The sequence below is a fragment of the Acinetobacter sp. TY2 genome (assembly GCF_046269225.1).
Lineage (GTDB): Bacteria > Pseudomonadota > Gammaproteobacteria > Pseudomonadales > Moraxellaceae > Acinetobacter.
The window spans coordinates 1-57671 of record NZ_JBJZOR010000012.1 but is presented as its reverse complement, the minus strand read 5'-3'; the positions used below and the strand labels follow the sequence as shown (position 1 = coordinate 57671).

The window sequence follows — 57671 nt, the reverse complement described above, 5'->3', positions numbered from 1 at the left end:
CTGATCTAAGATCGATTCTTATTTCTTCAAACTTCTTAAGCTAATTTATTTTTCCATTGTTCGTAAAATTACTTTTTCAGAAAAAGAATAAGTCATGCATAAATTTCACACTCATTAAATAGGAATAATAGTCATTTTCATTTATATTCTGGCAAATTATATGTTTTTTTATTTTGAATTAATAGTTTATATAAATGTGATTAATAGTAGAAATATGGAATTGATTTGTTTGATATAATACTTACTTTTACTGATATTTTATTAAAAAATGAAAATAATAGAAATCAAAAAAAATGATATTTTTAGAATTTTAAGCCAGCGTGTTCAGCGTTCCATTAGAACGCGAAAAGCTGAGAATTCTGAAAGTGATTTATTCTTTAATGAATCACTACATGTTTTGAAAAACATAGAATTTTTTGTTGATAAAGTCTTGAATCGCGTAATAACAAACCTTAATACCTATGAAGAGGCAGTCAAAAATAATGATCAAAATCGGCTTGATCAAGTACACGCAACTTTCAGTGCATTACGTTTTGATCGCAATATGATGAAATTACCAAATATACGATTGAGTGATAATTTCAATATTTTTAAAGAAATCTACATAAATCCAGAAATCACAAAAAAATTACAGCAACGACTTCGGATGGCAGGAGTGATTGATCTGGAAGAGTTGCACTTATTTAACCAGTCATTTTTTCAAATTGATGACATTAATATTGCAAGCGACAAAAATTGGAATACAGACAGTTTTCCTAAGGAAAAGTGCTTTGATGGTATATCTAAAATTCAAGAGCAAGACGAGCACGATTACATTGCTAAAGGGGAAAAAAGAAAAGAAAGACTGGATCATTTAGGTAAGTTGTATCAATCATTTGATTTTTTGCTTGAACAACTAGGCAGTGTGTATGTCCTTTGTGTTGATGTTCGATTTATCAATCCTCATCAAAACCGCGACGCCAATAGCTTCGATCATTTTTTTAATTTAATTTATCAACAACTTCCAATGGTATACAGTCTTTTACAAAGCTTACCCAACGTTGTCCGTGCAAACACTAAATTTGAGCATGATTTTCATTTAGGCGTGAATTTGCATTGTATTCTTATTTTTAAGCATTCTCCGAAATTTGATGAACAAGGTGTGGTTGAACAGTTGCAATATCTGTTTGATTTGAACTTTAGGAATCATTTTTATATACAGGTACGAAATTGGAATGAAGTTGTCCGTAAAAACTTTTCAAATAAGGCAGTTGGACATATAGGTAAGGCGAATCTCGGAAAGATCGAGCAATTCAAGTATTGGATTTTAAGTTATTTTTATTTGGTTGATGACTATATTAAGTTGGAATATATCAATGAACTGAATGAACAGCCTTATGAAATAAATTTTTATTTGGATACTTTGAATTCTGCTATACCCCAAGTTATGGATGTTGTTATAGTCAATCCTAAGCCAGTGCTCAAATTTCAACAATTAGTCACTCAAACTGATGAAAAGAAAATTTGGTCTACTCGCCAATTGTCAAAGAAAATGAAAATATACATGGCGTTGGCTGAATTATATTACAGTGAGCAATTCGCTGATAACCAATGTTTAAAACAATATTTACTGGATTTTGAAATGATGGCTGCAATGTTGCAGCAGAGTTTTGAGCAACCCTTTTTAATCCCTATACTGTCATCAAATCAGACATTAACTGACAAAGAGCTTCGGAAATGTTTGAGTCTGACTGGTAAGCGGCTATTGTCGCTGTTGAAGCGGAGTAGCTTACTGAACCAATTGTCACTGGACGATAAAAAACGAAATGTTGGTTTGAATGCACTATCAATGTTTGAAAATTTAAACTTTTCCACAAATACACTAATCCTTGAGGAATCAATAAATTTTCATAGTGCCAAATATGTCAATGAATTTGCATTCTTTTGGTATGAGCTCCAGCATAAGTCAATGGATAGTATTTTTTTAACATCTGAAAATAATGCTGATTTTAAAATATGTCTTGAGGGTAATTCGGACACATTAAGTTTATATCTTGATCACAAGCGGAAGGTCTGTGATAAGCGTTTAGTGAGTTCAAAACAATATGTTAAGAAGCTATTAACAGAAGATGTTTATCTGCTGCATGTCAAGTTAAGTTGTGAATTGAACAGCGGTGTATTGAGCCAAGACAATTTATCAAAAGCATTTACTAGTTTTTTAAGAACGGGAAAGCGTGCTAAACCTCTCAAATGGTTGTTAGGTTACTTGGGCCTATGGCAATTAGATGCTCATAATAATCCTTATGTGGATATGTATATGTTCCTTGAAAGGGGCTGTGTGAAGCAGGTAAGTCATATTGAAGAATTGCTCTCAGAATATTGGAATAATTTTATTACAGAAAAATGCGCGACTTTTTTGGATGTGCCGAGTACATGTATCCGACATACACCTGTTGAGTTGTTGCCCATATACCGTTCCAGATCTGAATACGCTGAAAGTTTTATATTGATTCAGGCCAAAGATAAAAATGCTCATCACTTCATTTTGGAAACTCTAATCAAATTTATTGTATATCGTGATCTGTTTCAGCTTGATAGCCAAAAAGATGTGCCAAAGGTACTGATCAAAGGTTCTAAGACAACAAATGACAAGAGTAGTAACCCCAAAAATTAACTTTAGCTTCACTTTGCTAGTTTAAGTCATGTGTTTTATGCTCAGTCGATCTAATCGATTTGCTGTTAAGTCGTAGATGGAGCTTAGCGGGTTATTAAAGTTATTATATATAATACTAATTATATACTTATCAATATCTTATTTAATTATTGATTGATTATTTACTCATATATATGGGTAAACAAGTAAAAGATTACAGACATGGTTGTGATATGAATCCTAACATGATGAGTATCACAACATGAATTTAACTACACCAATCAGGAATGAATCTAACCTTTGTATTGCGATTGAAGACTTTGTTTATAGCGTCTGTTTTGAACAGATGAGTGAACAACAGTTCAAACAGTCACTCAGTACATTATATGAAGCGTTTCAGTATTTCTATTCAGCACAGCTTCACTACACTGTATCCATCCAATATTTTATTCAGTGTAAGTACTGGATTGATCATTTTCTGAATGGTCAATCTGCATCACAGATCTTAAATTTTAATACTCAGCAAGTTCAAACCCTATGCTTTGTACTCTATCAATATCAAAATGATTATTGGAATGAGCATGCTCGTTTTATCCAACAAGAACAGCAGAATCGAAATTCACTGTATCAGTACCTGACTAAACTCATTACCCATTATTCTGAGCTGTTATTTGTGCGTGTTGATTTGGGTTATCTCGAGGCACAACAGGTTTATGTAGGTATTCAAGATGTTCAACAGCATATGGATATTTTAAGAAATCGTATCGCAAATCAAGATGGATGTTTCATGGGTTTACGGGGTTATGCATGGGCATTAGAGCAGGGGGTAGATAAAGGCTATCATTGCCATTTATTGCTGATCTATGATCCATCTAAACGTCAGAATGACTGGTATCTCGCTGATCAGGTTTGGCAAATGTGGAACAGTATTACGGGTAATATTGGTGTGCACTTTAATTGTAATACTACGGAGCATAAGCAGAAGTTTATGCGGAATGATCGCTTAGGTGTAGGGCTTATTCGATGTAGTAATCCTCAAGAAGTAAGTAATGCTTTGACTGCTGCTATGTATCTGGTCAATCCTGAAAAGTATGCACAGCATTTACGAGCGAAAATACCGTATATGCGCAGCTTTGGCACAGGTCAATTTGAAGTACATTGGCGTAGAGGTATTGCACAAACCTTACAGCAATGTGGATTCTAAATTAATTCACCATTAAAAAGTTACGGTACTCCTAAGTCTATGAAATAAATAGCTTAGGATGTGTTTTACCATGACGACTTACAACGAATCTCAAACATTTTGTGAAATTGAAAACTTTATTCAAGCAATCTTAGCCAATCAAATCAGTGTTGAGCAATTCAAACAGCAGATCATTCCCTTGATTAAGAAATCCAGACGATTCTTTGTGGACGGGAATAATTACATTGCAGCAATCATTGTGTTTAAGTTACTTGAGCAGATCATCTTTAAAGCCAATGCGTTTAAGTTCTATGATTCGATTCAAGACTTACCTGATCATGTGGTGGAAGGTTTTATCAAATACGTACAAGATCAAGCCGGGTTGATTGAAGCGGATTATCAAGCCGATCAGAAGCAGCATAAGGCAGATGTGAAGAAGGCTGAACGCTTCCTATCAGAATGTATACAACAACAAGATCAATTGACCATCTTTCCAGTTTGTTTAGGGATTCAACCTGAAGCGCTATCTATGATTCGCTTATATGATCTTGATCTTTACCTCAGTGCTTTCCTAAAGTTAATTCGATCCAGAGATACTGAGTTATTTCGTTCAACTCACTCAGTGATTTGGCAGATCAAACATGATCCAGAACAGGGCTACTATGTTCAGTTATTCTGTATCTACGCTGGACAAGCACAAGCTGTCACTCTAACGGATCATGCACGTAGAATCGGTGAGCAGTGGTTGGAGATCACTAATGACTATGGCGCTATTTCATTTAAAGAGCACGAGTTGAAAGGGATCTTGGTCAATTGTTTGGATGACAAGCAGATTCAACGTGCTTTGCAAGCTGTAAAAAACCGTTTAAACAGCCATGCCAATAATCATTATTTAAGAGTGACAAGGCTTCGTAGAAAGACCTTTGATTGTCAGCGTATCGGTCTGAGTTTGGCTTAAAAACGAAGGCCCGCACATATTGCTAACATGTATTGGTGGGCAGTCTATGGGAATGAAGGTTATTCCCATAGATACAGAAGCAAAAACAAGGCCGCTTCATTATTCATGACTAAAAATTATAGGTATAGGTCAATCCGCTATTGGTGGTGAGGGTTACCTCACGTACATTTTCAGCACTACAGCCGAGATATACCTGTGCTACTGAGCCATAGAGCATATTTTGATAATCATAAAACCCTTTGGTTCTACAATTGCCACGATTGATTGATACGTTGGTTAAGCTGGTTGGATCATCATTTAGTGACATGATATTGAGTTTATCCACATAGCCTGTCCCGGAATATTGCGAATGATCACGACGGACACGCACTTCAAACTGTTCTTGGATCGGTTGTTCCTGTGACAGTTCAGTCATTTGCTCAGCATCAGCGCCATTTTCTAAAAATGATTTATCAACGACAAAATCATCTTCGGACTGATTGCTCGTCTCAGGCATATCAGACGTGCTATTTGTGGTAGAGGCTGTATTTTGATCTGATGTTGCCTTGGGTTCTGCTGTGGCTTGAGGTTCTTTGGCTGGACTACATGCGGTTAAGCCCAGTATGAATACACTGGATAAAAGAATCGGGTGAATCAGTTTCATGGCTGAATTCCTAAAAAAATTGCTTATTTCATCTATGAATAAAGTCGTTGTTCGTTCTTAGAGGTTATTTACATTTGCCTTTTTGAACCGATTGCACCAAACGCGGTTCAGTTTTATCTGCATCTAGACGTAGGCAAATGGCTTTCTTAGTTTTAATTGAACTGGAAATCAGTTCTTCACCCTGAATTGGATTGCTACCACCTGCGTTATAAACTTGATAGCGTTTGCCAGTGGTGGTCTTAAAACTAAAGGCATCGCCCGATTCACTAAAGCCTTCGATCTTTTTGACGATGACGGTTACTTTATTAGATTGTGCAAACAGCGAGGTGCAGATCAAACTGAGGCCACAGGCCAAGATGAGTTTTTTCATTTTGTAATTCCTATAGCTTAGTTCTTAAAAATCGTGACAGGCCAAACCACGGCTTTACCGAGGTTGTAGGCATAGCTGTAATGTGCGGTACTACTGCAATTCTTGAAATACAATGAGCAAATCAGTGCGATCAGCACGTAGCCGATAATTAAATAGTTTTTCATGTGTTTCCCCAGATGCTTGAATTTATGACTGACATTGCTGAACAGCGTTTGCCATTACCACGTTAAAATCTTCAGGTGGTTGCATGCTTTCTCGAACTGTGACATCCGCCATTTTTTCCATAAATTCAGGTGAGTAATGCGCTTCGACTTTGTCGTAAATACAGCCACAGGTAGATCGGTCTAAACCACCTGCCTGACAGCCTGCTTTAAAGTCACGTTTGACTTTGCTGTCACAGGCCGTCAGTAGGGTGCTACTGAAGGCAATGGTGATTACCCGAAACCAAGTTTGATATTTCATTTCTGTTCCAAATCATTGTTATCTATTGTTCTAAAGTCATACGGATGGGTTTATTTATGCCAGCCTGCCAGATAAATCAGCAGCCATAGTCCGCCAAGCACAAAAACAAAGGGGCCTAGCATCGCCACCACGACGACAATTAAAATGAGCTGTGCGATCAATTTCATAATGTTGTTCCAGCACAAAGCAGCCCCTGAATTAAAAAAACTCAGTGGTTGATCAGTGCGGTGAAATGAATCAGTGCACAGGGCAAGACAATAAAGTTGGAATTGGAATGAAATACCGAAGTCGAGAAGTAGGTATAAATGAAGTGAGTGCAGGGGAAGCACACAAATTGAATAGCGTCATAATAGATGACTCCTAGATGTATAGAAGTTCTACCAGATCACTGTCAAATGATGGTGGCAGAACGAAGAAGGGTTGACAGACCAGTCATCTAGGAACTGGCACGCACGAGGCGTCCCTCCCTCGCCCTACCGCAACGAAGGGGGACGAACGAGTTCGCCACCAAAAAAATTACTCTTTTTGATGTGCTAGATGAAACGGTCTGTCAAAACCGACTGGCAATGTAGGCCAGCCCTTGCATCATAATCGTTGATAAAAATCAGGTCAATTGATCCCTGTATCAAGTCATTAAAATTGATCTAAAAAAGTATCGGTTAAAAACACATTCTAAAAAAACACAGATACATATCATCTGAATGAGAAGCATACGGCTCCTTCAAAATAGCCTTATGCAATAACCCCATTGACGTTTTGCCTGCTTTCCCCCAAAGCAGGCTTTTTTTATTTCACTCATTTTTATTACAGGAATTATTCAGATGAGTTTGCCATGTCCTTACTGTCAGTCCCGAGATACGGTACTGCTGGAATCCCCACAACATTTAGTCAGCAACAGCAATTCACCTTCAGTGCAAAACAATGTGATGTCACCTCTGGCACTGGCGACGTTGGGTATCAGTGTTTCTAAAAGTTTAAATATCCCCCCGATTGCAGGCGCCTTGGTGGGTGTATTGATCGGTGGTATTTGGATGTTGGTGACCGAGGATGAAGTCCCAAACAGCTCCCATCCAGTTTATAGCCGACATTATTACTGTAATGACTGTGACCGCGATTTTAGTCCAAGCATCCGTAACTAATTTTTAAATGAATTTATCCAATGACCTTTTACAGTAATTTAACTTTTTATAGGAATTAAAATCATGGCACATCAAATTGAACAAATGGCCTATGTCGGTGAAACCCCTTGGCATGGTTTAGGTAATCAACTTGGCCAAAACCAACCGATTGAAGTCTGGGCACAGCAGGCAGGCATGGACTGGCGCATCGAATCTTCAGATGTCAGCTATATGGCTAAAAATGATCGAGGGCAAAGTATCATCATGCCCTATGAAGAACAACGAGTACTCTATCGTTCTGATACTCATGCACCATTGTCTGTGGTCAGTCAGCGTTATCAGGAAGTGCAACCCAAACAAATTTTAGAGTTTTATCGTGATTTAACAGAGCAATCGGGCTTTGAATTAGAAACCGCAGGGGTGCTCAAAGGCGGAAAGAAGTTCTGGGCATTAGCCAAAACTGGACAAACTTCTGCTTTAAAAGGCAAAGATGTCAGCAATGGCTATATTCTCTTAGCTACTGCGTGTGACGGGACACTGGCAACCACGGCACAATTCACCTCAATCCGTGTGGTGTGTAACAACACCTTGGCGATTGCTTTAAAAGACCAAAACTCAAGTTCAGGAGTGGTCAAAGTGCCACACAGTACCAAGTTTGATGCACAAAAAATTAAACAGCAACTGGGTATTTCAGTCCGTGCATGGGATGAGCACATGTATGAAATGAAACAGCTCAGTCAACGTAAAGTGACACAGACTGAAGCGGCAGCGTATTTCGATGCGGTGTTTAACAATACCAGCCTAAGTCCAATCGAACAGGATGAAGGCATTATTCAGTTCTATCGTAATGTAGCCAATTCAGCCACGAAAGCTGAAAACAAGACTGAACCCAATGGACGTGCCATGTCGAAAGTCATGACTATGTTTAACGGTCAGGGTCGTGGAGCGGAACTGAGTTCAGCCAAAGACACCGCTTATGGTTTACTTTGCAGTATCACAGAGTTCGCCGATCATGAACGTCGTGCTATGAGTCAAGATCACCGTCTCGATTCTGCATGGTTTGGTGCAGGGGCGGGGCTTAAGCAACGTGGATTTGAACAAGCTTTACGCATGATGGCCTAATTTCAAGCGATTTATTGCTTAGCCTAAGCTGGCTCATTGCCTAACAGAAACGTTCAACCTTACAAATAATTTAACTCTTTTTATTCAAAGCTGTGTCTACGGACATGGCTTTTTTTATGCCCCAAAATTTAATAATGACAGGAAATTACTATGAACTCAGCCGTAATTCATCCAAACAACGCAACACTGAATATACATGCCAACCGTCCGAAACTATTTACCGCTAAACGTTTCGTAGAGACTAAAAATATGACTCAAGCCGAATGGTTGGAAGTTCGACGCAAGGGCATTGGCAGTAGTGATTGTGCTGCTGCTTGTGGACTTAATCCCTATATGTCGATGCTGGAACTATGGATGATCAAGACAGGACGCATTCAACAAAACATTGAAGATGAAAGCGAAGGCCATGCACCCTTGTACTGGGGCAAGCGGCTGGAACCACTCGTTGCTGAATACTACAGCATACATACTCAGCATAAAGTCCGACGCGTGAATGCAGTACTGCAACATCCTGATCCAGACAAGCATTTTATGTTAGCCAACTTGGATTACTCTGTTGTGGGTAGCGATGAAGTACAAATTTTGGAATGCAAAACTGCAGGGGAATATGGCACCAAGCTGTGGCGAGATGGTGTACCTTTATACGTATTGTGTCAGGTGCAGCATCAATTGGCAGTGACAGGCAAGCAAGCAGCGCATATTTGTGTGTTGTTGTGTGGACATGAAACCCGTATTTTTAAAGTCACACGTTCTGAATCGGTGATTCAGCACATTGTCAATGCGGAACGTTACTTCTGGGATTGTGTAGAAAAGGATACCCCGCCCGAAGCCGATGCCAGTGAATCGGCAGCCAAAGCACTCCAACTTTTATATCCAGAGCATGTACCACTTTCGACCACTGACCTGTCTGAAGATGAGCAAGCCAATCAACAGTTTGAGCAATTGATTCGAGTACGCAATCAAGTCGAAAAGCACCAAGAGCAATTTGACTTACTTAAACATCAGCTTCAGGCCAAGATGCAACAGGCTGAACGCGCCACCTTTAAAACAGGTTCAGTCACATGGAAAAAGGCTAAAGATTCGATCAGCTTGGATAGCAAGGCTTTACTCAAATCACACCCTGAATATTTAAATCAGTTTCCACAAGCCAAGCAAGGGACACGGCGCTTTCAGATTTATGCCAATGGTGCATAGCCAAATTTTATCCATACAAGCATCAGACGAAATACCAACAAGCAAGCTCTTATCTGCCCATGCTCACAGCATGGGCTTTTTTATACGTATTCAATTTACAGAAAAAGAGGAAATCAACATGATTAAAGGTTTAGCAATTACACCACCGATACTCGGACGGATCAGTATCGGTAAAATGGTAGAAAAGAACGGAAAACGCGTTCCTGAAAAGGATGATCAGTTTACCTTGACCTCCCAAATCCAAAACAAGGACGGTTGGGTCAAACATCCATTGGATGAACAACTTAGAGCCAAAGCACCGAATCAAAAACTTAGAAGCATTCCAGTGCGGATGATTTTCAATGATCCCGAACTCAACCTTCGAGCAGAGTACAGCCTATTTGATCGTCAAACAGGACGCCCCGTGTGTGTGGGTAATGGTGAAACTTGCCAACGGCTGACCAATCAAGGGGTAGAGCAACATACCTGTCCATCCCCTGATCTATGCTCATTGGCACAAGGCGGGTTATGTAAACCGTATGGTCGATTGCACGTCAATTTAGATGAATCAGATGAACTAGGGACATTTATTTTTAGGACCACAGGCTTTAACAGTATTCGAACTTTGGCTGCTCGGCTGAGTTACTACCACGCAGCATCCAATGGCTTACTTTCATGCCTACCTTTACAACTAACTTTAAGAGGTAAGTCCACCATGCAAAGCTATCGAACCCCAGTTTATTACGTAGATTTAACCTTACGAGATGGCGTTCATTTACAAGAGGCGATTCAAGTAGCTAAAGAGATCGATCAGAAAAGTAAGTTGAGTGGTTTTAATCAGGCCGCTTTAGATCAGATGGCGCGGCAGGGTTATGGTAATGCACAGTTTGAGGTGAATGTAGGGGAGGGATTAGATTTGGTGGAGGAGTTTTACTCGGATGAGGTTGTTGAGTCTGAACAAACTCAGACTGACCCAAAAACCAAGACTAAACTTAAATTCAATCAAGATAATGGATTTGTACAGGATATTCAGAAAGGGTTGCAGGGGAGTGTGAGGGCAGTGAATTAGTTAATTTTTTACAGACCTCCTGATTATTTGAGCAGTAACGCTCGCATTATTGATTTGGAGTAAATTTCATGAATGCGTTTGTTGGACAAACTTTTCAAATGAATCAACTGATTGGTATTAAAGAAGTCATTAAATTTGTTGGTGTAGGTAGATCCACGATTTATGAAATGATGGATGAATACTCACCTTACTATGATCCGACTTTTCCCAAAAAAGTAAAAATAACTCAGAATCGTATCGGCTGGTCAGCTTATGAAATTCATCAATGGATTGAAAGCAAATTGGCGGAACGTACATAAAACTGGGAGTTTCGGCTCCCTTATTTTTATTAGCTCGTAGTTTGATAGGGAGAAATTATACTTACAAAATTCGATGCTTTTCATAATTAAAATTACATTTAAGATATATTTTTTTCGATAAATTTTAATGAATTAGATCAAAAGTTTAGAGTGTTCTTTTTCTAAGATATATTAATTTTTGTTTTTAGGTATTTGATTTATTTTAGTATTTTTTAATTTTGTGTTGGATGAAATTTGTTCTATAGTTTTGTTGTGGTCAATAACATGTTTGGAGTCGAAAATGTCTGGACAACCTGTACCTTTAGAGAAGCTATTTAAGCAAATGGCTGAAACCATGCAAGCTGAACAAAATAAATTTGATCAAGCAGTTTATCAATCTGCATCACCAACTCAAAAAAAGAGAATGCTTCAAAATTGTTATGATAATGGTATAAAAGTGCCAGATATCTCAAAAAAGACGGGAGTACCAGAAAGTACTATTTATACAAAAATAAAAACAAGAGGTAAAAAATAGCGGTGATGAACTTTGAATTCATGAAATTAACTTTGACAAAATAAAAGCGACAAATATTTGTCGCTTTTATTTATTGGTCTTTTAGTTCAGCATATACCAGCTAGAAGACGAGTTTAACCATTGCTCAGTATAGATAGGTGAAATTTGAATTTTTGTTTAAAAATTAGACAGATATCATTCCTTATTTTCGCTATGATTCATTTCAATATTTAAACAAATGTATTTGGTCAGTCATGGCGATTAAAAAAACAGAACTCTATTCTTCTCTTTGGGCAAGTTGTGATGAACTGCGTGGTGGTATGGATGCGAGTCAATATAAAGACTATGTGCTTACCATGCTGTTTTTAAAATACATTTCTGATAAATATAGCAATGATGACTTTGCCATTATTGAAATTCCTGAAGATGCAACTTTCGATAAAATCAGTGAGCTAAAAGGCAATAAAGAAATTGGTGATAAGCTCAATATCATCATCCGAAAAATTGCTGAAGCCAATAACCTGCGTGGCGTGATTGACGTTGCCGACTTTAATGACGAAGACAAGTTGGGTAAAGGCAAGGATATGATCGACCGATTGACCAAGTTAATCGGTCTTTTCGAAGGCTTAAACTTAGCTGATAATCGTGCAGACGGGGATGACTTACTTGGTGATGCGTATGAGTATTTGATGCGCCACTTTGCAACGGAGTCCGGTAAATCAAAAGGTCAATTCTATACTCCGGCGGAAGTGTCACGTGTTGTGGCAAAAGTTGTAGGAATTAAAAAAGGAACACCAAAAAATGCGACTGTTTATGACCCGACTTGTGGGTCTGGTTCTTTGCTGTTAAAAGCCTCGGATGAAGCCGAGAAAGGCTTAACCATCTACGGTCAAGAGATGGACAATGCGACCTCTGCATTGGCACGTATGAACATGATTCTGCATGGCGATGTCGGTGAAGGTGCCAAAATTACCCAAGGCAATACGCTTTCGTCCCCTGAATATAAAGATGAAGCAGGTCAGCTCATGACCTTTGATTTTGCTGTTGCCAACCCGCCATTCTCTAGTAAGAACTGGACCAATGGTTTAACACCAGATAATGATGAATTTGACCGTTTTGGGTGGGGTGTACCGCCTGAAAAAAATGGTGACTTTGCCTTTTTACTGCATATTTTAAAAAGTCTAAAAAGCAAAGGTAAAGCAGCAGTTATTTTGCCGCATGGTGTTTTATTCCGTGGCAATGCAGAAGCCCGTATTCGTGAAAACCTGATTAAGCAAGGTTATATCAAAGGCATTATCGGTCTACCTGCAAACTTGTTCTATGGCACTGGTATTCCAGCATCGATTATTGTGATTGATAAAGCTGTGGCTAAGCCAATTCAGTTTAATGAAGATGATGAAGTGATCGATGGTCAAAGCATCTTTATGATTGATGCGAGTAAAGGCTTTATTAAAGATGGCAATAAAAACCGCTTACGCCATCAGGATATTCACAAAATTGTCGATGTCTTTACTAAAGAGCTAGTGCTTGAGGGCTATAGCCGTAAAGTTGATATCAAATTTATTGTTCAGAACGAATATAACTTAAATATTCCACGTTATATCGATTCAAGCGAAGCTGAAGATTTGCATGATCTAAGTGCACATTTAAAAGGTGGTATTCCAAAGTGTGATATTGATGCTCTGCAAAATTATTGGGACGTTTTACCAAGCATTCGTGCCAGCTTGTTTGAAAAAGACCGTGAAGGTTATGGACGTTGCTTGGTGGCTGCCAATGAAGTCAAGAAAACCATTTTGGAGCATGCTGAATTTAAAACCTTTGCGGTTGAAAGTTTAAAGCCATTTACGCAGTGGTTTGAACGTAGTGCATTTAAGGCGATTGAAAAAGATCAAAAGCCAAAAGACATTATGCTCCATGTCAGTGAAGATTTATTGCAAAGTTATGCAGATGTAAAGTTATTGTCGAAATACGATATCTACCAAATCTTTATGGAATATTGGGATGAAGTATTACAAGACGATATCTCTGTTATTACCCAAGACGACTGGGCAGGTGCAAAGCTTATTCGTAACTTAACTGCTGAAAAGGATAGCAAGTTAAAAGAAGTACCTGATTTAGTGATTGGAAAAATCAAGTATAAAGCTGAAGTGATTCCACCGCATTTGATTGTGGCGAAATATTTTGCGACTGAACAAGCGACTTTAGATGCAAAACAGGCTGAGTTTGATATTGCAACGCAAGAGTTAGAAAGCTTTATTGAAGAGCATACAGCTGATGAGGGTTTATTGCTTGAAGCCTTAAATGACAAAGACAAAGTGACTTTGGCAACAGTTAAAGCTCGCTTAAAACATGCTGTTGATGCTGAAGAAAAGCAAGTATTAAAAAATGCTCAAAAGTTGTTTGAAGCAGAAACGGCTTTAAAGAAAAAAGTCAAAGAGTTGCAAGAAGCATTAGATCTTAAAGTATTTACCAAGTACCCGACTTTAACTGAAGATGAAGTAAAAGATTTGGTAGTACAAGACAAATGGTTTGCGACTTTAAATAGCAGTATTGAAGCTGAGATCGAGCGTGTGACGCAGCAGTTGGCAAATCGTGTAAAAGAGTTAAATGAGCGTTATGCAGAGCCATTACCACAAATTACCCAAAATGTTGAGGTGTTGAGTTTAAAAGTGGCTGAGCATTTAAAAGCTATGGGTTTGGAGTGGTAATCATGACTCAAAGTAATTTAGCTTTTACAGACGGTCATGAGATACCTAAAGGCTATAAGAAAACTGAAGTAGGGGTAATTCCTAATGATTGGAATGTAGAGAGTCTTCAAAATTTATGCCGTAGTTCTATCACATACGGCATAGTTCAATGTGGACCACATATTCCAAATGGCATTCCATATATCCGTGTATCTGATATGAATTCATCGGAACTAAATGTAGATGAAATGCTAAGAACCTCTCCAGAAATCGCTTCATCATTTGGGAGGTCCAAAGTTGAAGAGGGAGATATTGTCTATGCTTTACGAGGAAAATTAGGTGAAGTAAAAATGGTTGGCACTGAGGTCTCTGGTGCGAACCTCACACAAGGTACAGCTAGGATTGCCCCAAAAAATAATATAGACAATCGTTATTTATTATGGACTTTACGTAGCCCTCAGGCGTTAAAGCAAGCTGTAAAAGAAGCTAAAGGAAGTACATTTGTAGAAATTACTTTAGGTAATTTAAAAGGTATTGGTGTGCCACTACCTTCTTCAAGAGAAGAACAACAAAAAATAGCCACAGCTTTATCCGATACCGATGTTTTAATTTCTGAACTTGAAAAACTCATTGAGAAAAAACAAGCGATTAAAACCGCAACCATGCAACAGCTTTTAACAGGTAAAACTCGGTTGCCTGAATTTATCATGCGTGAAGATGGCACGCCTAAAGGTTATAAAGACAGCGAGTTGGGGCAGATTCCTGATGATTGGGAAGAAGTTTTATTAGCTGATGCAGTAATTTTTCTTGATGGGCTGAGAAAGCCAGTTAAGGCAAGTAATCGAAGTACAAAACAAGGTATTTATCCCTATTATGGAGCATCTGGTATTGTAGATTATGTCGATGATTATATATTTGACGATAATTTAATTTTATTGGGTGAAGATGGTGAGAACATCTTGAGTAGAAATCTTCCTTTAGCGTTTAAAGTTTCAGGGAAGGTTTGGGTTAATAACCATGCACATGTAATGAAACCTAAATCGGATTTTAATATTAACTATCTGACTGAGTTTTTAGAAAGTCTGGATTACTCGTTACTCAACAGTGGAACTGCTCAACCAAAGCTTAATAAGAAAACTTGTATGAATATTAAAGTTTTAAAGCCATCATTAGCTGAGCAAATTTTGATAGGAAATATTATTGAGGAAATGGATCAAGATATTTATTTAAGCATTAAAAGATTAAATAAACTTAAATTTATTAAACAAGGCATGATGCAAGAGCTTCTAACGGGTAAAACTCGCTTGGTATAAGGTGTGGTTAAAAAATATTATAGAGGGTTAGCTATGGGGTATAGCACATTATCAATTCGAGAAGTAACACGACAAATAGAGCAAAACAAAGTTTTTTTACCAGCTTTACAACGTAAGTTTGTATGGAAAAAAGATCAAATTGAACGCTTGTTTGACTCCATTATGCGTGGTTATCCCATAGGAGCTTTTCTATTTTGGGAGCTTGATGCCAAAGTGGCAAAGGACTATGTGTTTTATGAGTTCTTAAAAGACTATGACGAACGAACTCCCTATAACCGTCGTAAAGAAGGTGCGTTTAGCCATGAGCAAATCATTGGTGTGCTGGATGGACAACAGCGATTAAGTTCCATGTTTATTGGTTTTAATGGATTCCATAAAACCAAGAATAGCTACGCATGGAAGTCAAATCCAAATGCCTACCCTGAAAAACGTCTATATCTCGATTTACTCAATTTACCTTATGAGATAGATACTGAGACAGGTGAAATTCGCCTGAACGAAGCTGAAAACTACCCATTTAGTTTTTTGACTGAAAAAGAAAGTCAAAAGCTGGAACGTAAAATTGATGACCAGATTAAACCATGTTATTGGTTTAAGGTGGGCGAAGCTTTGCATTGGGGCAAAGATGAAAATATTGACGTTTACTATCAAACACTCATTGCTCAAATACAAACAGAACATCAAAATCAAATGCGGTTCTTAGAAATATTAGAACAGCATCAAACAGAAGTGTTATACGGTCTGAAAACCTTACACGGACGACTGCATGATGAAAAACTCATTAGCTACTTTCAGGTACGTGAAAATGATTTAGAAAATATTCTGAAGATTTTCGTACGTGTAAATAGTGGTGGAACCATATTAAGTAAAACCGATTTATTGTTTTCAACCGTGGTTGCAACGTGGTCAGCTGGTCGTGACAAAATAGAAAAGCTCAATAAAGATATCAATCAATTCGGTAAGGGCTTTAAATTCGGTAATGAGTTTCTTATGCGTGCTTGCTTATATCTCACAGATTTAGATGTGAAATATAAAGTAAATTCGTTTAAAGCTGAAAATGTAGAAAAAATTAAAAACAGTTGGGAAAAAATTCAGACAGCCGTTAATCAGACAGTACGTATCTTGGATGAGTTCGGTTATTCAGGTGAACATTTACCTTCCCAAAACGCACTGTTACCAATCGTATATCACTTATATAAAGGTGGTCAGGTTGATGACAGCAGTAAAAAACAAATGATTAAATATTTGGTTCATGCCAATGTGAAGCAAATATTTGGTAGTTCTCAAGAATCAGTTTTACAAGATTTGAGAAGAACACTGCGTAGTAAAAACGAAGATGGTACATATTCTTTAACACAATCTCAGTTCGATTTTGAAGTTTTGAAAACTACAAAACTTTCAGGCGGTAAATCTTTATTTGTCACCGATGAAAATATTGAAGACATCTTAGGTAGAGAATACGGTGCGATTACGTTCAATATCTTGGTATTACTGAATCCTGACTTTAGATTGCGTGATATCAGTTTTGCGCAAGATCATATCCATCCAAAATCTAAATTTAATAAAACAGAAATGTCTAAAGCTGGAATTCCTGTTGAATTACATCAAACCTTTATTAATTTAAAAGACACCTTACCAAACTTGCAGTTACTCAATGGACGCTGGAACTCAGGTAAAAATGATAAGGCCTTAGTGGATTGGTTTGCTGGACAATCTAAAGCTGACCAAGACGCAATTAGGTCAACAGGCTTATATCCAGCTGATGTCTCATTAGCATTTTCAGATTTTTTAGTATTCCATAACCAAAGAAAAGCGTTATTAAAAGATCAGCTTTATAAAGTTCTTGATATTAAACCCATGATGCAAAACATAGTTCAAAGTGTAGAAGTTGAGGAAGCGGTATGAGTGATGTCGGTCAACTAGAAAGAATCACGCAAAACCGTGTCGTTCAATTATTTGAAAATGATTTGGGTTATCGAAATTTAGGTAATTTACACGACCAAAATAACAAAAATATTCGTGAGCAAGATCTAAAAAGATGGTTGAAAGGACGTGGTGTCAGCGATGTATTAATACAAAAGGCATTCCGCCAAATTGATGCTGCGTCAGCATTAGGGGAAGGTCGAAAGCTTTATTATGCCAATAAAGATGTCTATCGCTTATTACGTTATGGTGTAAAAGATAAAGAAGGAGCTGGCGAGCAAAATCAAACCATTTGGCTCATTGACTGGCAAAATCCAGAAGCAAATGACTTTGCCATAGCAGAAGAAGTTTCTGTTCAAGGTGAATATAAGAAACGACCTGATGTCGTTCTTTATGTAAATGGTATTGCTTTGGGCGTGATTGAACTTAAGCGATCAACTGTGGGGTTAACAGAAGGTATTCGCCAAAACTTAGATAACCAGAAAAAAGACTTCATTCGTGATTTCTTCACGACGATGCAGTTGGTGATGGCTGGCAATGACACGCAAGGTTTACGTTACGGTACGATCGAGACGGCAGAGAAATACTATCTTGAGTGGAAAGAAGAACTAGAAAATCCTTATTCAAATAAGCTCGATTTTCATCTGAGTCGCATCTGCAATAAAGAACGCTTTTTACAGCTGATTCATGATTTTATTGTCTACGATGCAGGCATTAAGAAGACCTGTCGTCATAATCAGTTCTTCGGTATTGAAGCAGCAAAACACAGAATTGCAACAAGAGAAGGCGGTATCATCTGGCATACGCAAGGCTCAGGTAAAAGCTTAACCATGGTCTGGTTAGCCAAATGGATTCGAGAGAATGTACCTGATAGCCGTGTATTAATTGTTACTGACCGTACTGAACTTGATGAACAGATTGAAAAAGTTTTTGGTGGGGTTGAGGAAGCGATTTATCGTACACGTAGTGGTGCTGATCTGATCCATACTTTAAACACAACCAATCCTTGGTTGATTTGTTCTTTGGTACATAAGTTTGGTCGCCAGGTTGACGATGAAGAGGATGATGAAGCATCTTCAGCAGATTTCATCGAAGAAATGAAAAAAGCCATACCACATGATTTTAAAGCTAAAGGCGATTTATTTGTGTTCGTGGATGAATGTCATAGAACGCAATCAGGCAAACTGCATGAAGCCATGAAAGTAATTTTACCTGAAGCCATGTTTATTGGTTTTACAGGTACGCCATTGATGAAAAAGGATAAGAAAAAATCCATTGAAGTATTTGGCTCTTATATCCATACCTATAAATTTAATGAAGCGGTTGAAGATGGTGTAGTTCTCGATATTCGTTATGAGGCGCGAGATATTGACCAACGTATTACATCACAGAAGAAAGTAGATGAATGGTTTGAAGCTAAGACCAGACAATTATCACCTTTAGGAAAAACGCTGCTCAAACAGAAGTGGGGTACGATGCAAAAGGTGCTTTCAAGCCGTTCGAGACAGGAGCAGATTGTTGCTGATATTTTGATGGATATGGATACTCGTCCTAGGCTTATGGATGGACGAGGAAATGCCATGCTTGTCTGTTCAAGTGTTTATCAAGCATGTACTGCCTATAAACTATTTAATGACACAGACTTAAAAGGTAAAGTCGCAATTGTGACCAGCTACCAACCTACAGCTGCGAGTATTAAAGGCGAAGAATCAGGGGCTGGACTAACAGAAAAACTAGCCAAGTATGATATCTATCGCCAAATGTTGGCAGACTACTTTGAAAAGCCAGCAGATCAAGTGGGGAATTTAGTTGAAGAGTTCGAAAAACAGGTAAAGAAAAAATTCATTGAAGAACCTGGTCAAATGCGTCTGCTCATTGTAGTTGATAAATTACTCACAGGGTTTGATGCACCGTCAGCAACATATCTATATATTGATAAATCGATGGCAGATCACAACTTATTCCAAGCGATCTGTCGTGTGAATCGTCTGGATTCTGATGACAAAGAGTATGGTTATATCATTGACTATAAAGACCTTTTTAAATCCATTGATAAGACCATTAAAGATTATACATCTGAAGCCTTAGATGGATATGACAAAGAAGATGTAGAAGGATTACTGAAAGATCGTATTCAGTCTGCACGTTTAGATTTGGATACGGCTCTCGAAGTAGTCAAAGCATTATGTGAACCTGTGCCTGCACCTCGGTTGAGTCAAGACTATCAACATTATTTCTGCGGTAAATCTGGATTGAATTCTGAAGAAATAAAGGAAAAAGAGTCGTTGCGCTTAGCTTTATATAAGGCGGTGAATAAACTATTGCGCAGCTACGCTAGCATTGCCAATGAGTTACCAGAAGCGGGATATAAATCACAGGAAATTACAGATCTAGAAGCGGATGTAAAGTTCTTTGAAAATGTAAGCAAAGAAATAAAAGCACATAGCGGTGATGCTGTTGACATGAAGGTCTATGAGCCTGCAATGCGTCAGTTACTGGATATGTACATCCAGGCAGAAAGCAGCGAAGAAGTCATTAAGTTTGAAGAGTTTGGGTTAATTGATCTAATTCTAAGAGGCGATGATGATTTTAAGGGTGTACCTGAAAACATCAGAAGAAATCCTGAATCAATGGCTGAGGCAATTGAAAATAACGTCCGTAAAAAGATCGTAGAAGAGAATCCCGTAAATCCAATTTACTACGACCAAATGTCTGTTTTACTTAATGAAATCATTGAGATCAGACGTAAGAATGCAATTGCTTATAAAGAGTATCTTGAGAAAATACGCGATCTCACACGAAAAGTGGCTCAGCCAGCAAGACGGAATGATTATCCCGAGGGAATCAACACTCCAGGTAAACAAGCATTATTCGACAACTTTGGTAAAAATATCGAATTAACGCAAAAGATTGATAAAGCCATCCAATCCAACAAATTGGCTGCATGGGTGGGTGATGATGCAAAAGAGAAAATTTTGCTCAGAGGTTTAAGTAGAGAATTGGGTATTAATGATAAAAATGTTCTAATAGCCTATTTAACGCTTGCGCAAAAGCATCAGGAATATCATTGATCTCAACTTTAAAGATTGGCTCAATTCATATTGAAGTAAATCATAAAGATGTTAAAAATCTGAATATTACCGTACATCCTCCTTTAGGGGATGTACGAGTTTCTGCACCTTTAAATATGTCTGAAACAGCAGTGCGAATGGCAGTCATTGGGCGATTAGCCTGGATTAAAAAGCAACAGGCAGATTTTAATGAGCAGAGAAGGCAATCTAAGCGTGAAATAATGAGTGGCGAAAGTCATTATTTGTGGGGTAAGCATTACAGATTAAATGTTATCGAGCGATCTGGTAAGCATTACATAAATAAGCATGGTCAATGGTTGGATCTATATGTAAGCCCGAATTCTTCGGTAGATAATCGTCGTAAAGTAATTGATGATTTTTACCGAGTAGAGCTAAAGACAGCTTTAGATGAATTGTTGCTCGAGTGGCAAGAAAAAATGCAGGTTACGATTTCTGCCTATGGTATTAGAAAAATGAAAACAAAATGGGGAAGCTGTAATACTGATACGGCTCGAACATTATTTAATCTTGAGTTAGCTAAAAAACCTTATGAATGCTTGGAATATATTGTAGTGCATGAATTGGTGCATTTATTCGTCCGTACTCACAATGATGAATTTTTAGCTTACATGAGCCAATATTTACCAGACTGGAAGCAGCGAAAAGCTCTTCTTCGTGATCAACCATTAACTGACCTATAGTTTTATTTTATTGATGTTAGAAAATGAGACATTTAAGCTGTAAAGAAATATATGATGTAATAAAGGAATTGGGTATCAAAGAAACGAATACTAGAGAATATGCTTATGAATTTCAATTGAAGAATGGGCAGTACATCTATGTGAAACGTTTATTAGATACTCAAAAACGAAATCCAGAACCATTGCGGTTAATGATACATCCATGTTTTATTGCTCTTAAAGAAGATCTACTTTCGTTCGAAAATATTGAGTTTAGTTTTGAAGAAATGGGTAATATGAATTCAGCATTTGCTCAATTTCCTAAAAGTAGTCAATCACAATGTGATGAAAATCCAACTAAATAGGGTATTGGTGTAAATTTTCAAGATAAAAGAAGTTTATTAAAATTAATTGTCTTTATTGAAAGCGTATAAAATCAAGAAAGGTGCTCATTTGAGCACCTTTCTTGATTTGGGTTTTTAAGGGTTAATACACAATTCAAATTCAGAGATTTTTCATTGGTTTAAATAGTGAGTTCAATTGTCACCATCTCAGATAGCTCAGTTTAAATTATATGAAGTCTTTACCTAAAAGATATCAGCCTAAAGATTCAAGGCATATTATTACTAATAGAATAAAAAAGCGTAAATAATCTTTACCTTTTGATATCGTGGATTCCTAAAATCCACGAGCAGGATTTAATATAATGCTGAACTATACAAGTGAAATATTAGTATTTAAATCAATCCTATTACTTCTTAAATCTGCAATTTTTTCAAATTCAGTATTAATTTTATTTACTGTATTTATTTCAATTTTAGCTAAAAAATTAGCATGGATGTGAGCATCTTCTACGCAAGCGTCTTACTTTCATCTAACAACATTTCACATGAAAGCTTTCCTTAGATTGAATCAATGACTGCGCCTAAGATCAGTATTGGGATAAATTTTTTTCTTACAAAGAAACGCCTGCACTATCAGCACAAACAAAGTTGAATTTATTTGAAATTTTTTAAAAGTTAATTTCGATTAGTTAAAGTCATTTACTCATAGCCTACCGTTTTTTGATGTAGTAAGAAATGCGTTGGCTTTTTTTGTAAGAAGTAAAAAAGTCAAATTCTGTGATGGAGTTAATATTCTTTTTTGTTTATCATCTGTTTGTTTTTTGTATATGTGAAATATCACTTTAAATCTAATAAAGAAATTATAGTTCTAGCTTGAAGCTTTAACGATGAGGGGAATTATGAAAAAGGCTATATTGACACTATTGTGCTTGGGTATTGTTCAAGTTAGTACTGCTGATATCGTTAAAGCGAATGGGGAAGGTAGTGCACCTATCGTTAAAAAAGACCTAAATAGTACACGTAATCAAGCATTCAATAATGCAAAAAAGGATGCAGTGATTACTTTGATTAAACGTATTAATGGCCCTCAAGCTATGAACGATGCGAATCAATATTTGGATGATATTGTAAAACAAATTGATAGCAGTTATGTGTTGAATCGAGGGAGTAGTACTAATAGTAACAATGAGTTAGTTACCCAAGTTAGTCTAGAAATGGATGATCAAGAATTTCGTTCAATTCTCAATGATTTAGGGCTGGCGAAGAAAAGTAGTCGAACAAGTCCAATTATGATTGTAATGGATGAATATTTTGGGGTACCAAAAGATAACTCAAAACCTGTTAAAGAGTTCACATCATATTTTTCTGATCGTAGTTATAGCTATGATGAAGATGTGAGTTACAAAGCCAGCGAAAGTGCCAAAGCCAGTGCTTCAGATTCTTATTCTTCAAAAGGACGTTCAGCTGCTGCATCTGGTTATGCTTATGATAATTACTATGGGGCGGGTGTTGGTGTTTCCGCTCGTTCAGCAAGCCATAATAATTCAGGTAAATCAGCTTCTTCAAGTAGCTACAACGCTAGTGAATCAGCTAAATACAGTCAATCCGAACGACAAAATGATATCCAAAGCTTTGTGAAATATGTGGAATATCAGACTCCAAGTACTAAAGCTGAGCGTGATAATCAAACCTTAAATTCAATTGCGAGTTCTGCTTCACGTTATGATTTGCGGTTGCTCGATTCTGACCGTTTTAGAAGTCAGTATTTGAATGGTCGGAGTATGTCGATTCAGCAACTGATGAGTGATACAGAGTTGAATAAACTCGTAATCGCTGCACGAAAAGAAAAAGCAGATTGGTTTATGGCGGGTAGCTCTTATATTTATGATCGTGGTCGTTCGAGTGCTACTGGGCAATTTGTCTGTGATGGTGCTGTTAGTTTCAAAATTTATTCAGTCGATGATTCAACTTTGATGGGTGGTGAAACTCGTACAGAATCTTCGACAGGTGCGACTACAGATTCTTGTCGTACGAATGTTGCTAAGAAACTTGGCGAATTGGCCGTTAGCCAAGTAGGACCACAGATTCTGGGTTATGCAAAAAATCGCACTATGTATGGTAAAGAAATTACCATTTTTGTGAAAAGTGTTTCTGGCAATGTTTCTTCTCGTTTAGGGGACGATTTATACATTGCCTTAGATGAAATGGATGGTGCAGAAAATATCGATATTCGCACTCAGGATGGAAAATTGGTCGAAATGACCATGACTTATAAGAGTGAGAAACCTGTTAGTGCAGAATTGGCTAAAGCACTACGTAAAGTAAATCCAACTCTATCAAGTGCTGAGCGTTTACAAGCAGGTAATACGATTACACTTTGTATTGGTGGTACACAATGCAAGTAAAGTTAAAAGCTTTATGTTTAGCTATGCCGATGCTTGTTTCGGCATGGGCAAATGCGAATATTCAAATTTACCCATCGAAAGGAATTTTTGGGCTAGAGCAACCTTGTCGTAATGATTCTAGCAAATACGAAGCGAATGGGTCTTCAATTGTATGTGACTTCAGTCAAGCGATTGACAATGAAAGCATTCGTAAACAAGTTGAGCAACTTTTTGTACAAAGTTTAAAGGAAGGTTTTGATGAACAGATAGTCGATACTATTTCACAAAAAACGAAAAACCGCACTTATATCGCATCACTAGAAGTTTTGCGCGCAAGTGAATACATTGTGAGGAAGGATTCGACTGCCGAGGTTTTTCTTCCAGTGACCTTAAGTCTAAAACTCACCAATGTGTTATCTGGAGAGGTTATATATAGTGACAGTAAGACCTTGTCACAACCAATTCAAGTCCTTGCTACAGAGATTGATTCTAGCGTAACCAAAACAGCAATTAAGCAGAAATTTCAAAGTACTTTGTTGATGCTAACGCGGCAAGTGACTCAAGAATTAAAATCAAAACTTAAAGTTTCTGAAACAGAAACTCAAGTGATTGATCAGTGGAAATCCTATCTTGTTTTAGATAAAGGCTTTAAGCAAGGAATTGCTGCACAAGATGAGCTCAGCTCAGCAGATGGTGATTTGATTCGTGTTGTGCATGCTGACAGTGATTATGCTGTGGCTGTACCAGTCTTGATGCAGAGCAGTAGTAAGCACTTTAGTAAAGTTTCAACCAATACACGACAGGCTATGAATAAGCCCAAAGCTTTGGTGGTCGATGTGCTGACTTATCAAGGCGAATCGAAAGACTTAATAGAACAAATTTTTTCTGATGCAGTGGGTGAGCAAGCCTCATTTACTCTAACACCAGTCAATCGACGTTATAGTGCGATGGCACAAAGTATTAGTGAGCAAACTGGATTAGCGCAAAGTGAAGACATTAACCAACGTGAATTACCTGAATTTTTCATTCGAATAAATGTCATCCCTGTAATTGCTTATCAGCAACAAATTGGAAAAATAACTCAGCAACAGGTTTTTCATAGTGAAGTCTTTGCTGAAATGATTGATCGTTCTGGCCGGGTAATTTACTCCGCGCATGCAACCGATGATATCAAAGATGTGATTTCAGATGGAATGGGATTTTCTATCGAGGCTCGTAAAGAAGTTGTATTGAAAAATGCACTTTTGAAATTAGGCCAACAATTTCAAAAAGGGATTCAATTTACTCGTTCTGATTTAAAAGTCTCAGGATCAAGTGGTCAGAACATCGTTATTGATGATGCTGGCGAGCGCTTAAGTACAGGAATGAAAGTCCATGTTTATCATTCAGATAAAGCAACAGGACGTAATATTTTAATTCCAACATGGGAAGCGACCGTTTTAGAGCGTCAAGGCACGAAAGTTAATGCGCAATTAGATTTTCCAGTTAACAGCAGTGATCGTTTACCTGTGCGTTCTGGAGACACTGTTTTGCTTGATAGTTCTGCCCCAGTGGGAGATTCAAAGCAATCTCGTGTTTTATGTTTAGGTCTGCATACTGAGCAAATTGGTGAAATTCCATTTTATGGTTTTGGTCCATTGATTTATCACGCTTTTACTAGTCAATCGAAACGACCATTCTATGCGACAGGTTCAGGCTTTAATGGACAGACTTTATTAAGAGACTCAGTGATTGCTATGACTGAAAATGCAGGTTTTAAAAAAGATATGAAAGTTAACTTTCATATTCCAACAGACGAATGTTTACAGCCAGTGCTTAAGCTCGAAGTGAAACAAGACAGTATTAGATGTAATGCTGACAAAAGTAATTGTGATGCCACATTAGTTATGGCTAGTGGGGCGCGTAGATTTAACCAAAAGGCTGAGAAAATAGGGGCTTATGGTTTGCAACAAGAAATTGGATTGAAGGGTATTGATTATCAGCATCGTCATGAAATGTATAACATTCAGATGTTTGAGGCTTTACCACAAATTTTAAATCAAATCGTGCAAAAAGCCGATTCTTCACAATAGGGGTAACAGGGTATGAAAAAAATTGCGATTGTTTTAGCAGCAACTGCTTCAATAAGTGCATCAGGTGTCTATGCAGGTTTTGGGTCGTTGAGTAATCTTTCGTCATCATTATCTGAATCTGTAACTGGCGTATCTTCTTCAAATATGGACCTCAATGGTTTTTTCACGCAGGCTAAAGCAACCAATGCAATGTTTATTCAGAGTCGTACGGCTTTAGCTTCATTGCTTGCAAGTAAGCAGGATTCAGATGAATTAAAAGCAAAACAGAAAAGTTTGAAAACAACTTCTGATTTGAAAGAAAAAGAAGCAATCCAAAAACAGATTGTTGCATTATCAGATACTGTTTTAGAAGCTTCACAAAAAGATGAGGAAGCAACTGTAGCTAAACTTTCGGCACTGAATGCTGAGCAGAAAAAACATTTATTGAACTCTGCAACTAATTTTGCCATTGCAAGCCTAACTGCTCGCGAATTAGCTGTAGGAGCTAAAAAGGTGAGCACCAGTTTAATTGCAAATCCAAACAGTCTAACCAATACCGGAATGTCTTTAGTTGATGCTAAAAGTATGGTTGGTGATATCACTGGTATTGCTAAAAATTCAACTATGGCTTTGGTGGAATACCCGAAACTGTTTAAAAAAGCGGGTATTGAATTTAAAGTCCCAACAAGTTCGTCAGAAAAACCAAAAACTCTTGATGATATTTAAAAATATTATTTAAGTTAATGCTTGTAAAAACTCTAAATTGTAAATGATAATTAAATCAATTGCTTAACTAAAGGAAACCCCGAAGTGGTTTCCTTTAGTTTTTTATAAAATCAAGGAAATTCAAAATCATCGAAGGTAGTTCTCATTGAATAATATCCCAATACTAAATACCTAATAGATTAGATATATTTCATAAATCAAAAAACGACCATTTTTTAATTGATATTTATATCCTATATTTCAGAGTTATTGTGCACAATCTGTAGATAAAATATATTGATTCACAGGACTTTTCTGAAAAACAGTTTACCAGAAGGAGCTCTATATTTTGAATATACGTCATTACATCACTCTGAGTAAAAATGGATTGTAAGTAATTCTTAATAATGAATGGGCTAAGTATAATAAATAAAAATCAGTTATTTAATGCATTATTGATACAAGTAGAACAATAGAGATGTTTTCAAGATTTCTCCAAATAGCCTTGCACAGTTAAGTTGATATTTGGTGTGTACTCCATATTCATTGAAGCTTACTGTCGACTAAGAACAAGCCAAGCAATTCAATGATTGGTCATTTAGCGCCTTTCCCCCGTAGGTAATTTATTGCTTTTAGTCTGCAAGTGGTTTCGTGTTTCTAGTTAGCCAAAGATTAAAGAGTAGAAAAAGTGATGTTCCTTGCGGTAAAGTTACTAGATACTACTATTTTGAGTTTATATTTTACTTTGTTACATGGGCATCAGAAAAGTTTCTTTTCCTTTTTTACTAATAGATCAAAAAAAAACAGTGCACAAAAAATTACAATATTATACAATTTTGCAAAATTAAATCCAAATACATCACATTATGAATAAAGAACCAAATTTTATTATCAAAATCTGGGATTTTCTCACTCTTAAAACCTATCATAAAAATTTATTAACAAGTGGTGGTTCGACTTATCTCACAGTTATTTCCTTTATCATGATTCTTGCAGCTTTATCTGAAGGTTTTGCATGGGGATTTTTAGGTAGTACTTTTACTCCTAATTCACCTTACATCGGTTGGAGCATTGTAGGTGGATTTGTTTTTCTTCTAATGTGGTTTTTTGACCGATCAATGGCATCTGCTGATTTATTAAAAGATGAACATGAAAAAACCTTAAATGGTTTGGAATCAACAAGAGAACCATTTTATTCACAGTTTGGTATAAAGTCATTTATAGCAAAATATTTTCCATTTGCTATCAGGATTGGAATCGTCTGTTTATCTTTATATATTACCGCACCTTTTTTGACTCAATTGGTTTTTAAAGCAGATATTGATAATAAAATGATGGAACAGTACAAAGATAATATTGCTCTAGCGAAAAAAAATGGGTTGGAAAGTCGCGATAAAAAAATTGCAGAGCTTGAACAATTAGTAAATAAAACTAATGAAAAATTACAGGTAGAAATCAGTGGTAAGAGTGGTACAGGATATGGTCGTGGTTACGTTGCTCAAAGTATTGAAAGGCAATTAGAAACACTACAATCTGATTTAAAATCCACTCGTATAGAAAGAGAAGCTTTTTTAACTAAATTTGATCAAGCAGTAGATCGTGGTAATGAGGAGGGGTTAAAAAAATATGGAATTACAATTACTAAAGATAGTCCAATTTTTAGGCAACAAGCTATTGAAGAATTTGAAAGTCAAAAAGCATTTAATCAAACAAAATATGCTGTAGATGTGTTTTTAATAATACTTGGAACTATCTTAATCTCTGCAAAACTTATGCAACCTCGTACTTTGCAGATGTATTTCTCAAGTCGTTTACAAGAGAAATGGGTACTATATAAACTTGGTACATTCGATAAATATTTGCCTGAACAAGAACGAAGTGATCTTATTCTACAAACTAATCAGTCTATTCCTGAAGAGTTTGAGGAAATCATGGTTCAATATGCTAAAGACCAAAGTGAACGAAAAAAACAAGAAATATTGATGATTCAAGAAAAAGAAAGACTTTCAAGAGAAAAACAGAAGAAACAATTGTTAGAGGAAGAGCGTTTACTGGCTAAAGCGAAACAAGAACAAGAACGTCAAGAATTAGTAGAAGCCGAACTAAAAAAAGCACAACAAATTCATTTTGAACGTCTTGCGAAAGAAAAAGCTGAGATTGAAATGCGTGAAAAATCTCGTATTTTTTATGAAGGGCAAATTCTAAAAGCTTTAAATGAAGTAGAAGAAGCTGAAATACAATATTTAAACAAATTTTCTAAAAAAATAGATCAATTAGAAATTGACGAAAAAAACTTAATTGAAGAGCTCCATGATATTGAACGAACCTATAAAAACCATGAAGATAATATCGAAGCTCGCAACAAACGAATTAATATTGCTGAAAAAGATTTAGCTGATATGCAAGACCTTGCACGTAAACTTCAGCGACCAGAAGAAAATCATACCATTGAAAGTCTTCGAGCCTTTACGACTGCAGAGTCTGCGGTTGTTGAGCAAAAGACTTATATTAAAAACACTAAATCTTCATTACTAACTTTTGAAACAGATCAGAAGTATTTTCAAGAAAGTATGGCTCGTATTCGTGAACAATTAAGTAAAACTAGAACCACATTGGCTGAGTTTAAGGAACCCTTAGAAATTATTTCTACCTCTCGTTCCAAAATTGAAGCACGAAAAATGGAGCTATTAGGAGCTGAGGGATTAATTGACACACCATATGAACCACACCATGATGAAGAGATACCCATGTTGGTAGAGAAACTAAAAAGCCAGCTTTCGATCCAAGTACCGTCGTATGTATCTTAAGAATAAATTTTATGATTTGGTTAATTTTTTTCGTGGTGACAATTTTAGGCTATAGCAGTTTTACTTTTATAAGAAAGGTAAAATTGCATCGTAATCGCTGTGAGTATATCCGTGCAAGTTTACATTTACCTATAGATAATAAGAAAAAGGATTATTCATATTTTTTTCCAGCTGGTTTAGCTGTCGGTGAGTATTTATGGCAAATTTACACTATTGATCCAAGCGTGATTAAAGCTGTCGATTTTAGTAGCCAAGAAGAGTTAAATTCAGCTTTAGATGTCTCAAACTATATAATGTTGAATATATTGGAAAAAGATGAAACTTCTTTATCGGGCTTTAGAAATCGTTTAATTGGTTATCTTGGCGAACAAAAAGTGAGTGATCTATTAGATACACAAAGCCATAAAATTGTTTGGGCCAGCCTATCCAATCAAGAACTCTGGGACTTAAAAATTGACGGCGATCTCATAAATGTCAAAACCGTTCTAGATATAGACAGCATTAAAATGACAGCTTTGGCACATCCAGATGTAACTTATTTAGTGCCTGAAGATACCTATCAAAATATTGCAGTAGATAATATACAGCCATTGGAAGGTTTGAGCCATGCCAATATATCACAACAATTTGACTCTACTATCGAACAGGCAAATGGTAATGCTGCCTTAGATTCATTTGATCTACATTTGCCTATCGCAAGCGGAATAGCTGCACTCAATGAAAGGCAACGCTTATTAAAAGCAGGAGGAAATGAGAATTCGATAAATAAGAATGTCTTTATCGACTTTTCTTCAAAAACTCTAGGTAGTTTGACCATGGCAAAAGTTGGTACATCTATCGGGCTTGGTTTAGGAAGTCTTGTGTTTATGCCAGTTGTTGGAGGTGTTATCGGAGTAGGAGTTGGAGCATTAATTGGTTCAAAAGTGGGAACTGGGTTTGGTAAAAAGATCAAAGAATTAGAATTACAAAAAGAAAAGCTTCGTTTGGAACAAATGCTGGATAAATTTGGTCTTCAATATTTACCATATATTAAAAAGTTAAAATATCAAGTTAGTATTCCCTTACAAAAGCAAAAGCAATCCTTTCAAGTGATCGAACAGAAATGCAATCAATATTTACCATCACAAAAATGGAAACTTTATTTTTTCCCCGCTTTAAATTTTATTTTTTATGATGAGTTAAAAATAATAGGTAAGAACAACTTAGAGAAGTCATCTAGCAAGTTTCAAAATATAGAAAATACACTTATGGCTATAGAAAATGAAAAGAATACAAAAGAATTGGCAATCTTAGTTTTAAACAATATTCATTTACGTGATTTACTTTATATAGATCTGATGCAAATTAGAAAAATTTATAATCAGAAACGTAAGGTTTATATTGAAAGATATAAGCTGTATCCAGATAAATTTCCATTAAAAGACTGATAAATTGTAATTTGATAAATATCAAAGCCAAAATCTTGTGGGCTTTGGCTTTGATACATAACCTAATCATAAAGGCATACGATATTCAATAATTCCTGGTTTTTCAGCGATCCAGTCATAAAGTTTCTGGGCAGTTAGGTTTGTCTCTTGAGTATGCCAATATAAACGATCACAATTTTGAGTACGCGCTCGCTTTTGGACATATTCTATTAAATGTTTCCCGATGTGTTGTCCACGTGCTTCAGGTGATACATATAAGTCCTCTAAATAACAATAGTTTGCTTCTGCCCAAGTTGAGCGGTGAATCACATAATGGACAAAGCCTAAAACTTTGTCGCCTACCTTGGCAACGGCACAGTACACAGGTTCAGCGTCATCAAAAAAGCGTTGCCATGTAGTTTGTGTGACTTCATTCGATAAATTAACTTTATAAAATTCTTGATAAGCAAGCCAATAAGCTAACCATTGTTGGTAATCTTGATACTGTGCAGGTGTTACTTGAATATTTTGCTTTTGCATGGTGATGTTCCCATCATTTTTGGTGATTAAAAATTGATGGGTAAAGCATAATCTTGATATGGTACTGTTTTAAGATACAGTTTTTGTATTTTTTACAGTACCAGTTTGATGTTTTATACTAGACACCGCGAAAAAATATATCCAACAGGATATTGAATATTTCTAATCATTTACCGTTTTTTTATATAATTATCCGAAAATAAATCGTTTGAATTTTCCATTTAAGACAAAATAAGCGATCAAGCCTAAAACCAATCCCCAAAATGCTCCACTAATATCAAATAATGTAATATTGGCAGCACTGGCAAGAAAGGTAACTAACGCTGCTTCACGGCTTTCACCATCACTCATAGCATTGGTTAGACTTCCAGTAATAGTGCCTAACAAGGCAAGACCTGCTAACGTACTAATAAAAGTTATTGGAAATGCTGCAAATATTGCAGCAAGTGTGACGCCAAAAATTCCAACCAAAATATAAAATATCCCCGCGGCAATTCCTGCTATCCAGCGTTTAGAAGGATCTTCATGAGATTCCTTACCAGTGCAGATTGCAGCGGTAATTGCTGCAAGATTAAATGCGTGAGCGCCAAAAGGTGCCATAATGAAAGAACCTAAACCTGTGACAAGAAGAATAGGTTTGGCATTGGTTTTAAATCCATCATTTTTTAAGATCAATAAACCTGGCATATATTGCCCTGTTAGTGTGATTAAAAATAAAGGTACGGCAATACTTAATGTGGAATTGATTGAAAAATCAGGAGCAGTAAGAATCGGTGAGGCTAATTTCAATTCAAATCCTGCAAAATCAATTCGAGTCTGAACGATCAAAAAAATCAAACCAAAAACTAAAACACTGACGATGGAGTATCGTGCAGAAAAACGCTTAACAACTAGATAAATCAGAAATAGTGATAGTGTCAGAAGTGGGTCGATTATCGTGTTGGTAAACGCAGTAATACCAAATTGTAATAAAATCCCTGCCAACAAACCTGACGCAATGCTTACTGGAATTAGGCGAATCAGTTTTTCAAAATAGCCAGTAACTCCTAAAATTACGAAGGCTAAGGCGGAAAGTAAATATGCACCAATCGCTTCAGCATAAGGAATAGTCGCAAGAGCCGTAATAAGAAATGCTGCAGCAGGAGTAGACCATGCCGTAATGATGGGTTCTCGGGTGTACCAACTTAATAATATTCCAGTGATACCAACACCAATTGAAATGGACCATACCCATGAAGCTGTAAGCTCTGGGCTAAGTCCTGCCATTTGTGCTGCTTGGAAGATTAAAATGAATGTACTCCCATAATTGACAATTACCGAAATTAATCCTGCCAAAATAGGAGGGAGTAAATCCTTGGAATAACGGTGAAAAACTGCGAGCCGAACTGACATAACCTCAACCTCTGAAAACTTTAACCATGAAAGTGTTGAGTGTATTTTTAATCATGGTATTGTCATAAGGTACAGTTTGGGTGTTTTTAGAAGTACCAGTTCACTATGACAACGTCATCTTCTGCTTATTTTCCACATTTAATTTTGCCTAAAGGGCAACCCATAAAAGATGGTTTACATTGTGTTTTACGAGATGCAATTTTAGAAGGCCGTCTATCTGGGGGGACAAAACTACCCTCAAGTCGCAATTTGGCAGAGATGATGTCCATTTCCCGTAATTCTGTATTGGCGGGATTAGAACGTTTGCTCGATGAAGGTTATTTAGTCACTAAACCAAGTTCAGGAACTTATGTTGCTGCTGTCATTCCAGACCAATTAATTCAAATTCAAAATGATATAACCCAGACAAAATTTCAACCTACGCAAAGCATCAACATTAATCCACATTTCACCAATTTGTTGCGTCATTGGAATAAGCAGACATTATCAATTCAAGAGAAGAAAATATTTCATGTGGGTGTGGGCTGTGTCGATTTATTTCCCCATGAACTTTGGGGCAAATTATTAGGGCGTGCATGGCGACAATCTTATTATCAATTAGGCCAATTCCATGATCCCCGAGGCTATCTGCCTTTACGTCAGGCAATTTGTCATTATGTTAAGTCAACACGAGGATTAAACTGTCAGGAAGAGCAAATTCTGATTGTGAATGGAACACAACAGGCAATTCATTTGGCTGCGTATGCACTGTTACAGCCAAATGACCAAGTGTGTTTAGATGAGCCAGGTTATGATGCAGCCTTAAATATATTCCGTAGTTTTGGTGCCATAGTAAATCCTATTACGAGTGATGAGGAGGGGATGAGAGTTGATGAAATCATTCATGACCATGCTGAAAGTAAACTCATTTACACAGCTCCGTCACATCAATTTCCACTTGGTGACACTCTGAGCCTTGCTCGCCGATTTGCTTTATTGGACTGGGCTACCCAACATCAAAAATGGATCTTTGAAGATGACTACAATAGCGAATTTCGTTATGGAACACATCCAATCCAAGCATTACAAGGTTTAGATGAACAGCATCGCGTGATTTATGCAGGCACATTTTCTAAGATGATGTTTCCTGAATTCCGACTTGGGTTTATGGTCGTTCCAAAAGCCTTAATTGAGGTTTTTAGTCTAGCAAAATATTATACCGATACGCGTAGTTCCTATCTGGAACAAGTGGCGCTGGCGGCATTTATTAAAGATGGTCATTATGCACGGCATGTGCGTAAAGTCCGTAAAGCCTGTTACGAACGTCAACAGGCTTTAATTGTAGCAATTGAAACTTATCTTTCAGATGTACTAATTGTACAGCCTACCGATTCAGGAATTCATTTGGTATGTTGGCTTAAGAACGACTGGAGCGAAAAAGAATTTCTTATTAAATGTGAAAAAGTGGGCTTAGCTGTACAGCCTTTATCAAGATATTGTCAAATCGCATCCCAAAGACCCGCCGTACTGTTTGGTTATGCAGCGCATACTCTTGATGAAATAAAAGAAAATATTAAAAAACTTGCGAAATATCTGTGTTAGTTTTTCAGTATTTAAGCCGATATTTCCATAATACGAATCATCTGCTTATTTTGATGACAGATTTGATAAGCCATAAAGATGCATAAATATCAACTAAGTAGCCTGAAAAACTTTTAGCTCTAGTGGTCACTTGATTGTAAGCCCCTTTGAGTAAGCTGAATAAAGTTTCTGTTTTATTGCATTGTTTCAGATGGTGTTTATCTCTTTCATGAAAGCGAAATGCAAGGCATGTAAAGCCAGTTGATGGGCATTAATTAGATGAATCATGCGTTGATAAAAAGGAAGTCCTTTAAATAAATGTTTTTTGTACTGTTTTAATGATGTAAAGAATGCTTTTGAAATTATTGAAATGAGAGCATTAGTACCACACAGCAATAAATATAATTTCAGAAATGCTGAGCTGAGTAGGGCGAAATCTTATGCGTTGAAAGTTTTGTTTTAAGAATTTTCAATAAATTGATTCAAATTTTAGAAAAAATCATCTATGACGCAAAATAATTGGGTATGAGTTATATATAGCGCAAGGAACATAAGGGCTAGAGCTGTGAGTTTGGTGTAGTAACTCAACTGATGGCTCTAGTTTTTCTCTTTTCAAGTTAATTGTTTATCCAAGATTTAGGTTAATTAATTTGATTTAAGTTTTCACCTTTTAATATTTATAACTTAGTTCCGTATTCTTGAATTACACTTCTATTGTACCTTGAAATATAAAATAGTCTTGAAGAGAAATTTTTTATGATGTCATGATTGTCTAGATTCTTAGAATATATAAATATACAGATCTGTCTATAAAAAGGTAGACATGGTTATATTTTTTGTTAAAATTTGCGCATTTTTATTACATTAGAATTACAGTTGCTCAGATGGTATATAAATTTAAAAAAAAAGCGCTCATTTTTTGTATGACGTTAGTTAGTTTTAATAGCTATTCAGCAATTGATCTTCCAGCAGAAATTACACATCGTCAGGAACAAAGAGACGAGGCGCTACAGAAACAAATACAGCCTGAAGTAAATGTAAATTTAGGAATAGAATCTCAAAAAATACCTTTAAAACAATTAGAGTATTTAAAATCAAACAGTGAAGAGATCTGTTTTGATATTAAAAAATTCATTTTGATGGGGGATGATGCGCGTAATTTTACTTTTGCATTGCGCTCAATCACGCAGGGGGAGAATAATATTATTGGTCGTTGTATTGGAGTACAAGGGCTTAACCAAGCACTTGATTTAGTTCAAAATAATATTATTCGTCATGGCTATGTGACAACACGAATGTTATTGCCTCAACAAAATATTGCATCGGGTGAAATCAAACTTCAAGTTATCGCAGGTAAGGTGGATCAAATCCAGTTCGTTTCAGGTACCTCAAAACGTGCACATAAATTCAATGCACTTCCTGTGAGGTCTGGTGATATTTTGAATATTCGAGATATCGAACAAGGTTTAGAAAATTTCAAACGTGTGCCAACAGTGGAAGCTGATTTTAAAATTAAACCTTCGGAGCAGTACAATGCACCTGGTTATAGCGACTTGGAGTTGGCATGGCAACAGTCCAAACCTTACCGCATCCACTTAGGTGTGGATGATGCAGGTTCGGATTCGACAGGAAAATATCAAGGAACTGCGACACTATCACTCGACAATCTGTTAACAGCAAATGATCTATTCTACGGTAGCTATAATCATGATTTAGGTGGTGGCGATTCTGGAAAACGTGGTACAGAGGGTTACTATCTCAGCTATAGTATTCCACTAAAATACTGGTTACTGAGCACGAGCTATAGTCAATCAGATTATAACCAAACGGTAGCAGGTCCACTTGAGAGCTACGAATATAGTGGTAAAAGCAAATTGATTGGTGCTGATTTATCTCGAGTTCTTTATCGAGATGCCCGCAGAAAAACTACTGCGAGTATAGGTGGCTGGTATAGGGAATCTCAAAACTATATTAACGATACTGAAATTGAAGTCCAACGCAGAAAAACAGCAGGCTGGAAAACCAGTCTGGATCATACCGAATATCTCTCAGCTGCTACTTTATCTGGCAACGTGACCTACAAACGTGGGACAGGCGCCTTTAATGCCATGTACGCACCAGAAGAAGAATATGGTGAAGCCTATACCCATGTCGGGATATTACAGGCCAATGCCAGCTTACAAGTTCCATTCAAAGTGGGTCAGCAATCTTTGCAATACCTAGCCGAATGGCGCATGCAGCATAGCCAAAAACCATTAACCCCTCAAGATCGCTTCTCGATTGGTAACCGCTATACCGTCAGAGGTTTTGATGGAGAACAGACTTTACTGGCTGATAATGGTTTACTCATTCGAAATGAATTGAGTGGAAGCATTCCTAAAGTTCCAATGCAATGGTATGCAGGGGTTGATTATGGCGAAGTGGGTGGACAAACCGCCCATGAACCCAATCCATTACTCGGGACGAGTTTGATGGGTGCTGTTGTTGGTTTGAGAGGCCAAGCATTTAACTCAGTGAGTTATGATCTCTTTATGGGTGCGCCACTTAAGAAACCGGATCGCTATAAAACAGACAATGTGACAACAGGCTTTAGTTTGAACTGGATGTACTAATTCCAGTTCATCTGAGTAAAGCAGTGAATGATTTTTTATAACTCATTATAAATAAACAAATTTAGATATTTAGAATTTTAGGTAGACCACCATGAATAAGAACCGCTATCGCGTGATATATAGCCAAGCACGAGGTGTGTTTGTTGCCGTTGCTGAGATTGTGAAGAGCCGTACCAAAACAGCAGGGCAAAGCAGTGCCAATGGGGCAACAGAGTTAGAAAGTGAAGATGATGTTTCTAATATTACTTATAAAAAACTCAATCCGCTAAATTTCTCAATTATTAGTCTGCTGGGAGCTGTGATTTATACCATTCCGATGTCAAGTATCGGAAATACCCAGATTATTGCAGACAAGACCGCACCAACATCACAACAAGCGACTATATTAAATACGAGTAATGGTATTACCCAAGTCAATATTCAAACACCTAGTGCTGGAGGCGTTTCACGTAATACCTATAAACAATTTGATGTAGGACAAGAAGGCGTGATTTTAAATAACTCACGCAATAATGTTCAAACACAAATCGGAGGTTGGGTTCAAGGAAACCCATGGTTAGCAAAAGGCGAAGCCAAAGTCATTCTCAATGAAGTGAATAGCAGTAATCCGAGCCAACTTAAAGGTTATTTAGAAGTTGCTGGTAAATCGGCTCAAGTGGTTATTGCCAATCCATCAGGCTTAGTCTGTGATGGTTGTGGTGTAATTAATGCCGATCGCTTTACGTTGACCACAGGTCAAGCTGTGATGAACCAAGGTTATCTTGAGTCATTCCGAGTTCGAGAAGGTCAAGTGACCATTGAGGGCAAAGGACTCAATGGGAGTTTGACGCCTTATACTGATGTCTATGCACGTGCATTAAAAGTGAATGCAGGTCTATATGCCAATGAGTTGCATACAGTACTAGGACCGAATGATATTCAAGTGAAAGATCAGGTTCAACCAAATGTCACGCCTGTATCAGGTTCAAATAACGCCAATAGCAATACGACTACACCACAACCTGATTTTGCTCTTGATGTAGGGCAATTGGGTGGGATGTATGCAGGCAAGATTTATCTTGTGGGTACAGAGCAAGGTTTGGGGGTTCGTAACGCGGGCTCAATCAATGCGACCACAGCTCAGATGACCTTGAATGCCAATGGGGATCTAGTCAATACAGGCAATATTATTGCAAATAAAGATCAAATTGCTATTCAAGCACAAAATGTAAAAAATAGCGGCAATATTAGCAGTACACAGCATCAGATACATATCCAAGCCAATGACATTCAGAACAAGGGCTTAGTCGCGACCAATGACCAAATCAAGTTGGAAGCACTAGATAAAATTAATAATAATGATGGTGTGATCAATGCTGGGCGTATTGATTTTACAGCACAAAACCTGAGTAATGACAAAGGTAAAATTGAACAAACAGGTTCACAGCAACTCAATATTACAGCAAAAGCTCTGGATAATAGCCAAGGTTTAATCGGTCAGGCTAGCAAAGAAAGTACAGGAACAACATTACCAGGGGGAAATACACAACCAACAGTGACTGATCCACAAGATCAATCTTCGGCACAAGATTCAAGCAGTATTGAAGTTGTTGATCCTGCAATACTCACTCCAAAAACCTTTGAGGCAGGACAAATTAAAATTGCTCAAGATATGAGTAATATTGCAGGACATATCATCAACAATGCTGATATCAGCCTTAAAGTACAAGACAGTATTAAAAATAATGGTGGTAAAATTCAACTCCCTGAGTTGCAGTTCAATGGGCAAAACTTTGAAAATAAAGAAGGTCAATTAACAGCTAAAGTGATTAATATCACTGCACAAAATGCCGATAACCAAAAAGGTTTGATTGACGCGCTAGAGAGCTTTGATTTAAATACACAGCAATTGAACAACAATCAAGGTCGCTTACAAAGTTCAAAAACGCTTAACTTAAGTTCCAATCAAATCGATAACAGCACAGGACATATACTTGCTAACGATACTTTGATACTGAATTCAGAGCAGACCAATAATACTGAAGGTGTAATTGCTTCAGTCAATACCGATGCACAATTAAATATCACAGCCTTAAAAAATAACAAGGGCGAGATTTCTGCTCAAAATGTACAACTCAATGGGCAAACCTTAAATAACCACCAAGGAACGATTCAATCCAAAGTGGGTGATTTGACTTTAAAAGTTGATCGAATTGACAATGGAAATGCACAAGATTCGGCCGGAAGTTTAGTTGCTGGTAAAAACCTCAATATCACAGCACAGCATTTGAATAGCACAGGACAAATCTATGCAGGTGATACTGCAGATTTAACGGTGAAACAACTGCAACAAGATGGACAATTGGCTGCACGCAATAAAATCAAAGTGCAGTCTGATAGTATTAGCAGTAAGCAAAATGCGATTTGGGCAGCAGGTTTAGATCAAGATGGCAAACTCAGCCAAGGTGATGCGACGCTCAATATTAATGCACAAAAGGTACAAATTGCGGGCAAAGTCTTATCGGGTTCTGAAATTCAAATTGATGCAGTTCAAAGTGTTGATTTAAGTTTAAGCGAGAACCAAGCAAAAAATATAAAAATCCAAACCAAACAGCTTAAAACTGAAAGTGCAAAAGTCATTGCAGATCAACAACTAGATTTAACGGCAACACAAAATATTGATAATCAAAAAGGTCAATACAGTGCCAATCAAATCAATATTGATACGAATCATCTGAACAACGATCAAGGCCTGATTCAACATACAGGACAGAATGATTTTATTCTGAATATTGCCGATCGTATTGATAACAATACAGGTAAGATCATCAGTAATGCGAATAATACTGAAATTAAAACTAATAGTTTGAGTTCAAATGCGGGTGAAATCCTACATGCTGGAAATCAACAACTTAAGATCACTGCGAAAAGCCTACAAGGGCAAAAAGGGACAATTCAAAGTAATAGTAAGCTACAACTTGAATTGGGTGCTACAAATTTAGATAAAGCCACCACCACAGCGCAAAATATCAATCTCAATGCGATAAGCTTAAGCCATCAACAAGGTCAATTGATTCAAAGTGATGCCAATGGACAAATCAATGTCAATGTTGAACAAGCTTTAAATAATACCTCAGGTGTGATCAGTGCAGCGGGTCATGCCAAGATAAAAACTGCCGATTTAAATAATCAACAAGGTGTGATCCAAAGCCTTGCACAAAAAGATCTTATGATCGACAGTAAGACAGTTGAAAATGCTTCTGGCAAAATCATTGTTGGGCGTGATGCCAATTTACATGTCGGCCAATTAAACAATGATACAGGAATAGTGTATGCCGATGGAAAGCTTGATCTTCAAGCGGAACAGAATGTTAGCAATCAGCAAGGACTAATTGCTGCAAAGCAAGCTCTAAGCATAAAAGGGCAAGAGCTGAACAATCAAAAGGGACAAATCCAATCTGAACAAAGTAATGTTAATTTAAAGCTTACACAAACAATCAATAACCAGTCAGGCCATATTCAGTCTACGCAAGCCTTGAACATACAAAGCCCGAATTTAAATAATAAAAATGGGGAGTTGATTTCAGGTGCAGATAGCCAACTCAATGTTACAGACCTAAACAACCAAGCGGGTACGATTTACGCTAAAAAACAATTAGATGTGAGCGTGTCAGCTACTGCAGATAACAGCGCAGGAACCATTGCTGCTGAGCAAAACCTGAATTTAAATGCGCAACAATTGTTAAATGATGCAGGACAAATCCGTTCAGAAAATGCCGATGCCACGCTAAATATTACGCAAAGTATTGCCAACAACACGGGCTTAATTTCAGCGGGCAAAGATTTAAATCTCACAGCACAAGGTGTTCAGTCACAAAAAGGTAAATTGCAATCAGGTGCCAATGCTCAAATTAAAGTCAGAAATTTAGACAATACCGAAGGTGTTGTCTATGCAGCAGAACAACTACAACTCAATGCAACAGGTGAGTTGAACAATAGTAAAGGTGTGGTTGCCGCCGAACAATTGGCAGACATTACCGCAAGTACTGTGAAAAATGATGCAGGACAAATCCGTTCGCAACAAGATCAATTGAAGCTGAATGTTGAAAATGAATTGAGTAATTTGGCAGGCGAAATATCTGCAAATAAAGCGATTGAATTAACTGCCAATACACTGAGTAATCAAAATGGTAAAGTGATTGCAGGTACATCATTGCATGCAACTACTCAGCAGATTGACAATACGACAGGTACAATCTACGCCAAAGACCAACTCAACCTCAATGTTGCGGATCAGCTGAATAACCAATCAGGAACAATTGCTGCCAATCAACAGGTACAGATTGAAGCGAAGAATTTAAATAATAATGCAGGAAAAATCCGTTCAGAACAAAATCTGCTGGATTTAAACGTACAGCAAACGCTTGATAATCAGTCTGGAGAAATATTTGCTGGTACCAATGCCAAGGTGAATACGACCACGTTGAATAATCAGCAAGGGACGATTTATGCTAAAAATCAAATTGATCTCACAGCGGGACAACTGAATAACCAACAAGGGCAAGTGTATTCAGCAGATTCGGCAACGGTCACTGTCAAAGGCGATATTCAAAACCAAAAAGGTGTATTGGTTGCGGAGCAAAACCTGAATGTTCAAAGCCAAAAATTGGATAATACAGAAGGTACCTTACGTTCTGAAAAAGCAGATTTAACCCTGAATGCACAAGGGCAACTAATTAATCAACAAGGTGATATTTATGCAGGGCAGAATGCGAGCTTAACGACACAGAGTTTAGTGAATACTGATGGGCAAATTGCTTCAAAAAATCAATTGAATATTGATACCCGACAGCAACAACTTAATAACCAAAACGGTAAAATCATTGCTAAAGTTGTAGATTTGAAAATGGGAACATTGGACAACCAGACTGGCTTAATCCAAGGTGAGCAATCCGTTAAAATCGATACTCAAAATCATGCATTACTGAACAATAACTCAGGCGATCAGGCAGGAATACTCAGCCAAGGTCGTCTTGAAATTGCAAATGTTTCCCAACTGGATAATATCAGTGGTTATATTGCAGCAGTAGGCTCAGCCAATATTACCACTCAAAATACCAATAATAACCAAGGGAAAATTAATAGCCAATCTGACTTGACGATCAGTCAGCAAAGTTCAGGCGGTCGCATTGATAACTTGGCTGGACAAATCCAAGCACAAAAGAATGTAAACTTGAATGTTGATACGCTGAATAATAGCGGTGTTGCAAGTCATATCGTGGCTGGTGAAAAGCTGACAGTAAATACGCAGACATTGCTTAATACTCAAACCAAAGATAGCGCTGTGCTTGGCGGTTTAGATGCAAAAAATATTGAGATTAATGCACAAGAATTGGATAACCAAGTCGGTGCAATTCGTGCTAGCGAAAATGCAACACTAAATATTCAAAATCAACTGTCTAACCAATCAGGTTCGATCAGCAGTTTAGATCGCTTAACTATAGGTACACCTAATAAAACCCTCAATGTGAACAATATGGGAGGTGAATTACTTGCTAAAAACCAACTGAACCTGAAAGCCAATGAATTGATCAACAAAGGTAAAATTATCAGTGAAGGCAATGTTGATATTGATATCAAACAAAGCTATACCCATACCCAAGATGATCAAATTGCAGCAAATGGCACACTGAAGCTCAATACTGACAATGATCTGATTAATCAGTCAGAATTGACGGCAGGTCAAAAACTAGAATTAAGTGCGAAAAATATTAAAAATGAAGCTGGTGCTAGCATTTCATCGAATGAAACACATTTAACAGCACAAGATACAGTGCATAACCAAGGCTTAATTAACGGTGAGTTGACCCATATTCAAGCCAATCGTGTGTGGAATGATGGCGCACGTATTTATGGTACACAAGTTTCGATACAAGCCAAGACCTTAGACAACAAATCCAATACAGCTGGTACAGGAGCTGTGATAGCTTCTCGTGGAGACATGGACTTAGGTATTGGGGTGCTAAACAACCAATCTGGTGGTGTGGTTAAAGAGAGTGCGCGTGATAATGCATGGATTTTTAGTTCTGGTGATTTAAATATTGGTGGAAGTTTAGATGGGAATTTGAAGGCCCAAGGTCAGGCCAATATGATTAATAACTTAAGTGCCCGCATTGAGTCCTTAGGTGATATGACGCTGACTGCAAAAAATATTAATAATATTAATTTGAATTTTAAAGTTGATGAATTTCAAGTAGGTGGAGTTGAAAATAAACTTTATATTCAGCCAGACGGTAAAACGACGAAAATTCCAGCAGAGAATTTGATTTGGAGAAATTGGAGTAGAGCTGGGTTGTATAAATACGACACAACTCTAAATACTTTGCCTGAAAATGTTATTTTGGGGGAAACACCTATACCGAATGTTGAGTCAATTCAGTGTGTAGGAATTGGAGATGATGAAAGCTGTAATGTGAATTATAAAAAAAATGATCCTGTATGGGCGTATTTTAAAATCATCCCTCCTTCAAAAGATGCGCCGACAGCGCCTAATATGGTTGCACCTGTTCCGCCAACAGGACAAGCGAGTTGTGAAGCAGGCACAGGCTATGATGCAGTTGCATGTACAGCATATCAAACAGCCCACGATCAATATGAAAAAGATCAAGAAACGTATGAGCAAGGTCTAGAGCAATATAAAAAAGACCTAGATGCTTGGAGTGAAGCAGATGAATCCGTTTATCAAGCACTTAGCGATGCAATTGAAGCCTATAACGAAAAATTTAGCAATTCGGAATTTAAGAAATGGACACAATACGAAGTTAAAGAAACTAAATTTAAGAGTGAAGTCATAAATTCTGCTCCTGCTGAAATTGTTGCTGGTGGAGATATCAATTTATATGGTGATGCCTTTACAAATGATAAAAGCCTTGTATTGGCGGGTAAAAAACTTAATGTTCAAATCGCTAAAGAAAATTTAAATCATATTGATGGTAAGGGTGTTGAAATCATCAAACAAACAGGAACGAGTCAATATACTTATTCCAAATGGCGGGGTGGATTTAAACGCTACCATCAACGCAAATGGGGGGATAAAGTCACCTACAACCCAGCAGATGAAGTGACAGAGATTGACTTACCTGTTAATCAATGGTTGGGGAATGTAAAAAATCATACTTCAAATCAGAATATATCTAAGGTTACAGCTGGAACCGCTGTGAGCAATGCTACAGGTGGAGAAGCGCCTGATCAGCAAATTGATCGTCAGCAACAAGGTCAGTCTAATCAAGTTACCGTTAATAGTGGCCAAAGCCTTTCGGTAAATGGGCAAACTGCTGATGTACCGAATTCGCCAGATCAATTAGATGTGAAGTCTCAAAATGATCAAAATATAGAGGCTGAACAACAACAAGTTAAAACTGTTGACACGGCAAAAAATCTACAAGCAGGTGATGCAAATACTTCAGCGACCAAAGGTCAGGATGAAATCGAAATTCGCTCGGTATCTATGGATTTCATGAGTTTGCCAAGCAATGCACTGTTTAGTACAACCAAAGACAGTCAGGCAAAGTTTTTAGTCGAAACAGACCCTGCATTTAGTAATTATAAAAATTGGCTCTCTTCTGACTATATGTTAGATGCGATGGAACTTGATCCTGCGACAAAACAAAAACGTCTTGGCGATGGTTATTATGAGCAAAGGCTCATCCAAGACCAAATTGCACAATTGACAGGGCAACGTTTCTTACAAGGTTATGGTAATGATGAGGAACAATATAAGTCATTAATGAACAATGCCTTAAGCTTTGCAAAACTCTATAACTTAAGACCAGGTATTGCATTGACAGCAGCACAGATTGCGCAATTGACGACGGACATTGTTTGGCTAGAAGAAAAAACCGTCAAGCTTGCCGATGGTACGACGACGAAAGCATTGGTTCCACAAGTTTATGTGAAAGCTCGTGCAGGGGATTTAAAAGGCGATGGAACACTGATCAGTGCAGATCAAGTCAAAATCCAAGTGGAAGGCAATGTCTTAAATAATGCAACCATTGCAGGACGTGAAGCAATCCAAATTTCAGCGGATAATATCAATCAGTTGAATGGTCGGATGCAGGCAAACCAGATTGATTTAAAGACTACAAAAGATTTAAACAATATTGGTGGAACGATCACCGCTGTTGAGTCTGCAAGCTTAAATATTGGTGGTAATTTCAACCAAAGTAGTACGACACAAACGACCGTAAATAAAATAGGTGCAAGTGAATTTACCCGTGAAGGTTTTGATCGTAAAGCTGGAATTTACGTCACAGGTGTACCACTCACTCAAATTAGTAATAATACCGAAAATTTAAGCACTACACTGACTATACGGGTAGGTGGTGATACGATTCTGAAAGGTTCAGAAATTGTGAACAACAATGGTTCGAGTACTATTAAAACCGAGGGTAATTTAAATATAGGTGGTGTAAATACCTCGATCAACAATCGTGGCTATGCAAATAAAGATAATTTCAATTACGAGAAAAAGCAGGAAGATATTGGATCGGTCATTCAGAGTGTAGGGGATACACGTTTGCAAGCTGAAAATATCACAGTGAAAGGCTCACAAATTTCCAGTGAACAAGGATCGACCATACTATCAGCCCAGCAAAATATTGATATTTCAGAAGGTAGAAAGTTATCAGATACAGAGCAAGCATTTAAAGTTAAAGAAAAAAGCACGTTCAGTAAAACGGTACGCCAAGGCTATGTACGAAACATGAGTGATGAGGCAATTGCTAGTACTATTGATGGTAAAAATGTCATCCTTGATGCAAACAATATTGATATTCGTGGCAGTAATGTTGTTTCAGATGAGCTGACACAAATTCAAGCGAAAGAAAAAATCAAGATCAGTGCTGTAGAAAACCAGTATGTGAATGAAGCAGAATATAGCATTAAAAAATCTGGGTTTACTTCAAGTTTCTCAGATGGTGTAGCAAGTGTTGGCTATGGAAAGTCAAATATAAAACAAGAGAAAAAATCTCAATCAACATCGCTCACACAAAGCTTAGTGAGTAGTGTAAATGGCAATACTAACATTATTGCAGGTCAAGATTTAAATGCAGTAGCTTCAATCATAGAAGCGGGTAAAGACATTAATCTGATAGGTAAAAATGTCCATCTTGATGCTGCGGGTGTAAAGCAGGATACTCAATCAAAATTTGAAAGTAAGAGTTCAGGAGTCTCTATAGGCTTTACTTATAGTGGAGAAGCTGCCGCGGCAGCTTCTGCGAAGAAGAGCCAAGAGAATAATGACTTCTCGGACAGTGCAGTTGGCAAGATCATGTCAAGTGCAGAAACTGTGCGTAAAGCGACGATGGCAGCAACTACACCTGTTGTCTTCCAAGCACATAACCAAAAAACCAGCAAAACTAAAGATACGAGTTCAACTCAATCTGTAGGTACAGAAGTCAAAGCTGGTGGGAATTTAAATATTATTGCTACTGAGGGGGATATTCGTAGTCAAGGCGCGAAAATCTCGGCCGAAGGCGATGCATTGCTACATGCCAAAAACAATGTTGACTTGTTAGCAGCCCAAAATACTGAAAGCCAAACCGCGGATTCTAAACGTAAAGGCTTTAGTATTGATAACCGAGACCATATAGCCCCGCTAGGTGTTTATAATGACAAAGAAAAAGCCAATGGTGGTTTCGTACAAAGTGTAGGTACAGAACTTTCTGTAGGTGGAAAAACCACAATAAAAGCTGATGATGGCAACATTAATATTGTGGGCAGTAAAGTGGTATCTACAAATGACCTCGTCCTCAATGCGGGAAAAGACGTTAACATCAAATCAGCACAAAATAGCTTTAACCAAAGCGAAGATAAAAAGAGCAAAGGTTGGGGAAGTGCGCAGATTTCAGATACAGAACGCTTTGATGGTTACATGGCAAACCAAAACAAGGCGAATAATGAAAGTGTTAGCCAAGAACGTAGCCAAGTGGGCAGTTTAGATGGTAGCGTCAACATCAATGCTGGTAACAACTATAACCAAAAAGTAGCCGATGTTGTTGCAGGTAAAGATATCAACATTACCACAAAAAACATCAGCATACTCGATGACCACAATATAGGCAGTGACAGTCAATCGAGTAAAGATCTTAAAGTCGGTGTATTTAGCCGAATTACATCCCCATTACTTGATTTAATTAATGCAGTAGATAATGCAGGTAAGAGTAAAGCCGATGATCGAACGCAAGCCCTGCAAGGACTTGCAGCAGGCGCTCAAGCCTACCAAACAGCCAATACCGTAAACAACGTACAAAAAGATATCGCAGCACTTGCACAAGATCCGAATGCTGTTACCTCAAAAGCGGCACTGTTCAAAGCTGAAGCAGGCCTAGGCTTTAGCATCAGTAAGAACAATCAAGACACCAGCTATTCAGCATCGCAAGGCAATGTACTCAATGCAGGGGGCAATATTAACCTGTCCAGTACAGAGGGCGACATTCACCTTCAAAATACGCAAGTGAATGCCAAAGACAAAATCAGTCTTGATGCAGCCAAAAACATTTTACTCGAATCTGGACAAAGTAAAGAATATGCAGATGGCAAGAACAGTAACGCAGGCGCACAAGTCGGTGTGGGAGTATCGGTAGGCGCACAAACGGGTGTCTATGTCTATGCAGAAGCAGGTTATGGCAAAGGCAGCAATCACTTAGAAAGCACCACACATAACAACACGACATTAAATGCAGATCGAATCAGCATCAAGAGCCAAGGCGATACCACGCTGAAAGGTGCACAAGCCAAAGCCAACCGCATAGATGCAGATGTGGGTGGAAACTTAAGCATCATCAGCCAGCAAGATACGGTAGACCAAAAGAACAATCAGATGGGCGTGGGTGCACGAGTACAAGTATCGGCAGGTACCGCATGGGATGCATCAGGTAATTTCAATAACTCAAGTGCGAAAGGCAACTCAAAGAGTGTTAACGAACAAAGTGGATTATTTGCAGGAGATGGCGGTTATCATGTCAAAGCAGATCATGTAGACCTGAAAGGTGGAGCAATTGCATCTACCGCATCAAAAGAAAACAATGACTTAACAGCGAACAGCTTAACATTTAGCAATATCGAAAATGAAAGCAGTCATAAAGCCACTACAGTGGCTCTGTCTGGCGGTACACGCTTTGGTGAAGAAAAAGGCACAGATAGTACAGGCAAGACATACACCAACAATGTGAATTGGCGAGACAGCACCACATTCAGTCCGACGCTACCACAACAAGATAAAGACAGTGATAGCAGTACTACGTATGCCACGATGAGTGCAGGTAACATCAATATAGGTGGAAAAGACACAACAGTCGAAAAACTGGGTATTCATAGCGACATTAATACCGCGAACCAAAAAGTAGATGATATTCCTGACCTACAAGCCATCTTAGACAAACAAAAGATCGTATCGGATGCAACGTCAACGATTGTTGCGGCTACACGTACTTATAGCCAAAACAAACAAGCCGAAGCAGAAGCGCAAAAGAAAGCAGCAGAAGCTCAAGCACTTGAAAAGCTAGAAGCCGAAGGCGGAGAAAAGTGGGTTGAATATAACAGCACAAAAGATTATGTAACGAAACAAAATCTTCTGAAAAATGCATTACCAGCATACAAGGACGCATCAGACCAAGCCCAAACATGGGGCATGGGCGGTAATAGTAGTCGAGCATTGAATGCAGTGACCACAGCGATTACAGCAGCGTTGGGCGGACAAACCGACTTACAAGTGGTGAGCAATACCCTAGCACCGTATGCAGCTCAGGTGATTGGAGGCCAGTTTGGTCATGGAGAGGACAAAAATACGGCTGCACAGTTAGTGTCCCATGCGATTTTGGGTGCAACTCTTGCTTATATTAACGGTGGTGATCCAACAGCAGGAGGAAGCGCGGCTGTTGCAAGTGAGGCCGCAGCGATCTATCTGACCAATCAATACAAAAATGATCCACGCTATCAAGACATCAATGGCGAGTTCCAGCCGAACTTACTTCCTGAAAATGTTAAAGCGCAAATCAGAGATTTAACCGCTGGTATTGGTGCTGTTATTGGCGGAGCAGCAGGAGATTCTAGCTATAACGCACAATTGGCAGGTGTGATTGGGCAGAATGCGGTGGAGAGTAATGCATTATTATTTGATGATCTACGGGAAAAATCGAAAGACTTTTTTATATCACTATCCTCTAAAGCAAAACATCCAATTGACCAAGGTGCAATTAAAGGTGTTGGGAGTATAGCGGATGGTTTATTACTGATTGCTGATGCTTTCGGGGACACAGCAGTATCAGCAATTCATTGTCCAATTGGAGGTTCAGCATGTGCTGATGCAATGGAAAACAATCGTCAGAAAGGGCAGGCTATAATTGACTTTTTTAAAATTAATAATTTAAAAAGTCAAGCGGCTGCTATTGAGCAATCTTACATTGATTTAGCTAGTGGTGATCCTTTAAAAGTTGCAAATGCACAAAGAGTTCAGGCTGAAATATATACGAGTTTGGGGTTGAGTGCTGCTGGAACGAAAGCTCTCAGTTCAATTAAGGATATGAATATACAAGGAAAAACAAAACAAGTAGATGTTAGGTTTAATGATCCTAATAAATATAAAGCAGACCTTGCTAAACAATCAGGAATTCCTAAATATATAAATTTGTCTGAACCCAAAGGTGTATATGGTCTCGATTCACAAAAATTAAAAACTTATTTTGAAATGAATGGTTATAGGGTGAATGTTGAAAAAGATGCGCCCAAAGGTTCAGGAAATGCTCAAGTTTATAGCGTATATGATCATAAAGAAATTGGTAAAGTACAACACAGCCCCTCTACTGCTAATCTTCCTACAAAGCAACAAAGCCAACACATAGGCGAGTATATTAAATTTACTTTAAAAGATGGAAAAGTAGATGCTTATGGGAATACAAAAGTTTACATTATTAATCCTAATACATTTAAAGGAACTGCAAAAAGATCAACTTTTTATAATCAGCAAGGTCAAAAACTTGAGTATACTAACGGTAAATATGTAAAGGTTAACTAAATGATAGATATTAAAAAGAACGTTGAAATAGGAAAATCATTGGCTGGTTTACAGTTGGGAAGTAATTTGTCAATATTTTTACCATATATTGATACTGTTATTGATGGGGAGGATGTTCCATGGACGGTTATGATTGAACAAAATAATAATGGGAAATTATTATATAAAATTCCAGATAATAATGGATTTATTGTTTATGTTAATATGCCTAAGTTAGAGTTGGGTTTTACAGAAAAAGGAAATCTTTATTATATTCGAGCAGGGGTTGGGTATCTGGGGGAAATTTTCAAAGGTGTAAAAATAGGTAGTAAGATTAGTGAAATTAAAAATCAGCTATATTTAGATGATACAGAAGATGTACATTATTTAGTTGAGAATGGAGAGAGAATCGAAGGAATAATGTTTTTTGCTGGAGGCTTGGAAGTTGAAGAAGATCCTGATGCAATAATTGAAGAAGTTAAAATTTATAATTTTGATATAGAATAGTACGTATTAACTCAAATTTAAGTTGAATTTTGCCATTTTTGCGTTTAGTTTAATTTTGAGCTAATTTTTTTATATTCAATTATGTATATGCAAAATGACATTTGTACAATAAATCTATAAAGGATTAGAAATATTTTATGGGATTATTGGTGTTTTTTTATAAGTGTCTAATTTAATTAGCTTTATTATGTAAGGTTATTCCTAAAAGCTCCTTCAGTAATATAATTTATGAATGATCAGAAAATATATCAAAGAATCGGTGAGTTTTTGCGGTCAATTATGCCAGAAAATGTTTTGGAAATTTATTATATCGGCTGTATTTATCCTGATTATTCAGCTGGAGGCGCTGAGTGGCTAACTAAAGAAAATAAAATAGTTAGCTTTGAAATGGGGCAGAGGCCTTATCATATTGAGAGTCAAATCGATGACCTAATTGTAGAGCTAAGGTTGCTAGACATTTTTAAAGAAAAATGGACACATTTTAAAATTACACTTACTGATAATGGTGTATTTAATACGGAATTTGGATATATTCCAAGAGACGATAGTTGGGTGAATTTATATATGAAAGCTGTCAGTGATTTAAAAGAAAGTGAACTTGATGAATATAATATTCCTCATGAAGAGTGGGAAAAACGAGTTGAGCTGAAAAAGAAAAATAAATTATAGAGTGGTTTTTTTAAAGCTCTGAGTTTTGTCTAAGGGCTTTTTATTTACGGGGCTTTGTTGCATAAACTGATCAATCTATGTTCCAACGTACTAAATCTGATGTGGGTCAAAATTGGGTCAATGAAATATATTTTTTCTTATAAATTGTATAAAAACATTCACTTGGGTTTTGAGTTCAATTGACGCCACCTCCACCAAATTCGTAAATCATGATCTGTCACGAACTTCAATGATGACTCATGAAACTTACAAAGCCTTGAAATTTAACGATTTCAGGGCTTTTTTAATGCCTAAACATAACGAACTACAGTGTACATGCGTTGTACATTACACATTCTATTGAACTCGTTGGTGTACAAGCCGTGAAAAGAACAAATATTAAAAGACGCGCTATATCAGATACGGCACTTATAAATCTTAAAGCTAATCAAATTATTAATATTAAAGAAGTCATTCAATTCACAGATGTTAGCTGTTCAACTATATATGAAATAATGGATGAGTTTGCACTGTATTATGATCCAACATTCCCTAAAAAATTCAAATCACGCAAAACCGTATTGGCTGGTCTGTTTATGAAATCCATCAATGCATTGAAAATCGGTTTGAGAGTCGAGAATAAGTTAAGCAGTGTTAGCTCTAGTATTTTTTTGTTCAAAATTAATCTGTACGACATATTTTGGCTTTCAACAGATATTTAAAATGAGGTGTGCTGATAAAAACGGAGACTTTCACTTGGTAAGCTAAAGTAGATGTTACAAATTATATACAGCTATTTTAGAATCCGCGAAGAATTCAGAAAGATTTATATTCTAAGACACCAAATCAAATGATAGATAAATTTATAAGTTGATTGCATAAAATCTCCCAAATGAGACCTCCCTTTAATTTCAGAATACATGAATATAAAAATGTGATGAATTTTAGTATGAATATTAATAAGAATTGTTTACTATTGTAATTAGGAATTATTACCGTTTGAGGTGTTCAGTCTAACGCTTAGACAACTTGGCTGAATGTATGATTCTTACTCATTTTATGTTGTAACAGTAAATAATTTAAGAGGCATAATCCATGCAACAGCAAAAGAACATTCGTAAGTTAGCTAAAAGAAATTATTTAACAAAAATGATAAAAATCATTATGCTAGGTGCAACATATGTTGCCACAACTGCTGTAGTACATGCTTCTGACGAGACAGAAAAAAGTAATGTGGTAGAGACTAAGATCCTTCCTACGATCACGATTATAGCCAATCAGCTAGGTGGAATAACAGAAAATAGTGGAATATACACACCAAGTACAATCGCTACTGCTACGCGTTTAGTTCTAAAGCCAAGAGAAACACCACAGACAATTAGTGTCATTACTCGACAGGAAATGGACGATTTTAACTTAAATTCTATTGATGATGTAATGCGCCATACACCTGGTGTTAGTGTTGTCACTTATGATAGTGAAAGGACTGAATATTATTCACGTGGGTTTGCTATTCAAAATTTTCAATACGACGGGATTCCTATGCGTCGTGATTCAGCATATTCAGCGGGTAATACCCTAAGTAATACAGCAATCTATGATCGTATTGAAGTCTTAAAAGGCGCAACGGGATTATTAACAGGTGTAGGTGATCCTGGAGCTACGATTAATTTAATTCGTAAAAAACCGACTAGCGAATTTCAGGGTAGTGCATCAGTTGGGGTAGGCTCATGGAATACTTATAGTGGTGAAATTGATTTAAGTGGACCACTTAATGACTCTGGTACTATTCGTGCCCGTGGTGTTGCGGCATATCAGGATAAAGAATCTGAATTGGATCACTATGAACGTAAAACCCCCGTTTTTTACGGCATAGTAGAAACTGATTTGACAGATAAAACACTTTTGACTGTTGGTGCTGATTATCAAGATAGCAAACCTGAAGGATCAACTTGGGGCGGTATACCCATTTATAATACAGCAGGTAATTTCAATAAAATGCCCGCTAGCTTTAATAATGGTGCACGTTGGAGTAATTGGGAGCAATATACACGGACGATTTTTTCAACTTTAGAGCATAAATTTGATAACGATTGGGTAGCCAAACTACAGTTAAATCACCAAATCAATGGTTATGATGCGCAGTTAGGTGCAGCTGCAGGAGGAAATCCAAATCCAATCGATGGAAGTGGTGTCTCTATGTGGGCTGGAAATTATAAAGGTGAGACAAAAAGCAATGCTGCTGATATATATGCAAGCGGACCATTTAAATTACTTGGACGTGAACATGAATTGGTTATAGGTGCAAATATTTCGGAAAGTACATGGAAAAATAATGGCTATAGCGCACCAAATGATTATAAGACCACTGTAGATCAATACTATCAATGGAATGGCAATGTACCAGAACCTGATTGGCAAGCAGGTAGTCATTGGACAAATAAAGAAAAGACCAAACAAAATGGACTATATGTCACATCTCGTTTGAATTTACGAGATGATTTAAAATTGATTTTAGGAGGCAGGGTTGCCAATTATGAATCAGAGGATATTAAAGAATCTGGAGTTTTTGTACCATATATTGGTACAGTCTATGATTTAAATGACAATTATTCTCTTTATGCGAGTTATAGCACAATATTCTCACCTCAATCTAATAGAGATGTAAATGGAAAAACACTTGATCCACAAGAAGGTGAGAACTACGAAGTAGGCCTAAAAGGTGAGTTTTATGATGGTCGCTTAAATGCGAGTTTGGCATATTATCAGCTTAAACAAGACAATTTTGCTCAAGAGATTGCTGGTGTGACAACCCCTTCTGGTGATGCTGCATTTGAAGCGATACAAGGCGTTAAAACTAAAGGTGTAGAATTAGAAGTTACAGGTGAGATTATGCCTGATTGGAATCTACATGCAGGTTTTAATCATAAAGTATCGAAACAACAAGAGAGTAAGGTGAGTACGTTAACACCTGAAAATGAGTTTACACTTTATACTAGTTATAAAGTTAATCAATGGGTTGAGGGTTTAACCATAGGTGGTGGTGTACGTTGGCAAGATGAGACATGGGGTAATGTACATAATCCACAATATACAGACCCTGTAAAACATACCGTTTCTGATTATTGGCTAGTTGATGCAATGGCTAATTATAAACTCAATGATCAGTTATCATTTTCATTTAATGTGAATAATCTTTTAGATGAAAAGTATTATACGATTTTTAGCTGGTATAGCACTTATACATGGGGTGAAGGGCGTAACTATAATTTAGGACTCAAGTATAAGTTTTAAAAAAATATTAGGATTTTATGTTATATAGCAGCCTTTTTAAAATAATAATTTTAGAATAGGTTGCTTTTAAGTATTTTAAATTAATATTATTTTAATAAAATTTATCTTATAAAAAATTAAAAATAAAATTTTCCTAAATTATAAAAAATCAAATACCAACTTCGGTATGGAGTTGATCTAATTCCGTAACTTTATTTAATACTTCTGTACGAAGATAAATTTCATTAATTAGATTTTAATATACAAATTCAATGTGTTATATATAATTTATTGTTAGTTGTGATACTCGTTGCTCCGATTTGAGTGGACGATGAGCCTAGCTTCGAGTTTGCACCTATTGCTAAGTATGCCACAATTTTTGATATTTACGAATCCAATTGCACAACAGGAAGTGCTTTCTAGAATTGTTTTTTCAGCATTCACTAGAGTGTGATTAAATATTTTGGTAAGCATTTAATGGAAATATTTAGTTTCTGATTGGTGTCATAGCTCGTTATTATTCAAGTATAAATTTATTATTTCAGTTTTAAAATTTGAGGTGTAACTATGATGGGGTTATGGATTCATTATTTTATTTTTTGATTTTTTTTTAAGATTGTCCTGATTTTTTTAGAAAGAGTAATGTTTTTAACATTAAATCTTTCATAGATTAAACTTTGCTTAAGGCTTATTCATTTGAGAGTAATATTAATGAATAAGCCTCTATATAAAACTATAACTTATGAACTACCAATTATATTTAACACCAACTTGAAAGTTAGTTGGTGCACCATAATAGCTATTTAACGTAGTTAAATGATATTTTTCATTGAATAGATTATTAATATTTAAATTGGCTGTTAGGTTCTCATTGATTTTATAGCGTGCCATTAAATCAACTATGCCATAGCTTCCTTGTTCAGATTTAAAAGAGTTAGTGCGTTTAACATATGTATAAATATCACTTTGCCAACGAATTCCAGTACCAACTGTTAATGCCTGATTCAATTGGGGGAATGTGTATGAAGTAAATAATTTAGCTATGTTATTTGGTACATCACTATTGAGATTATCACCTTTACTATCTTGAGAAAGATTACGCGCAAAGCTTGCTGAAATTTGCCATAAATCTGTTAGCTTACCTGTTGCTTCCAACTCAAACCCGCGGCTTTTTGTACCAGATTCAGCACGATAAGGTGATACTTTTTGACCATTCGGTAGATCAATTTGTGGGGCACCCGTGATGAGTATCGCTTTATTATCTTCTTTTGTTTGATAAATTGCCGCTCCGATATTTAATTGATTATCGAAAAATTCACCTTTAATTCCTATTTCAGTGCTATTTCCAACCAATGGGTCGATAAAATTACCATTAATATCATATCGATCTTGTGGAGAGAAAATAGTTGTATAACTCGTATAAGCGGTCCACGATGGCGTTAGATCGTATGTAAGTCCCACATAAGGAATGATTTCTTTTTCTTGTTGTTTTTTATTCGTTGCGGTTCCACTTGTTTCGGGATTGGTCTTTGAAATCCGTTCCCAATCATCAAATCGAGCACCAATGATCATTGCTAGTGGGTCAGTAAGTTTAAAGCGAGCTGCAGTAAAGGCAGAAAGAGTTTTTTCGTCAGTACTGTACCACCCATTGGTTTTTAGATCCGGTTTAGCAGGAGTATAGCCATCCCAAGTAAAAATATTATCTATTGTATTAACATTCCAACCCGTTGAGCTAGGACGTTTATTTTCACTTTTTGCATATGTGGTTCCAGCAACGATTTCATGTGTTTGATTAAACAAATCAAATGAGCCATTTAAGGTTATATTAAATAAATCTTGAGTGGGTTTGTAGTCCCAGCGTGTTCCATAAAGTAAAGCACCAGCTCCTGTCTCTTTATTAATGCCTGCACCAGAGAATACATAACCTACAGTCTCATCGGATGAAGTAATCGTTCGTGATGCAACTCCTTTTACTTTCCAGTTATCATTAATCTGATGTTCAATATCTGCAAAATAGCCAGTAGTTGAACGATCTGATGTTGACCAATTTGCAGAAGCTGAATCTGATTGTGACCAATTTATAGGTGTTCCATCAGTGTAATAGGTAGGTAAACCACTACGAGCAATACCCGTTATATCAATCTGTTGATAGCTGACTCCTAAACTGGCTTTAGTTTGATCTGATAAGTCTGCTTCAATGACACCATATGCCACTTTACGTTTTTCATTATAGCGATCAATATAAGAATCACCATCTTGATAAGCCAATACAGCTCGACCACGAACATTGCCTGACTGTGTTAAAGGTGTAGAAACATCAATATCTGCACGATAAGTATCCCATGAACCTGCACTTGCACTGACAGTAGCCTTGAAATCTTCTAATGGTTTTTTACGAACCATATTTATACTTGCACTAGCCGCGCCCGCACCAGTCATTATTCCATTTGCTCCACGAACAATTTCAACGCGGTCAAAAAGTGCCGTATCTTGGCTTTGAAATATACTTGAATATGAATTAAGTAGTTTTACACCATCTAGTAAATAGTTATCTACTGTTTGACCACGAGCATAAATTGGAGAACTATCTGAACCTATATTTCCTCCTTGCTTAGTGGATAAACCAGCAGCTTGATTTACAACATCCATAAGTTGTGTAAGATTTTGATCTTCCATTTGTTGCCGAGTGATAACACTTACCAATTGAGGTGTTTCTTTTAAACTGAGTGTTAATCCAGTAGATGCAGTGGTTGCTTTTGCAGTATATAAACCTGTGTTTTCTGTCGTTAATGGTTGAGTCGTACTTGAGGTGATGGTAATAGTTGGTAGTTTTTCTATTTCATCTGATGTTTGTAAATTTAGATTAGATGGAATAGTGCTAAGTTTAAGTTGATTCGCTTCATTTTCATTTGTTGTTTTGCTTGGGGTGATACCAAACCCACCATTTTTAAGTTTAATTAATTCAAAATTAGTGGGTTGCAATAATTTATTTAAAGCATCTTCTGCTGAATAACTTCCTGTTAAGCCCTGGCTATATATTTTTGAAAGGGTCTTTGAATCATAACTGATAGTCGTCCCTGTTTGGATTGCAAGCTGTTTTAAGGCCTGATCAAGTGTACTTTTTTGAATTGAGAGACTATGATATACGCTGAATTATCAGGAGACTTTCCCTTGGGAGATTCTAGGCAGCCAACTTATAAAAGTCTTCGGCCATTT

The 57671-nt window shown here is 37.0% G+C and carries 32 protein-coding genes and 2 pseudogenes; 27 read left to right on the top strand and 7 right to left on the bottom strand.

The features are described 5' to 3' along the window. The first annotated feature begins 268 nt into the window (after positions 1–268). The 3 genes from ACK1JC_RS09505 (at position 269) to ACK1JC_RS09495 (ending at position 4773) form a co-directional block, all read left to right on the top strand. A complete protein-coding gene (locus tag ACK1JC_RS09505; RefSeq protein ID WP_409511631.1) occupies positions 269–2653 on the top strand; it encodes a hypothetical protein in 2385 nt (794 codons plus the stop codon). 241 nt (positions 2654–2894) lie between these two features. After that, a complete protein-coding gene (locus ACK1JC_RS09500; protein ID WP_409511630.1) occupies positions 2895–3836 on the top strand; it encodes an inovirus-type Gp2 protein in 942 nt (313 codons plus the stop codon). 70 nt (positions 3837–3906) lie between these two features. After that, positions 3907–4773 carry a hypothetical protein gene (locus ACK1JC_RS09495; RefSeq protein WP_409511629.1) on the top strand — a complete coding sequence of 289 codons (867 nt, stop codon included), beginning with the start codon at positions 3907–3909 and terminating at the stop codon, positions 4771–4773. 109 nt (positions 4774–4882) lie between these two features. Here ACK1JC_RS09495 and ACK1JC_RS09490 read toward each other — a convergent pair whose 3' ends face one another. The 3 genes from ACK1JC_RS09490 to ACK1JC_RS09480 form a co-directional block, all read right to left on the bottom strand. Then, complete coding sequence (locus ACK1JC_RS09490) at positions 4883–5416, bottom strand: hypothetical protein (protein WP_409511628.1); 534 nt, start codon at positions 5414–5416, stop codon at positions 4883–4885. A gap of 64 nt (positions 5417–5480) precedes the next feature. After that, positions 5481–5786 (bottom strand): hypothetical protein, encoded by a 306-nt coding sequence (locus tag ACK1JC_RS09485; protein ID WP_409511627.1) that lies wholly within the window; start codon positions 5784–5786, stop codon positions 5481–5483. Positions 5787–5972: 186 nt separating this feature from the next. Beyond that, a complete protein-coding gene (locus ACK1JC_RS09480) occupies positions 5973–6248 on the bottom strand; it encodes a hypothetical protein (RefSeq protein WP_409511626.1) in 276 nt (91 codons plus the stop codon). Between the two features lie 821 nt (positions 6249–7069). Here ACK1JC_RS09480 and ACK1JC_RS09475 point away from each other — a divergent pair. The 17 genes from ACK1JC_RS09475 to ACK1JC_RS09395 all read left to right on the top strand — a co-directional run bounded on the left by ACK1JC_RS09475 (position 7070) and on the right by ACK1JC_RS09395 (position 30914). Further along, positions 7070–7387 (top strand): hypothetical protein, encoded by a 318-nt coding sequence (locus tag ACK1JC_RS09475; protein ID WP_409511625.1) that lies wholly within the window; start codon positions 7070–7072, stop codon positions 7385–7387. Positions 7388–7450: 63 nt separating this feature from the next. Continuing rightward, complete coding sequence (locus ACK1JC_RS09470) at positions 7451–8488, top strand: DUF932 domain-containing protein (protein WP_409511624.1); 1038 nt, start codon at positions 7451–7453, stop codon at positions 8486–8488. Positions 8489–8638: 150 nt separating this feature from the next. Then, positions 8639–9682: a YqaJ viral recombinase family protein gene (locus tag ACK1JC_RS09465; protein ID WP_409511623.1), complete on the top strand. Its 1044-nt coding sequence runs from the start codon at positions 8639–8641 to the stop codon at positions 9680–9682. A gap of 118 nt (positions 9683–9800) precedes the next feature. Next, positions 9801–10730: a hydrolase or metal-binding protein gene (locus ACK1JC_RS09460; protein ID WP_409511622.1), complete on the top strand. Its 930-nt coding sequence runs from the start codon at positions 9801–9803 to the stop codon at positions 10728–10730. A gap of 68 nt (positions 10731–10798) precedes the next feature. Beyond that, the gene (locus ACK1JC_RS09455; RefSeq protein ID WP_409511621.1) at positions 10799–11029 is read left to right on the top strand and encodes a helix-turn-helix transcriptional regulator; all 231 of its coding nucleotides are present in this window, start codon (positions 10799–10801) and stop codon (positions 11027–11029) included. A gap of 280 nt (positions 11030–11309) precedes the next feature. Continuing rightward, positions 11310–11543 (top strand): hypothetical protein, encoded by a 234-nt coding sequence (locus tag ACK1JC_RS09450; RefSeq protein WP_159128025.1) that lies wholly within the window; start codon positions 11310–11312, stop codon positions 11541–11543. Between the two features lie 233 nt (positions 11544–11776). Then, positions 11777–14230 (top strand): type I restriction-modification system subunit M, encoded by a 2454-nt coding sequence (locus tag ACK1JC_RS09445; protein WP_409511620.1) that lies wholly within the window; start codon positions 11777–11779, stop codon positions 14228–14230. Between the two features lie 2 nt (positions 14231–14232). After that, positions 14233–15522 carry a restriction endonuclease subunit S gene (locus tag ACK1JC_RS09440; RefSeq protein WP_409511619.1) on the top strand — a complete coding sequence of 430 codons (1290 nt, stop codon included), beginning with the start codon at positions 14233–14235 and terminating at the stop codon, positions 15520–15522. A 33-nt stretch (positions 15523–15555) separates the two neighbouring features. Then, a complete protein-coding gene (locus ACK1JC_RS09435) occupies positions 15556–17427 on the top strand; it encodes a DUF262 domain-containing protein (protein WP_409511618.1) in 1872 nt (623 codons plus the stop codon). Beyond that, a complete protein-coding gene (locus ACK1JC_RS09430; protein WP_409511617.1) occupies positions 17424–20516 on the top strand; it encodes a type I restriction endonuclease subunit R in 3093 nt (1030 codons plus the stop codon). Before ACK1JC_RS09435 ends, ACK1JC_RS09430 begins: the two co-directional genes overlap by 4 nt. After that, positions 20513–21217 carry a M48 family metallopeptidase gene (locus ACK1JC_RS09425; RefSeq protein WP_409511616.1) on the top strand — a complete coding sequence of 235 codons (705 nt, stop codon included), beginning with the start codon at positions 20513–20515 and terminating at the stop codon, positions 21215–21217. The genes ACK1JC_RS09430 and ACK1JC_RS09425 overlap by 4 nt, the downstream gene beginning before the upstream one ends. Positions 21218–21240: 23 nt before the next feature. Beyond that, entirely contained in the window at positions 21241–21561 is a 321-nt protein-coding gene (locus ACK1JC_RS09420; protein ID WP_409511615.1) for a hypothetical protein, read from the top strand. 878 nt (positions 21562–22439) lie between these two features. Then, positions 22440–23945 (top strand): hypothetical protein, encoded by a 1506-nt coding sequence (locus tag ACK1JC_RS09415; protein WP_409511614.1) that lies wholly within the window; start codon positions 22440–22442, stop codon positions 23943–23945. Then, positions 23936–25996: a hypothetical protein gene (locus ACK1JC_RS09410; protein ID WP_409511613.1), complete on the top strand. Its 2061-nt coding sequence runs from the start codon at positions 23936–23938 to the stop codon at positions 25994–25996. Before ACK1JC_RS09415 ends, ACK1JC_RS09410 begins: the two co-directional genes overlap by 10 nt. Before the next feature lie 12 nt (positions 25997–26008). Continuing rightward, positions 26009–26701, top strand: coding sequence for a hypothetical protein (locus ACK1JC_RS09405; RefSeq protein WP_409511612.1), 693 nt, complete (start codon positions 26009–26011; stop codon positions 26699–26701). Between the two features lie 845 nt (positions 26702–27546). Next, positions 27547–29487 carry a DUF4407 domain-containing protein gene (locus ACK1JC_RS09400; protein ID WP_409511611.1) on the top strand — a complete coding sequence of 647 codons (1941 nt, stop codon included), beginning with the start codon at positions 27547–27549 and terminating at the stop codon, positions 29485–29487. 11 nt (positions 29488–29498) lie between these two features. Then, positions 29499–30914 (top strand): oxidoreductase, encoded by a 1416-nt coding sequence (locus tag ACK1JC_RS09395; protein ID WP_409511610.1) that lies wholly within the window; start codon positions 29499–29501, stop codon positions 30912–30914. Between the two features lie 66 nt (positions 30915–30980). Here the strand turns inward: ACK1JC_RS09395 and ACK1JC_RS09390 are convergent, their stop codons facing one another. Together ACK1JC_RS09390 and ACK1JC_RS09385 are read right to left on the bottom strand one after the other, a co-directional pair. After that, positions 30981–31433: an N-acetyltransferase family protein gene (locus ACK1JC_RS09390; protein ID WP_409511609.1), complete on the bottom strand. Its 453-nt coding sequence runs from the start codon at positions 31431–31433 to the stop codon at positions 30981–30983. 189 nt (positions 31434–31622) lie between these two features. Beyond that, positions 31623–32825 (bottom strand): benzoate/H(+) symporter BenE family transporter, encoded by a 1203-nt coding sequence (locus ACK1JC_RS09385; RefSeq protein WP_409511608.1) that lies wholly within the window; start codon positions 32823–32825, stop codon positions 31623–31625. Positions 32826–32930: 105 nt separating this feature from the next. Between ACK1JC_RS09385 and ACK1JC_RS09380 the strand changes: the two genes are divergently transcribed. Beyond that, positions 32931–34406, top strand: a complete 1476-nt coding sequence (locus tag ACK1JC_RS09380; protein ID WP_409511607.1) for a PLP-dependent aminotransferase family protein — start codon at positions 32931–32933, stop codon at positions 34404–34406. An 11-nt stretch (positions 34407–34417) separates the two neighbouring features. Here ACK1JC_RS09380 and ACK1JC_RS09375 read toward each other — a convergent pair. After that, positions 34418–34937, bottom strand: a pseudogene (locus tag ACK1JC_RS09375) (hypothetical protein). 371 nt (positions 34938–35308) lie between these two features. Here ACK1JC_RS09375 and ACK1JC_RS09370 point away from each other — a divergent pair. The 6 genes and pseudogenes from ACK1JC_RS09370 (at position 35309) to ACK1JC_RS09345 (ending at position 54476) form a co-directional block, all read left to right on the top strand. Further along, complete coding sequence (locus ACK1JC_RS09370; RefSeq protein WP_409511606.1) at positions 35309–36997, top strand: ShlB/FhaC/HecB family hemolysin secretion/activation protein; 1689 nt, start codon at positions 35309–35311, stop codon at positions 36995–36997. Between the two features lie 91 nt (positions 36998–37088). Further along, positions 37089–50048: a hemagglutinin repeat-containing protein gene (locus ACK1JC_RS09365; protein ID WP_409511605.1), complete on the top strand. Its 12960-nt coding sequence runs from the start codon at positions 37089–37091 to the stop codon at positions 50046–50048. Then, complete coding sequence (locus ACK1JC_RS09360; RefSeq protein WP_409511604.1) at positions 50049–50534, top strand: hypothetical protein; 486 nt, start codon at positions 50049–50051, stop codon at positions 50532–50534. 228 nt (positions 50535–50762) lie between these two features. Next, positions 50763–51203: a hypothetical protein gene (locus tag ACK1JC_RS09355; protein ID WP_409511603.1), complete on the top strand. Its 441-nt coding sequence runs from the start codon at positions 50763–50765 to the stop codon at positions 51201–51203. Positions 51204–51595: 392 nt separating this feature from the next. Then, positions 51596–51825: pseudogene (locus tag ACK1JC_RS09350) on the top strand (helix-turn-helix transcriptional regulator). 452 nt (positions 51826–52277) lie between these two features. Next, positions 52278–54476, top strand: coding sequence for a TonB-dependent siderophore receptor (locus tag ACK1JC_RS09345; RefSeq protein ID WP_409511602.1), 2199 nt, complete (start codon positions 52278–52280; stop codon positions 54474–54476). Positions 54477–55202: 726 nt separating this feature from the next. Here ACK1JC_RS09345 and ACK1JC_RS09340 read toward each other — a convergent pair. Then, positions 55203–57584: a TonB-dependent siderophore receptor gene (locus ACK1JC_RS09340; protein ID WP_409511673.1), complete on the bottom strand. Its 2382-nt coding sequence runs from the start codon at positions 57582–57584 to the stop codon at positions 55203–55205. Positions 57585–57671: the final 87 nt, after the last annotated feature.

Excerpts from the sequence above, each read along its gene's own strand:
- ACK1JC_RS09430 (WP_409511617.1), top strand. The coding sequence starts at position 17,424 with ATGAGTGATGTCGGTCAACTAGAAAGAATCACGCAAAACCGTGTCGTT.
- ACK1JC_RS09400 (WP_409511611.1), top strand. The coding sequence starts at position 27,547 with ATGAATAAAGAACCAAATTTTATTATCAAAATCTGGGATTTTCTCACT.
- ACK1JC_RS09345 (WP_409511602.1), top strand. The coding sequence starts at position 52,278 with ATGCAACAGCAAAAGAACATTCGTAAGTTAGCTAAAAGAAATTATTTA.
- ACK1JC_RS09480 (WP_409511626.1), bottom strand. The coding sequence starts at position 6,248 with ATGAAATATCAAACTTGGTTTCGGGTAATCACCATTGCCTTCAGTAGC.
- ACK1JC_RS09505 (WP_409511631.1), top strand. The coding sequence starts at position 269 with ATGAAAATAATAGAAATCAAAAAAAATGATATTTTTAGAATTTTAAGC.
- ACK1JC_RS09355 (WP_409511603.1), top strand. The coding sequence starts at position 50,763 with ATGAATGATCAGAAAATATATCAAAGAATCGGTGAGTTTTTGCGGTCA.
- ACK1JC_RS09410 (WP_409511613.1), top strand. The coding sequence starts at position 23,936 with ATGCAAGTAAAGTTAAAAGCTTTATGTTTAGCTATGCCGATGCTTGTT.
- ACK1JC_RS09470 (WP_409511624.1), top strand. The coding sequence starts at position 7,451 with ATGGCACATCAAATTGAACAAATGGCCTATGTCGGTGAAACCCCTTGG.
- ACK1JC_RS09415 (WP_409511614.1), top strand. The coding sequence starts at position 22,440 with ATGAAAAAGGCTATATTGACACTATTGTGCTTGGGTATTGTTCAAGTT.
- ACK1JC_RS09385 (WP_409511608.1), bottom strand. The coding sequence starts at position 32,825 with ATGTCAGTTCGGCTCGCAGTTTTTCACCGTTATTCCAAGGATTTACTC.
- ACK1JC_RS09465 (WP_409511623.1), top strand. The coding sequence starts at position 8,639 with ATGAACTCAGCCGTAATTCATCCAAACAACGCAACACTGAATATACAT.
- ACK1JC_RS09490 (WP_409511628.1), bottom strand. The coding sequence starts at position 5,416 with ATGAAACTGATTCACCCGATTCTTTTATCCAGTGTATTCATACTGGGC.
- ACK1JC_RS09445 (WP_409511620.1), top strand. The coding sequence starts at position 11,777 with ATGGCGATTAAAAAAACAGAACTCTATTCTTCTCTTTGGGCAAGTTGT.
- ACK1JC_RS09500 (WP_409511630.1), top strand. The coding sequence starts at position 2,895 with ATGAATTTAACTACACCAATCAGGAATGAATCTAACCTTTGTATTGCG.
- ACK1JC_RS09390 (WP_409511609.1), bottom strand. The coding sequence starts at position 31,433 with ATGCAAAAGCAAAATATTCAAGTAACACCTGCACAGTATCAAGATTAC.
- ACK1JC_RS09420 (WP_409511615.1), top strand. The coding sequence starts at position 21,241 with ATGAGACATTTAAGCTGTAAAGAAATATATGATGTAATAAAGGAATTG.
- ACK1JC_RS09365 (WP_409511605.1), top strand. The coding sequence starts at position 37,089 with ATGAATAAGAACCGCTATCGCGTGATATATAGCCAAGCACGAGGTGTG.
- ACK1JC_RS09440 (WP_409511619.1), top strand. The coding sequence starts at position 14,233 with ATGACTCAAAGTAATTTAGCTTTTACAGACGGTCATGAGATACCTAAA.
- ACK1JC_RS09460 (WP_409511622.1), top strand. The coding sequence starts at position 9,801 with ATGATTAAAGGTTTAGCAATTACACCACCGATACTCGGACGGATCAGT.
- ACK1JC_RS09455 (WP_409511621.1), top strand. The coding sequence starts at position 10,799 with ATGAATGCGTTTGTTGGACAAACTTTTCAAATGAATCAACTGATTGGT.
- ACK1JC_RS09435 (WP_409511618.1), top strand. The coding sequence starts at position 15,556 with ATGGGGTATAGCACATTATCAATTCGAGAAGTAACACGACAAATAGAG.
- ACK1JC_RS09405 (WP_409511612.1), top strand. The coding sequence starts at position 26,009 with ATGAAAAAAATTGCGATTGTTTTAGCAGCAACTGCTTCAATAAGTGCA.
- ACK1JC_RS09380 (WP_409511607.1), top strand. The coding sequence starts at position 32,931 with ATGACAACGTCATCTTCTGCTTATTTTCCACATTTAATTTTGCCTAAA.
- ACK1JC_RS09450 (WP_159128025.1), top strand. The coding sequence starts at position 11,310 with ATGTCTGGACAACCTGTACCTTTAGAGAAGCTATTTAAGCAAATGGCT.
- ACK1JC_RS09360 (WP_409511604.1), top strand. The coding sequence starts at position 50,049 with ATGATAGATATTAAAAAGAACGTTGAAATAGGAAAATCATTGGCTGGT.
- ACK1JC_RS09395 (WP_409511610.1), top strand. The coding sequence starts at position 29,499 with ATGATTTGGTTAATTTTTTTCGTGGTGACAATTTTAGGCTATAGCAGT.
- ACK1JC_RS09475 (WP_409511625.1), top strand. The coding sequence starts at position 7,070 with ATGAGTTTGCCATGTCCTTACTGTCAGTCCCGAGATACGGTACTGCTG.
- ACK1JC_RS09370 (WP_409511606.1), top strand. The coding sequence starts at position 35,309 with ATGACGTTAGTTAGTTTTAATAGCTATTCAGCAATTGATCTTCCAGCA.
- ACK1JC_RS09485 (WP_409511627.1), bottom strand. The coding sequence starts at position 5,786 with ATGAAAAAACTCATCTTGGCCTGTGGCCTCAGTTTGATCTGCACCTCG.
- ACK1JC_RS09495 (WP_409511629.1), top strand. The coding sequence starts at position 3,907 with ATGACGACTTACAACGAATCTCAAACATTTTGTGAAATTGAAAACTTT.